Genomic DNA, 55,550 nt, shown 5'->3' with positions numbered 1-55,550 from the left:
TTGGACCGTACCCGAAACCGACACAGGTGGACTGGTAGAGAATACCGAGGCGCTTGAGAGAACCATGTCGAAGGAACTAGGCAAATTGCTCGCGTAACTTCGGGATAAGCGAGACCCGCTGGTGGGCAACCATTGGTGGGTGGCACAGAGCAGGGGGTGGCGACTGTTTAGTAAAAACACAGGGCTCTGCGAAATCGAGAGATGACGTATAGGGTCTGACGCCTGCCCGGTGCCGGAAGGTTAAAGGGAGGAGTGCAAGCTCCGAACTGAAGCCCCGGTAAACGGCGGCCGTAACTATAACGGTCCTAAGGTAGCGAAATTCCTTGTCGGGTAAGTTCCGACCTGCACGAATGGCGTAACGACCTCCCCACTGTCTCCGGCATGGGCTCAGCGAAATTGAATTCCCCGTGAAGATGCGGGGTACCCGCAGTTAGACGGAAAGACCCTATGAACCTTTACTGCAACTTCGCAGTGGCGCCAGAAAGGAACTGTGTAGGATAGGTGGGAGGCTTTGAAGCATGGGCGCTAGCTTGTGTGGAGCCAACCTTGAAATACCACCCTGTTTCTTTTTGGCGTCTAACCGAGCCTGGTTATCCCGGGCCGGGACCCTGCGTGGTGGGCAGTTTGACTGGGGCGGTCGCCTCCTAAAGTGTAACGGAGGCGCGCGATGGTGGGCTCAAGCCGGTCGGACATCGGCTGTTGAGTGCAAAGGCATAAGCCCGCCTGACTGTGAGCGTGACAGCGCGAACAGAGACGAAAGTCGGCCTTAGTGATCCGGTGGTCCCTCGTGGACGGGCCATCGCTCAACGGATAAAAGGTACTCTAGGGATAACAGGCTGATCTCCCCCAAGAGTCCACATCGACGGGGAGGTTTGGCACCTCGATGTCGGCTCATCGCATCCCGGGGCTGGAGCAGGTCCCAAGGGTTCGGCTGTTCGCCGATTAAAGCGGTACGTGAGCTGGGTTTAGAACGTCGTGAGACAGTTCGGTCCCTATCTGCTGTGGGTGTTGGAGACTTGAGAGGATCTGTCCCTAGTACGAGAGGACCGGGATGGACATACCTCTGGTGCACCAGTTGTCACGCCAGTGGCACCGCTGGGTAGCTAAGTGTGGAACGGATAACCGCTGAAAGCATCTAAGCGGGAAACCGACCTCAAAACCAGGTCTCCCTGAGGGCCGTGATAGACCATCACGTCAATAGGCCGCATGTGTACGTGCAGTAATGCACTCAGCTAAGCGGTCCTAATCGCCCGATAGGCTCAATACTACGCCGCCAGCGCGGTTCAGATCAGCAATGATCCGAACACCGTGCGCAGCACCAAACCCCACAATTCTCACACTGATCCAACCAACCTTCCGCCACCTGAACCCCCTCCGCCCCAAAAGGCGGCCAGGATGGTTCGGTGGCCTGGTGCCCATCGCGGAGTTGATACACCCGATCCCATCCCGAACTCGGCCGTGAAACACTCCAGCGCCTATGGTACTGCCGCTTAAGCGGCGGGAGAGTCGGTCAGCGCCAGGCCACCCAACCATCCTCACATCACACCCACGCGGGGTGGAGCAGCCCGGTAGCTCGTCAGGCTCATAACCTGAAGGTCACAGGTTCAAATCCTGTCCCCGCATCCAACGATCCCAGTACTTCCCCAAAACGCCCGCCATCCCACCGGATCGCGGGCGTTTTCGCGTTCTGGGCGCCCATGCCCTCCTCGGCCAGCGCGCCATGCAGCAGCGCCGCCAGATCCCCCGAAGGCTCAGCGTCACTTCGCCGCGCTTGGCGCCGGGGAAGACCAGGATCGCGTCCACCAGGGCCCGCAACGCCTCCGCGGCCACCGCCGCCGTGACAGGATCCCCGAGCGCCTCCTCCAGCGCCTGCACCCGCCGCCGGTACAAGGCCGGCATGTTGGGGTGCAGGTCGGGCACAGGCTCCGGAGGCTCCGTTGCGGCCATCTCGGCGCGCACGGTCTCCCGCCGGCGCTCCAGCTCCCGCAGCTCCGCGGCCATGGCCGGACCCCCATGGCCCTCCTTGAGGAGTTCCAACAAATTCCGGATCTGGCGATCGAGCTTGCCGGCGTCCCCTTGCAGCGAGGCCCTCCGCGTTCCCCGCTGGCGGTTTGCCGCATTCACCTCGGCCACATAGGCGCGGACGAACTCCTCCACGAGCTCGGGCGCCAGCAGCCGCTCCTTGAGGCCCACCATCACCCTCTGCATCACCGCGTCCCGCGCCACCGTGCGGCGGTTCTCGCAAGTGCCACGCTCCACATGGTTGGCGCAGCCCAGCCGGCCGCCGCTGCCCACCACCGTCATCGGGCCATTGCAGACGCCGCAGCGGACCAAGCCCGCGAGAGGCCAGCGGGGACGGCGCACCGACGCCAGGGCCGTGCCGCGATTCGCGTTCGGAGGTGTTCCGTCCGCTGGGTCATTCGCCGCCTGGCCAAGCGCCGTCACCACCTGACGGCTGGCCTCCAGCCGCGCCTGCGCCCGGTCCCAGACCTCCCGATCCAAAATCGCCAGCTCCGGCACCGCGCTCACCACCCAGGACTCCCTGGGATTGGGCCGCGCCACCCGCCGCCCCGTGCTCGGGTCCTTGACCCATTTCTGCCGGTTCCACACCCGCTCGCCGGCATAAAGGCGATTCCGCAGCAGGCCCGTCTCGCGCCCGGCACCCCCAGCAGCAGCGACGCCGTCCAGCTCCCGCCCCGGGGGCCGGGCACGCCCTCGGCATTGAACTGTCGCGCGATGGCCCGCGGCGACACCCCCGCCGCATAGCTCTCGAAGACCCGGCGGATCACCGCGGCCTGCTCGGGAAGGATCTCCAGCTCGCCCGTCAGCGCCGTGCCATCGGCCTTGAGGCCCCGCCGCACCCGGTAGCCATAGCTCAGCCCCCCACCGCTCGCCCCCGCGCGCACGCGACCCTCGACGCCGCGATGGGTCTTTTGCGCTAGATCCTTCAGGAAGAGCGCCGACATCGTCCCCTTGAGGCCGATATGCAGCTCGCTGATCTCCCCCTCGGCCACGGTCAGCACCCGAACGCCCATGAAGGCCATCTGCTTGTGGAAGCCCGCGATGTGCTCCTGGTCGCGGCTCAGGCGGTCGAGGCCCTCGGCCAGCACCACCTGCACCCGGCCCGCCCGGGCATCGGCCAGCAGTTGCTGAAAGCGCGGCCGCGCGGCACTCGCCCCGCTCAGGGCATAGTCGGCATAGACCTCGCCCACCTCGAAGCCCTCGCGCGCGGCGAGCGCCCGGCAGACCCGGACCTGGTCGTCGATGCTCGCGTCGCGCTGGCTGTCGCTCGAAAAGCGCGCGTAGATCGCCGCGCGCAGGGGAAGGGCCAGGGAAGGGCTTGGGCGCATCACTCGGTCTCGGACGGGAGGGCGAAGGATAGGGTATCCGGGCCGAGCGGTTCCAGGGTGTCGCGCGCCAGGGTCTCGCTCCGGTCCCGCGCCTCGGCCAGCGTCTTGTGGAATGCCTTGAAGGCCAGAACCGCGTCGCCGCGGTCATAGTGCTTGGCCATCACCCGCGAGGTGATGCGCAGCAGCGCCGCGGCCAAGCCGGGCTGGTCGGGGATCAGCAAGGGCGCCGTGGTGCTGATGCAATAGCGAAAGCGATGTGTCCCAAAGGCCCGCGCTGCCCCGAACCGCTTGGTGGACAACCAGCGAATCCGCTTGTCGAGACCGATCGGTGCCAAGGGCTCTCCGCCCCAGTTGACCCAGAAGGCCGCGGACTTCTGGCCTGCCAGCAGCTCCCGCCGCTCCACCTCCACATAGCGGTCGATCCAGGGGCCGAGCAGCCGCGGTAGGGTCGCCAGGATGTAGCGGGAGTTCTTGACGTCCTCCCCCTGGATGTCGAGCCGCCACGCCCCCTCCGGCCCGTCCCGGCGGACGCTGCCGTCCAGGGTCAGGCTCACCACGCTGCCGAGTCGCAGACCGCGAAAGGCGAGGATCGCGATGAGCAGCCCGTCGCGCATCTGCACCTGGCGCCGGCGCGGCGAGCGGGACAGCGCGCCCTCCATGAGCTCAATGCCCCAGAGCAGCAGGTCGGCCGGGTGGTGGATCTCCTGGTCGCGCGAGCGAAGGTCCAGCATCTCGCGCAGTGGCCGCCCGCCAGGGTGGGTCACATGCCGAAAGCAGGTACCGGGCTCGAGCAGGGCCAGCGCCCGCGCCAGGTCCTGGAAGCGGCCCAGGATCGTATAGGGCCGGTTCTCCAGTTCCACGAGCAGGTCGAAGTAGGCCGCGAGCCGCTCCGTGGTCACCCGCGCGCCGGGCGAAGCCGTGGCGTCCAGCCAGCCCCGATACCTTAGGAAGCCCAGCCAGCGCGCATAGCCGTCTCTGAACTTCTCCAACGAACGCGGACTCAGCTTGGTGGCGGGCGACCGTTCGGAAAACCGCCCCGGCACCACCGGCGCGCGCACCGCCTCCCAGCGGCGGCGATCCAAGGCTGGCCACTCCGCGAATGGCAGGTAGGCCCGGCGCGGGTCCACGGGCGGGCTCATCGCGTGCCCCCTTTGCGCCCACCGCCACCCCTGCGCCCGGCAGCGCGCGCAAGGAGACGCGTCGCCGTCCGCTCCTTTGCGATCACCTCATCGAAGGCCTGCGCGGCGGCGTCCGTCTCGAGCCCGCAGTAGAACTTGATCGTCGTCTCCACCGAGCGGTGGCCCAGGATCCGTCGCACCACCTCGTACTGACCTGGATTGGCTTTCAAGAAGAGATACGCCGCGAAGTGCCGCATCGCGTGCGGATAGATCTCGAGGCCCAGCCGATCGCGGATCACCTTTTGAAAGGCCTGGCGCAGCGCGTTCACCGAAAGCGCACCCTTGCCCATCCCGGGAAAGAGCCAGTCCGTGCCCGCCATGCCGAGGACGGCGCGATGCCTGTCCAGCCACAGGCGCAGCAGCTTGCGCGTGGTCGCCGCCAGCGGCCAGGAGATGGGCTCGCCGGTCTTGGAACTGCCCTCGGGCACCCGGATGTGGCTCGGCGTGCGCTTGTCCGCGTCGAGATAGACAAGGTGTCCCTTGACCAGCAGCCCCCGCAGGTCCGAGATCCGCAGTGGGCAGGTTAGCCAGATCTCAATCAGCAGAGCCTGGCGTAGGAGCCGCGCCGCCGTCACCGCGTCCAGCCCCTCCGCCGCGACCTCGCGCGCGAGGCGCTGGGGCAGATGCAGCAGGCGCGCCCGGTTGCGCGGGTCGATCACCTGCAGCAGGCAGGTCCGCGCCTTGGGGCCCATCTCGCCTCGACGCGACTCCTTGGCCATGGCGGCCCACTCGATCAACTGCGCGCGGCTCTCCTCGGGGATGTCCGCATGGAAGCAGCCGATCTGCCGCAGCGTCTCGGCGATTTGCTGAACCTGCCCGCCGGGCTTTCCCCCGGCACGTTCGTCATAGAAGTTGAGGATGCGCCCGGCATGCTCGATGGGATTCACCAGGTCGCTGAGGGCGAGGATCTCCTCAATCGCCGAGCCCGTCAGCACCAAGGCCGCCGCCGCCTGCCGGATCGCAAAGAGGCGCGTGTTCACCGAGGCGGGCTGGAGCGGCTTGAACGTGCGGCCCTTGCTCCGGAAGGGGTTGATGGGCGCCGCCGAGAAGCGACCGCCTGCAGCGGGCTTGCCATCGCTCGTGGCCTTGACCGCCCGCCCGCCGATCCGCTCCCCGAACGCGCGAACGCTGGCCTGGAAGCTCTCCGGATACGCCTCGAAGGGCAGGGTGTAGGGCACCCGTCGCGCCGGCGCCTTGATGGGCGCGGCGCGTGCTGCCTCGGGCTGATGCGTGAGCGCCCAGTTCCAGGCAGCGGCGAGACGTGGTCCCTGTTGGGTCGCGCTCGCTGCCAGCCTTGTGCGCCTGTCTGCCTTCAGGAAGGCCGCCAGCACCGTGTCGGTCACCGCGTCAGGCAGGATGCCCTGTCCGTCGCACCAGCGCGCGAAGTTCCGCAGGCCCGCGCGCCGCGGCGTGTCCGGCAGGGCATCCATAAACCCGCGCCACGCCGCGCCCAGCATCGCCTCACCCCGCACGACGGCGCTGTGCCACCCAAGGCGCCGCAGCACCCGCCGCACGCCCGAGACAATGTTCTGGAAGCGCTTTTCGCCGATGCCGACACTCGCCGGGCTCCGCGAGAAGAGACGGTCGTTCAACTCGGCCGGGCAGCAAAGGATGTCGGACCGCCCCTTGCCGATGATGTGCGCCGCACCCCGCAGCGCGCTGACCAGGTCGCGGCGTTGTGACGCCGACAGATCCGACCAGCCCTCAATCAGGACCATCGCCTCGGCGAAGGTCGGCGGGGGCGAGGACGGTGGCTCCAAAGTGGACACGGGCGCGGGGCGGGCACTGGCACAGGCATTGGCGGCGGGGCCTGCTCCGGCACAGGCATGGGCGGCGGCAGCGGCTCGCATTCGCTACCCTCGGGCAGGAACAGCGAGGGCTGGAGCGCCGCCACGGCGCGGGAGGGGGCATTTCGGCGGGAGGGGACTGGAGGGGACATTCGGGAACCCTTACCAGGGTTGACCACCGCCATAGGTTCGGCACAGCCTTCACCAAACCCGAACAAGTCATTGATTTCTCGGGTCATGGCGCCTCTCCCGCCAGGAAAGCCGCGACATCCTCGGGGCGGTAGCGCACCATGCGCCGCTTGCCGAAATCCACCTTGCGCAACTTGCCGGACGCGGTCAGGCGGCGAACCGTAACCCTGTCCACGCGAAGGAGGTACGCCACCTCCGACTGCGTCAGCAGCCGCTCGCCCAGCCCGTCCATAGAGGCCGGGCCACCAGGTACCATTTCATTCATCGGACGCTCCCTCGGGCGGCGCCGTGCCCACGCACCCCGTTGACGGCCATTCCAGGTGGCCGGCTGCTGGGGATGGTTTGGCGCCAGATGCGATAATGGCCTCGCGTGCCGCCTGCCGCCCCAGCACACGAGCGAGTTCGCGCAGCGCCGCCTCAGCGGCGGAACGTGATTTCGCCTCGGGAAGGGGCGGAACATGCGGCATGGCGCCGCCGAATTACCGGTGCAGCCAGAGCGTCAGGTTTCAGTTCACGCGGATTTGCTGAGAGTTGCTCAGCCCATTGACAGGCACACCATCGGGCGCAGATCTTTCCTGCGGCCATCGCGGATATAGGCCTCCGTCAGCGGGCGCAGGTATTCCGCGAGTTCGATTGTGTCCGCGAAGAGGCCCCCAACTGGAAGAGGTGACGCTCTGTAAGGCGAGGTCGCATGATAGCACTGCCATCAGGCTGCCGAATGGGCGAAGTGCCAAGCCCCTCCCTTTCCCAGGCAGCCCGGTCAGGGTGGATCCTGTGTAGGGCACTCTCGATCTGGTCGGCTCGGAGTTTCAGGGCAAGCGCCAGATGAAGCACAGGCTCGGCCGGCCGTAGGATGCGCGTCTGGACATTCCTTGGGGTCATCTGGCTGGCAAAGCCCGAGAAGGTCAGTCGACGGGGTGCCCCAGGGATTGCCGCCGCATCACGATCCTCGATGCTATCGTCCTCCGCCCGTAGGAGGCGTTCGATTCGCTTTTCTCGCGTCTCTGGAACGCGGACCTGTCGCGGCAATTCCTCCAAGGGCCTTCCAAGTACCTCATGCACATCCTTGATGATTTCCGGGGCTGCGACGGCCGCGGCAAATGCTGCTCGGTCGACACATAGTCGAGCGTCTTTGAGTCGAGCCGCCCTGATCTGATCGGGCAGCAGGAGATCTTCTGGCGCTATGTGTAAGAATCCGGATGCCGCCCCCGTGGTATCCTGCAACCGTGCTATCGCCTCGTCCTCGAGCTGGGTCCGGCGATAGGCGGAGACTGTTTCCCGCCATCCGCGGTCATTGGAGGAGGTCGGTGGGCGTCCAATCGTGGCCAGTAAATATGCGATGACTGTAACGTGCCCCGTTCCCGCCGGGATAATGATATTGATTGGTTGAGGGAAGACACGAGTGTTATTTGTCATTGTTTCCGCAGCCGACAAGGGACGGTTTTGTCTCCAGCAAAGCGTGCCTGAAAACACCTCGGATGTAAGCCCACGGGAATGGATGGCGAGGCTGAATTATGCCTCGACCGGGTTGAGATACCATGAGCAAGCGGCGGTGATTCGGATCCTGGTCATCCGACGGCACTATAGACGCGAGGGTCTATCCTATACGGTTACTGTAAAGGAGGCGTCCACCGCAAAGATCATTATGGTTGGCTGAGACATCGGCAAGTAGGCGTTCGAGGCGTGTCCGGGCAACGCCACTCGGGGCTGCGACTAGGCGCCGCACCCTTCCCTTGCATTGATGGAGCCCTATTGCCGCCTTGAAGAAGACTCAACGACCGATTTAAGCGTAGGGGCAAGAAGGCTGAGACCATGTGAACGCGAAAACGGCCCCGACTTTCGTCGGGGCCGTCTCGTGTGGTGCGCCCACCCGCGCGAGGTCACGCGATGGGTGGGTAGCCGTGCTTGACGAAGAGGTCGTTGACCGCCTCGACCAGCAGGTCATGGGCGTTCACGCGCTCCTTGGCGGTGAGGATCTTGAGTTGCTCCCAGGCCTCCGGGTGAAGGCGCAGGGTCTGGCCGATCCTGCCATCAGCCGCGATGCCGCGGCGGTGGCGCGTGTTGTCCCCGACCCGTCGTCGCTTGGACTTGGGCGCAGGGTCGGGGAGGGGGAGCGCCGGCTGCTCCTCCCCGCCCGGAGGCGGGGGTTTGCGGTCGGCACTCATCGTGCGCGCATCCCCACAGGGGCGCGTGTGTCAGCAGCAGGCCAGCCGAGGGCCAGCCCGCGCCAAGGCCACGGCGCGAAGCCGCAGCCCCAAGGCAGAGGGGTCATGATTTGATCCTAATGGTGGGTTTGAGATTTTTATCTCGAAATTAAATATATCACAATAATACAAAATAATCATTAGTAATAATTACTAAGGACCCAATTTATATAATTCGTTCTGGACGAATATTTTGAATTGCTGGATTTGCCCTCAACGAAAATCCCGACTGGGCTGCGCCAACCCCACCACCGCCACCCCGCGCCGTCTCGGTGCCGGCCCACCCCGCCCCACCTCATCGGCCCGTGCCAGGGCGCCATCGAAGGCCGCGTCATCAAGCCCGCCTAACAGATGCGACCCATCCTCGATCCGCCGCGCGATGAGGTGGAGAATGGGCACCAGCGCCTCGGTGCGCTCCACCCGCCCCTCGGCCAGCAGCAGCCGTGAGGACACCACTTCCCGCCGAAAGCGGCGCTGCAGATCGGCATAGAGCACCAGGTTGGCGGTGCCGTGCTCATCCTCCAGCGTGAAGAACATCACCCCCTTGGCGCTGCCCGGGCGCTGGCGCACCAGCACCAGTCCCGCCACACGCAGCCAGGCCCCCTGGCGCGCCGCGGCCAGGGCGCGGGTGTCGGCGCAGCCCAGGGCAGCGAGGCGCGGGCGCAGCAGCGCCAGCGGATGCGGCCCCAGCGTCAGCCCGGTGCTGGCGTAATCCAGCACCACGCGCTCACCCGCGCTGGGCAGGGGCAGCTGGGGCGCTGCTTCCCGCACGGGGGCGTCCAGCGCCACCTCCCGCTCCACCGCCGCAGCGGCCCAGAGCGCCTCGCGCCGGTCCAGCCCCAGGCCGCGCAGTGCATCCGCCTCGGCCAGTTGCTCCACGGCGCGGCGGTCCAGGCCAGCGCGGCGCACCAGCTCGGGCAGGTCCCGGAAGGGGCGCGCGGCGGCGATGCGCTGTCCCGCCGCCTCGGAGAGGCCGGACACCTGGCGCAGACCCAAACGCAGCGCGCCTCCTTCCAAGGTGCAGTCCCAGTCGCTGCGCGTGACGTCCACGGGCAGTACCCGCACCCCATGCTCGCGCGCATCGCGCACGATCTGTGCCGGCGCGTAGAAACCCATGGGCTGGCTGTTGAGCAACGCGGCCGCGAAGACCGCCGGGTGGTGGCACTTGATCCAGGCCGAGATGTAGACGAGGTGAGCGAAGCTCGCCGCATGGCTTTCCGGGAAGCCATAGGTCCCGAAGCCCTCCAGCTGGCGAAAGCAGCGTTCGGCGAAGCCGGGATCATAGCCGTTACGCGCCATGCCTTCGAGAAATTCCGCGCGGAACTGCGGCAGGTCGCCATTGCGCTTGAAGGTGGCCATGGCGCGGCGCAGCTGGTCCGCCCGCGCGGGGGAGAAGCCCGCGCCCACGATCGCGATCTTCATGGCCTGCTCCTGGAAGAGCGGCACGCCCAGCGTCTTGTCCAGAACCGCCTCAAGCCCTGGGGGCACGTCCCGCGGTTCTTCATCGTTGCGCCGCCGCAGATAGGGATGAACCATGTCACCCTGGATGGGCCCGGGCCGCACGATCGCGACCTGAATGACGAGGTCGTAGAATTTTTCGGGCTTGAGGCGCGGCAGCATGTTCATCTGCGCGCGGCTCTCCACCTGGAACACGCCCAGGCTGTCGGCGCGCGAGAGCATCTTGTAGGTGGGGCCGTCATCGGCCGGGATTTCGGTCAGCGCGTGCTTGCCCAGCATCCCCATGGCGCGGCGGATGCAGGACAGCATGCCCAGCCCCAGCACATCCACCTTCAGCATCCGCAGGGCCTCGATGTCGTCCTTGTCCCATTCGATGGTGTGGCGGTCCTCCATCGCGGCGCGCGTCACCACGCAAAGCTCCGTCAGCTTGCCGCGCGTGATCACGAAGCCGCCCACATGGGTGGCGAGGTGGCGCGGAAAATCCTGGATCTCGGAGGCCAGTTCGCAGGCGAGGCGCAGCCGCGGCTCCTCCGGATCAAGGCCCTGCTCCCGCGCGATGCCCTCCCAGCCCAGATCCTCCGAACCCCAGGCCGCCTTGGCCAGCGGCGCGGTCACGTCCTCAGACAGGCCCAGCGCCTTGCCCACCTCGCGGATGGCGCTGCGGTCGCGGAAGCGGATGACGGTGGCGGCGATGGCGGCACGGTCGCGGCCATAGCGGGCGTAGATGTGCTGGATCACCTCCTCGCGCCGCTCATGCTCGAAATCCACGTCGATGTCGGGCGGCTCGTCACGGGCTTCGGAGATGAACCGCTCGAACAGGAGTTCGTGCTTGTCGGGCGGCACGGCGGTGATGCCCAGCACGAAGCACACGGCGGAATTGGCGGCCGAGCCACGCCCCTGGCAGAGGATGCCCTGGCCACGCGCATAGCGCACGATCTCGTGCACCGTCAGGAAATAGGGCGCGTAGTTCAGCTTGCCGATGAGGGCGAGCTCATGCGCGATCTGCGCGGCCACGCGCTCGGGCACGCCCTGCGGCCAGCATTCGCGCACCGCCGCGGCCACGCGTGCCTCCAGCGTTTCCTGTGGGGTGCGGCCAGGGTCGAGGATCTCGTCCGGATATTCATAGGCGAGGTCGCGCAGCGAGAAGCGGCAGGTGTCCAGCACCTGGCCCACCCGTTCCAGCGCCCCCTCATGCCCCTGGAAAAGGCGGCGCAGCTCCACTTCCGGCTTGAGGCAGGCCTCGGCATTGGGCTCGGCCGCCAGGCCCAGCCGGTCCACCGTGCAGCCGAGGCGGATGGCCGTCAGCACATCGGCCAGGCGCTGGCGCGCGGGGCCGTGGTAGCGCACGCCGCCGGCGGCGATCAGCCGCGCCTCGGGCAGTGCGGCAAGGGTGTCGAGGCGGTGGCGATCAGCGCCGCTGGCACGATGCGCGGCGGCGAGCAGCAGGGGCATGGCAAGCCGCTCGCGCAGGGCGCTGGCCTCACGCGCGTGGCGGGCGGCGAAGGCGGAATCGGGCATGGGGGGCGCGATGCGGGCGAGCACCTGGCCTTCGGCGGCACCGAGCAGGTCCGCGAAGCCCATGGGGCATTCGCCCTTGGGCGCCTCCATCCGCGCGGCGGACAGCAGGCTACAGAGCCGCCCATAGGCCGCGCGGTCCGTGGGCCAGGCCAGGTATTCGCTGCCATCCGTGAGGTGCAGCCGCACACCGGGCAGGAAGCGCAGCCCCGCCTGCTCGCAGGCCACCATGCCGCGCACCAGCCCGGCCATGGAGTTGCGGTCGGCGATGCCCAGCGCGGTATGGCCCAGGGCACGCGCCGTCGCGGCCAGTTCCTGCGGGTGGGAGGCCCCGTCGAGGAAGGTGAAGTTGGACAGGGCGGCTGGCTCACCGAACATCAGGCGCCCCCAGCCAACGCAAGCGCCGCCCCCCCAAGAATCCGGCCGCAACGCGGCCGGCGCCGCCCAACCGCCCGCATGGCCCGGCGCACCCGCGGCGCGGCGAAGCCAAGCGGCCGGAGGCCGCGCCCGGCGTCTGAGGGCGCAAGAAATCTGGCCCGGCGTTTGAGGGCGTTAAAACAAATACCCATGCAGGAACCAGCGGGTGTCGGGGGTGCCGGGTTCACCGCGGCGGCACACCCACCAGCGGGCGCCGGAGGCCAGCTGCACGCGGTAATAGTCGCGCGGCGGGGCCTGGCGACCAGGCTGCCACCATTCGGGCGTCAGCCGCTCGGGCCCCTCGGCGCTGACCACGCGCTCGGCTTGGCCGCCATGGCGCAGCAGGCTGGGTGGCGCATCCGGCAGCAGCGCCACGGCCTTGAGCGGCAGGGGCCGGCGCAGCAGGCGCAGGGGGCGCGGCGCGGGGGTGAAGGGGGCGGCGGGCGCGAAGGGCGAGGCGCGGCGCTGCGCGCGTTCCGGCCAATGGGAGGCGTGGGGGACGGCGCGCCACACCTCCAGCCGCTGGCTCAGCCGGTCGAGCAGCTGGGGCAGGGCCTCCTCCGGCCCGGCCTCGGGCGACAGGGCGGCTTGCTGGGCGTCCAGCCATTCGGTGACGGGGGCGGCCAGCATCATCCGCTCGAAGCCGAATTCGGGGCGTAGTTCCTCGATGCGGCGGGCGAGAAGGCGCTCAACATGGGCAGGGTCGCGGCTGGCCTGGCCGATTCCCTGGCCCAGCTCTTGCCAGGTCCCGTCGCCGCGGAAGGCGGTGAGGCGGAGCACCCTTGCCCCCTGGCCCTCGGCATTCAGCCCCTCGCACAGCTCGACCACAAGCCGGTGCAGCGCGTGAGCCAGGGCCGGGGCGGTGAGCAGAGGTTCGAGAAAGTCCCGCGCCGCGACATGGCGGGGCGGGGGGCGGATGGGGGTGTAGGGCGCGACGGCGCCGCGCAGGGCGGCGAGCTCCGTCATCAGCACCACCCCGAAGCGGCGGGCCAGGGGCGCGCGGGGCTGCGCCTCCAGCGCGGCCAGGTCGCGCAGGCCTAGGCGGTGCAGGGCCAGGATGGTCTCGGGCGGCAAGGCAAGGGCGCTGATGGGCAGGTGGGGCAGCGCTGCCGCCTCCTCCCTCGGCGCCAGCACGGCAGGCGGGTGGCCGGCCCGCAGCAGCGCACCCAGGGCCGCCGGGGCGGTGCCCAGCAGGCCGGTGGCGGGCAGGCCCGCGCGCTCGAAGGCGGCCAGCACCCGGGCGAGCAGGGCGGGCTCGGCCTCGGGCAGGCCGGTGGTCTCGATCAGCAGCGCGTCGGGGCCGAGACGCCCCACCAGGGGTGAGAAGCGCAACGCCCAGGCCGCCGCCTCGCCGAGGCGCGCGCCATGCAGCACCAGGAAGCGTCGCTGCCCCGTGGGGGTTTCGGGCGGGGCGGGGATAGGTGCGTGCGGCCGCAACTTCCGCGCTGGCAGGGGCAGGGGCAAGGCGGGGGTGCGGGCACAGCGGCGGCCGGCCATCAGGCACGCCTCCGTTCGGCGGCCGACGCGGCGGTGGGGAGGGTGGTGAGCTGGCCCGTGCCGGCGTCCCATTGCAGGAGCCAGGCGCCCGGCCGGCCGCCCCGCGCGCGCAGCAGCGCGACTTCCCATGTGGGCGGGCCCAGATGATGGGGCGTGGCGGCGGCGGCCCGAGGGGTGATGCGCCAGCGGGTCAGGGCGGCGGTGGGGCCGGGGGTGGAGGCTTCCTCCCGCAGCAGGAGGGCGATGCCGCCGCCCGCCTCCGCGGCCAGTTGGAGGCGGCGCGCGGCGGTCATGTCCAGGTTGCGGGCGCCCAGCAGCAGGACGGCGGCGATGGAAGGGGAGCGCAACGCCTCCTCCGCCGCCCAGAGCGCGTCGCGCTGTCGGGGCGCGCGCAGCAGGAAAAGCCGGGTTCCGTCTATGCCCAGCCCGGTAAGGCCGGGGAGGTAGGCATCGGGCTCGGCCGCGATCCAGAGGGCGGCGCGCCGGGCGAGGCGGGCCTGGGCCCGGGCCAGCAGCAGGGCGGCGAAGGCGGTGGCGTGGCCTGGGGCGTCGGAAAGGAGCTCATGCAGCGCGGCGAGGGGAAGGCCGCCCCAGGGGAGGTGTTGGTTGATCTCGGGCGCGAGGGAGAGGGTGTCACGGTCCTGCGCGGTGCGGTCCAGCCTGGCCAGCCGGTCGCGCAGCCTGGCCAGGGTGGCGCTGTGGTCCGGGAGGGGGTGAGAACGGGCGGACATGTGACTACATTCTTATGTAGAGGCGCATATCTCCCACGGTCAAGGAAATTAGGATTTATATCTGATAAATACCTGAATATATGCGGAATTGTCCGATAAATCAATTCCAAAGAATATTATATGATCTGAAGGTTTTGGTGTTGCTTCTGGGCATGCGGTGAGTCCCGATGCGCAACTTGTAAAACCTCATGTGGGTTCAAGTAGTTTTGCTTAAAAAGAGGTTGTTGACCTTGTCCACTAACAAGTAATGGGCATTCACGCGTTCCTTGGGGGTGAGGGTCTTGATTTGCTCTCAGGCATCCGGATGGAGGCGCAGGAAATAGCCGAACCCGTCATCGGCGGCGAAGCTATGGTAGTTGCGCATGTTGTGCCTGTGCCGTTGGCGCTTGGTCTTGGGTGCAGCGCAGGCGCTCACGGTGTGCGCATCCTTAGAAGAGCGCCTGCGTCAGCGGCGGGCTGGTCAACGGTCAGCCCGCGCCAGGGCTACGGTACCGCCTATCAGGCGCCGTCGCGAAACGTCGCCGTCTCGATCACTCAGGCCACCTCTGTTCTGATGCAGGTCTCCATCATTATCGGCCTGGCGCCCCAAAGGGACATGTCAGCGCCCCTTCGTAAAAAGGCTATTCAAGATGTAGCGTGTAACGCTACACGCTATTGATCGGCAGCGTTACGGTGCTACATCACAGCGATGACCGAAAGTCCGATACACCCTGGGCGTTATGTCCGCGATCTCGTCATTCCAGCCGGAATGAACGTAACTAAGGCTGCCCAGCATCTCGGAGTTAGTCGGCCGACACTCTCAAATTTTTTGAATGGGAAGGCCGAGCTCTCTAGCGAAATGGCGGCGCGGCTGGAGGCGGCGTTCGGGGTTTCGGCGCGCAAGCTGCTCGACGTGCAAAGCGACTGGCACGCTGCCACATCAAAACGAAGCGGCACGAGCTTAGCTATCAAGTCGTACGTGCCCCCGTTCCTCCAGATTCGGGCATCGCGCATCGAAGAGTGGGGTTCGACCGGCATTGCGCCGCGGCAGCGCCTGTCAGTTTTTCTGCGGACGCTGGTGAACTCCACGACGAGCGGCCTGACCAGGTCAGACTTTCCCGGCAACGACAACAGCGAACGCGAAGGTTGGGACGGCGAGGTCATTGCCGGACAGGGAACGCCATGGGTTCCTGAAGGCCATTCGGGCTGGGAGTTCGGCGTCACGCAGGATGTCAAGGGCAAGGCCGATGGGGATTTCGCGAAGAGCGTAAAAGCCATCCCGTTGAATGAGCGCCGGAAGATGACGTTTGTGTTTGTGACGCCGCGATCGTGGTCGGGGAAGTCGGCGTGGATGAAAGCCCGCCAAAAGGAGAAACTCTGGAGAGACGTTCGCGCATATGATGCCAGCGATCTCGAGCAGTGGCTGGAACAGTCGATCGCTGGCCAAGCTTGGTTTGCTAGCGAGACCGGCCAGGAGGCGCAGGGCGCGATCTCGTTGGATCATGCCGAACGAGATTGGGGTGCGGACTGCGAGCCACCAATGACCCCAGCGATATTCACGGATGCTGTCAACAGCGCGAAGGTAACGCTAAAGCGCATACTCGGCTCCGATCCGTATCAGCCTGCCGTCATCGTGGGCGATTCCAAAGATGAAGTGCTAGCGTTCCTTAGCGCTGCGTTCGCACCCGACGATCCCGAGTTAGGCGCCTATCGCGACCGCATTATCGTGTTCCGCGAGCCCGGGCCGCTCAGCAAGCTTGCGGCACGCGTCACCAACTTCATTCCAGTCATCCTGTCGCGGGAGGTCGAGAAGGAGTTCGCGCCGTTCCGGTCGTCGATGCCATCTTTCATCATTTACCCGCGTAACGCGACCAACGCCAAACCCGACATCGAGCTTGAGACGCTCAACTGGGAGAGCTTTAACAAGGCGCTGGAAGCGATGGGCCTAGACAAAGATCGCATCGATCAGCTGGCCCGAGAATCCGGTCGCTCGCCGACGGTGCTTCGGCGCCGCCTATCTCGCCTTGCCGCGATCCGCACCCCGGACTGGGCGTCCGATCAGGTGACGGCAGCGGGCCTCATCCCCTTCGTGCTAGCCGGTGCCTGGAAAGCCGACAACAAGACCGATCAGGCGATGCTGGAGATCCTTGCGGGCGACGTTGCCTTCGAGGAGCTCGAACGCCGCATCGCGGCGCTGCTTCCGCTCGACAGCGCCCCCGTCTGGGCGGCCGGGTGCTATCGCGGCGTGGTCTCGAAGATCGACGCTCTTTTCGCCATCCAGACCAGCTTCACCGCGGTCGATCTGCAGCGGTTCTTCGACGTTGCAGCGCTGGTTCTCGCCGAACTGGACCCGGCACTCGAGCTCCCGGAGAAGGATCAATGGACAGCCGCGATCTATGGCAAGACGCGCGAGATTTCGGGTGCGCTGCGAGACGGCTTTGCCGAGACGCTTGTGCTGATGGCCGTCTACGGCCCAGCGCTTTTCAAGGGGCGTCTTAACTTCGACTGCGCCGCGCATGCCGAACACCTGGTACGTGAATTGCTCACACCGCTCTCGGTCAGCACGCTTCAATCGCAGAACTACAACCTTCCGCTCTATGCGGAGGCGGCGCCAGACACGTTCCTGTCGATCATCGAGGCGGATCTGAGAGCCGAGAAGCCAGTGACCCTTGAACTAATGCGCCCCGCAACTGATTTTCCGTTCGTGAGTTCGCCGCGCACTGGGCTGCTGTGGGCACTGGAAAATCTCGCCTGGTCCGACGAGCTGTTCCTGAGGACGGTGCTAGTCCTCGGCCGGCTGGCGGAGCGTGCGATCGACGATAATCTTATGAACAAGCCCTCCAGCAGCCTGTCATCAATTTTCCGCTCTTGGATGCCGCAGACGAGCGCCAAACTCGAGCATCGGCAGGACGCGATGAAGATGCTAGCTGATAGGCACGCTAACGTCGCTTGGCCGATCTGCATCGAACAATTCTCGCAGCGTTCCCGTGTCGGCCACTATAGCCACAAACCCCGCTGGCGACCGGACGGGCATGGTAAGGGCAGTCCGATCACGCGCCGCGAGGACAACGCGTTCACGTTGTTTCTCTTCAGGCTCGTGCTTGACTGGCCCATCCATACCCTTGCCACGATCGGCGATCTGGTCAGCAACCTCGACGGCGTGGGCGAAGAGCTACACGACGAGGTCTGGGACGTAGTTGACCGCTGGATTACCTCGGCGAGCGAGGAGGATAAGGCCGACCTACGCGAGCGGATTCGAACCTCCGTATTGACGCGCCGCGCCCGAATGCGCGGCGCGAAAGGCGCAGCTGCCAAAAGAACGACCCGCGCTAAGGCGACCTTCGAGCGCTTGCAGCCCGCCGATCTAGTTCTGCGTCACGACTGGCTGTTCAGGCAGAGCTGGGTCGAAGAATCGGCCGACGACGTCATCGACGATGACTATGATCACCGCGCACGTGCCGAGCGTATCGCGGAGCTGAGAGCGCAAGCCGTAGAAGAGGTCTTTACGTGCGGCGGGGCGGAGGAAGTTTTGCGCCTCGCTGAGCGCGGGCAAGCTGCACATAATGTAGGTTGGTTCCTGGCCCAGGTCCTCGATGATCGTGCAACGCTGGCCGAGGCATTGGCAGAAATCGCGAACGGAAGCGATCTCAGAGCCCATCCGGAAAGGAATTGAATCGTCTGAATCGGATGTGATTCTCTGGTCCTACGGACGGTTCGCGGGAGCAGACGGATGGCGTGGACGGCGGAGCATCGACGTGCGGCGGATCGGCGCGGGCTGCGTTACCCCTCTGACCTGACGGATGCGGAATGGGCGCTGGTGGCGCCGCTGATCCGACCCGCGAAGCACGGAGGCAGGCCGCGCAGGGTGGATGTGCGCGAGGTGCTGAACGCGGTGTTCTATGTGCTCTCGACCGGCTGCCAGTGGAGCGCGCTGCCGAAGGACCTGCCGCCGAAGAGCACGGTGTGGGACTACTTCTCGCGCTGGGAGTGGGAAGGGACCATCGAGCGCCTGCACCACGTGCTCTTTGTCGCGGTGCGCGAGCAGGCAGGCCGTGAGGCCAGCCCTACGACGGCGATCATCGACAGCCAGACGGCAAAGGCGGCGCAAAAGGGGGCTCTACGCTTGATCCGTCCGGCTATGACGCGGGCAAGAAGATCGTCGGCCGCAAGCGTCACCTGCTGACCGATACGCTGGGCTTGCTGCTCGGTGTGGTTGTTCACCCAGCCAGCGTGCAAGACCGCGACGGCGCCGAGCCGCTGCTGCGCCAGGCGCGCAGGCTGTTCCCCTTTGTCGAGCGCATCATCGGCGATGCGGGCTATGGGGGGCCGAAGATGGCTGCTGTCGTTGCCCGCACCGGATTGTGGAAGATGGAGATCGTCCGCCGCTGCGACAGGCACAAATTCGTCGTGCTGCCGAAGCGCTGGATCGTGGAGCGCACCATCGGCTGGATCAGCCGCAACCGACGGCTGGCCCGCGATTTCGAGCGCCACTGCCGTATCGCTGCCGCCTTCGTGCGCATGGCCATGATCCGCATCATGCTTCGGCGTCTGGCCCCAAGACGCTCAGCGTGAAAGCAAACTTCCCGGATGGGCTGTCAAGGGCGCCCGAGGCCAACTTATCGAAGGTGCGCTCCTGAAAGCTGGCGATGAGGACGGCGCGATACTGCGCGACGTGGCTTCATGCGTGGTGCCTGAGAAGATTGCTCAGTTACTAATGTTGGCTCCCTTCGACAAGAAGACTTGGACGTTCGTCGACGAACTCGATGACAAGGTTCAGGCGGTTTATTGGAGCGAGGTGAACCCGCGCTGGAGCCGCGATCCGGCAGACCTACCCGAGGCCGTGAAGCGACTGATTGCCGCGCGGCGGCCGAGAGCGGCGTTCCAACTCTCCCAGCTCGACCTAAAAGGGCTGCCCGTGCCGCTGCTCTACGCGCTGCTGGTAGCCATCCTGACCAACTCGACTGAGGCAGCGAACACCTACATGCTCGAGCCCTACGCGCTTCGCGACGCGTTTAAGCTTCTGAACGACAGCGGCGAGATTACCACCGATCAGATGGCGGGCCTTGAGTTTCGCTTCATCGACATTTTCGGTCGAGGCGAAAGCATCCCGGTCAACCTTTCACGCGCCATGGCGGCGCAACCGGAGTCCTTCGTCCACGCAGTCGCGTTCTTCACGAAGCGCAAGGATGACCAGGAAGACCCGCCCGAGCTGAGACTCAATGATGAGGAGGCGCGCAGCAGTCGCGCAGAAGCAGCCTACAGGCTTCTGGACGTGGTTGAGTTCATCCCCGGCGTGCCCGACGGCGAGTTGGAAGCCGCTCGCATCATTGCCTGGGTCGCGCAGGCGCAGGCTTCACTGTCCGCGCTGGCAAGGCTGGACACTGGCGATCAGATGATCGGCAAGATACTGGCCAAAGCGCCGGCGGGCGAGGACAACGTCTGGCCTTGCCTCCCGGTGCGCGACGCGTTGGAGGTGGTCGCAAACCACCATATCGAACGAGGAATGCATGTCGCCCTGCGCAACGCGCGCGGCGCGCACTGGCGTGGTGAAGGGGGTGTGCAGGAACGTGAACTCGCGGCCAAGTATCGAGGATGGGCCGACGCAACAGCCTACACGCATCCGCGCGTGGCGGCGATCCTGCGGGGTGTGGAGAAGGCTTATCTGAGCGAAGCCGATTGGGAGGACAATGACGCGAGAATCGCGCGGCGCATGCGATATTAGGCTATATCGGCGGCGTTGATGCAGCCCCCTCACATTGCCCCATCAAAGGCGGTGGACACATGTTGTGAGCTTCGAGGCATTCCAGCATCCCCCTCCGACGTCCTGGGAGACGTTCGAAGACATTTGCCGTTCCCTATTCGCCGAGGTGTGGGGTGACCCCACAGCCCAGAAGAATGGGCGCCGTGGCGATGCGCAACACGGGGTCGACGTCTGGGGCAGACTGCCAAACGGCGATTGGATCGCCGTGCAGTGCAAGGGGAAGGACAACTACGCAGAGAAGGAGGTTATGCCTGCCGAGCTTCGGAAGGAGGTGGAAAAGGCACTGACCTTTAGCCCGAAGCTCACGCATTGGACCCTCGTGACCTCCGGGCCAAAGCGTGCCGACGTAGAGGCGCTCGCTCGCGACATCACCGAAGAGCATCGCGCGCTGGGGCTGTTCGAGGTCCGGGCTATGGGCTGGGACGACCTCTGCCAACTCATCGGGCGCCATGAGGTGATCATGGAACGACATTTTCCCGATGTTGCGCCGAGAACGCGGCAGATGGCCGAGCGGATAGAAGACATCCATCGAAGCCTAACTGGCAACGCGGTCATCCGTGCGCGAGACCTACTCGGGGGTGTAGCGTCGCCCACAGATGTGCCAGCGGCATTCGAGGGCAAGGACGCCGAGAGGGTGCGCCGCGTACTTGGCGTTAAGTCGGCAACCCTCCTCGCCTGGCCGGCTACCACTGCTGGTCAGTGGGTCGCTCGGCCCGAGTTGACGAGCATGCTCGATCACATCGCGAAGCTCGAAGGGCCGCCCCTAGTGCTCCTCGGTCAGCCGGGTTCGGGGAAGTCAGCGCTCCTCGCTAAGCTCGGTGGTGAACTCGCTACGCGGGGGACAACCCTCCTAGCGATCAAGGCAGACGCTCTTCCCCGTAGTGTTGTGTCCCTCGCCGACCTTGATGCCGAGATGGGAGTGCCGGAATCTCTGGACCGCTGCCTCGTCCGTCTTGCGACCGAGGGGCCCGTCGTCCTCTTGATCGACCAGCTCGATGCGCTTGCCGACCTCATGGACCAGCACGGTGGCCGCCTTAGCGCGCTGCTTTCGCTCGTCGCCCTCGTCCGCAACCATCGAAACCTTGCTATCATCTTATCATGCCGAGAATTCGAATTCCGGCACGACGCGCGTCTTACCTCTCTCGGCGCCACTTCGCTGCACCTCCCGCTACTTTCTTGGGATGCGGTCGAACCTCTCCTAAGAGGGGCGGGGCTCGACCCGACGAACTGGAGCCCGGAGTTTCGCGAGGTGCTCTGCGCGCCCCAGCACCTGGACCTCTTCCTTCGATACCTGGCCGACGCCGGAGCGGCTTATCCGAGCTATCACGACATGTTGGAGGAGGTATTCCGCCGGCGAATCCTCTCCGGTGCGTCAGGACAGAGAGACGGGGATGCACTCCACGCTGTAGCGCGTGCGATGGTCGAGGAGGAGGACCTCTGGGTTCCCTCCGCCCGCTTCGATGCGTACAGCGACGCCGTCGGACGGCTGGAAGCGGCGGGCTTCCTAGTGCGAAGCGGCCGCCGGCTTGGGTTCCGGCACCAGACACTCTTCGATTTCGTGCGCGCCCGAGCCTTCGTCGCCGACGGAGAAAGCGTCGTGGATTATGCCCTTGCACGACAAAGCACAATCTTCGCGCGGCCAACCGTCTGGAGCGCGCTGACCTATCTTCGCGCATCCGATCCCTCCGGCTACGAGCGACAACTCGTGCAGCTTTGGACCGCGCCGGACCTTAGGCTCCACTTACGGTGGCTGCTCCGAGATTTCGTCGGGAAGCAGGCTCATCCGACCGACGGCGAGGCCCGCCTCCTTCTGTCTGTGGTGACTGACCCCAAAGAAGGGGCAAGGGCCTTGCGTGCGACTATCGGAAGCACCGGCTGGTTCGATCGGCTGCTGCCGGGAATCACCGACCTTATGCGTGCGCCCGACCCTCTCGGATGGACCTGCGGCGCAGTCCTCCGCTCCGTTGTAAACGTCAGGCGCGACATAGTTCTGCCCCTGGTCGCGAAGCATTGGACGGTTTCAGAATTGCGCGGCCGCGCATCTCTCGTCCTCGATGGTCTAACAGTCTGGACCGATGCCGCCGTGGATATTGCAGAGGAAATCGTTCCGACCATCGAATCTTGGAGCTTTTTGAACCTCGCCAAATCCATTGATGGATCGTTGCCGCGCCGGCTCCCGGGCTTTCTTCTCCGACGACTCGACGTGGTGCTTGCGGAAGCCCGTGCTGAAGGCTCACCGGGCGCCGCCCTCAAGCGCGTCCTGGCCGATCCGGCTGGCATGCACGGGTTCGGAGCGCTACTCCTTAGCGCCCCGGCGGCAAATGTGAAAACACTTTGGCCTTGGTTCGCACAGGTAGCGGCCCTGACAGTTGCTGGTTACGAGCATCGTGGCGGCTACCAGTATGATGACGGCTCGCTCCTCGAGCGCTTCGGATCTTCATCCCACGACGGAGACCGCCCTGGGCCGGCGTTCGCGAACGCCATCGCGGCGTGGGCGGGCCAGGATCCTGATGCGTTCGTCAGCTTCGCTTCAGGTGTGATTTCGACCGACCTGGAGGTCCTCCACCACTTCCTCGCCGCGGGCTACCTTGCGGTGGCTGTAAGCCATCCGTCTGTAGTGCTTGACTATCTCCTTGGGGATGACCGGCGATTCCAACTCGGGACGTACGATAACCGACGGAAGGTGACAGTAAGTCTCATCGCAGCAGTCGCGCCGCAGCTGCCCCCCTTGGACCTCCAGCGGCTCGTAGACGCGATCAGGCGTTGGACGCAGGGACGGGCCCTAGCGGACTACGATCTGGCGCATCGCATGCAGGCGTCAAAGTGGGTCCGCCAGGATCAGCTCGACCTACTCATGGCCGTGCCGGAGGCGAGCCGCACTCAGTCCCTCACTCGACTGATTCAGGAGGAGCTTCGCGCTGTTGGAGAGCCGTCGAGGGGAGGTGGGATAGTCGTCCGGGATGTTGAGGATGTGGCGATGACCGCTGACTCGATGGCGAAGGCGAGGGACCGTGACATTCTTGGGTTTCTCGGGCTGCATCCCGACGGCAGCGCATGGGGTAGCGTTTTCGAACGCCGGCGCAACCGCAGCGTGGACGCCGCGAGGGTCTTCGGTGCTTTCGCGAAGGAGCACCCGGACCGCGCGAAACGGCTCATCCAAAAAATGGCTCCGGGCGATATGGAGCGCCCAGTGGAGCATGCGATCAGCGAGATGTCTCAACGAGACGACGTCTTGCCCGAGGAAATCGTCGGCCTCGTGATGGAGCTTCACAATCGAGGTTTCTCGTCCCCTCACTTTCGACACGGCGCCGCATGGGTCGTTGCTAAAATGGCGTCCCGACTAGGCGGGCTGGATGACCGGGTCTGCACCACTATCGCCGGCTGGCTCGCCGAGCACACACAGTCCGAGAGAAAGGCACAGGAGGAGGCCGAGAAGCCGAAAAAAGACGAAGATCGTTTGCATCCGCTCCTGTGGGGCATGGGTGGGATGAGGATACTGCCCGGGGGCAACTACCCGGTACTACATGCCCTCGAGGTCGGTTTCCTGCTACGGTCGCCTCCGGCTGCTGACCTTTGGCTCGCGATCCTCGAGGAGCATCTTGAGCGATGTGAGAATCCGAAGGTCTGGACGGCGGCGGCGGACAACCTCCGCTTCCTTCAGCATGCCGATCGCGAGCGGGCCGTAGCGTTCCTCGAACGTCTTTTTGAGAAGGAACCCGCGCTTTCAGGCAGTATCGAGGGACTGCGGCTACTCGCCTGGACCCACCGTTGGCTTCCTGCGCCGGTGGTTCACCGCTGGATCACAAAGCTTTTGTCGGGCGACTGGGACCGGGCTCAGCAGGCTGCGGGGGAGTTCGTGATGTTGCGCGCGTTCACCGTTCCTGAGGATCCGTTGCCCGCAGCGATGCTGGAGGAATGGATTGGATCGACGACCGTTGGCATAGAGACGTCTGACTTCGTTTTTGGGATCGCTTGCACGGTTGCAGGGGTCTGGCCCGAGGTGGCTTGCCGTAGCGCAGCGACCTCCTGGATCGAGCGCCTTGCGCCACTAGCAGATCATAAGCTTGCCACTGGCTTGCGCTCGATCTTCAGCTTGCACCAGGGCAAGCCATGTGACGTTGCCACCGAACGCGTATTGCGCGCCTGTCGAGCATCTAATGCCATCCTTACGTCTGATCAGCATTTCCTACCTGTCCTACTAAAGAGCTCCCTCCGCGATGGAATTGATCCGTTCCTTGTTGGCGAGGTGGCGCTTAGTATGGTTAAGGCTAATGGCGGAGAGGAGCCAAATCAGGGCAGCAGATGGGCGTCATCCTCCTCCGATCTTTTTGAGATCGCTACGGCTTTACAAAGGATTGAGGCGGCTCGCCATATCGGGACAGAGTTATTCGAGGCTCTACTTGCGCTCGAGGTCTACGGGATTGAAGAGCATATGGGCCGCTTTGATCGGAATCGGTTCGGGTGACCTCTCCTGGAAGCTCTGGCACCTTGTCTAGACATGCCGTGTGGCAGGCGGCACAACGTTGATGGACTTGCGGCGAGTACGACTTGTGCCCCAAGCCGACTGGAACAGGGGAAGGGATTGGAAATAGTGCCCCCTAACCCTCCGAGCCAGGGTTGCGCGGGGATCAAATGGGCACCTCGACGTATTGGCATCGTAGGCTGCACGTCCCCGCATCCACTGATACAGAACCAAAAAGCCCGCTGGCACACGTCAGCGGGCTTTTTGCATTTCCGCCAAGGCCTTCCACGCCAGCCGTGGCCAGCATGGCGCTCAGCTCGCCCACAAGCTCGATCCGGTCCGCATGGACCTCCACACGCGACACCAACGCACGAAGCGCCTCCCGAACCTCCGTGGTGCCCTCCTGCTCAAGCCCCTCCCGAAGGCTTGCCACGCGCGCGCGATAGACCTCGGCCAGGATCGGATGCAGCGAAGGCGTCCGCATCGCTCTCCTCCACCAGGGCACGATACTCCTCGAGCCGCGCCTGCACCTTCTCCCACAATGGCTGCTCGATGATCCGCAGCTCCGGCACGGAGGTGACGACCACCTCCTCGGCCGCATTGGCGCCCGCCACACGCCCGCCACCCGTCGGCTCCTTGAGTCAGCGGCGCTGGTTCCATACCAGCGCTCCGACATACAGCCGGTTCCGCAGCAGCCCGGTGTCACGCTTGGCCTGACCGCGAATCGTGCCCGCCTGCCAGATGCCGCCGCGTGGCCCCGGAATGCTCTCGGCAATGAGCGCCTTTGCGATGGCCTTTGGGCTGTCGCCCGCCGCGAATGCCTCGAAGATGCGCCGCACCACCGCCGCCTGGACCGGATCGATCTCCCGCAGCCCCCGCTCGGGCTCGCCGCGCCGGTCCAGGGCACCCAGTACTACACGGTAGCCATAGCAAAGCCCGCCGCCAGACTTGCCCTCGCGCACCCCACCCTCCAACCCGCGACGCGTCTTGTCGGCCAGGTCCTTGAGGTACAGCGCCCCCATCGTGCCCTTGAGCCCGACATGCAGCTCCGAGACCTCGCCCTCCGAGAGCGTGATGATCCGACACCCGCGAATTATCAAATCGACTGGCGACCATTCTGAGGCAGGGCAGTCATGTCCCTGTGCCGCAAAGGAATTCATCGGCGCCCCTCCTCCCACAGCTCGCGGACGTCCGCGGCGCGGTAGTACCGTACCGGCGGCCGCGGATGCGGATCGGAACCAGGACGTCATCCGCCCGCGCGGATCACGCGATGGGCGGGTAAGCGGATCGCGTGCCCGAGTTCGCTCACGGCGACAGGCGGGACAGGTCCTGGTCGGTCAGGACGCCGCCGCCCAGGGCGATGTGCAGCGCCACGGTGTCGCTGAAGCGTGCCGCCGTCGCCTGGACGAGCGCGATGCGGGCGCGCATCGGCCTGCTGCGCGGCCAGGACCTCCAGCAGCGAGATGGCGCCAAGGCGCTGCTGCCGCCGCGCGATCTCCCGCGACTGCGCCGCGGCGCGCGCAGCCTCGCGGCGGGCGCGCAGCTCCTCGGCATCCGACGCGATCGCGCGCAGGGCGTCCGCGACATCGCGGAACGCCCCCAGCACCGCCACCCGGTATCGGGCGGCGGCGGCATCGCGCGCGGCGACGGCGGCATCCCGCTGGGCCGCCAGCCGTCCCCCTGCAACAGCGGATGTGCCGGGCCTGCCGCCATCGACCAGATCAGCCCCTGCGGCGTGAAGGCATCCCCGCCTGGCCCCTGCGCGGTGCCGTAGCCCGCGGTCAGGGCCAGCCGCGGCAGCATGTTCGCCGTGGCCACGCCAATGCCGGCATTGGCCGCCCGCAACGCGGCCTCCGCCGCCAGGATGTCCGGCCGTTGCCGCACCAGCGCGGAGGGCAGGCTGACGGGCAGCGTCTCCGGCAGGCGCAGCGCGTCCAGTGTCGGTAGCGGGGGCGGAGGGCGATCCGGGGTGCGGCCCAGCAGGACCGTGATCAGCGTCCGTCGCGCCTCCACCGCCTTCTGCAGGGCTGGAAGCTCGGCGCGCCGCTGCATCACCTCGGCCTCCTGGAGCAGCACATCGCCGCGCGGCACGGCCCCCAGGGCGAGGCGGCTGCGCAGCAGGCGGAGGCTGTCCTCGGCCACCGCGATGATCTCCTGGGTCGCCGCAAGCTGCGCCTGCAGCGCCGCCTCCTCGATGACGGCGTTGATGAGGTTGCCGCTGACGCTGAGCGCCGCCGCGGCCAGTTCGAAGCCTTGGCGGTCGGCCTCCGCCACCAGGCCTTCCACCTCGCGGCGGGTGCCGCCGAACAGGTCGGGCGCGTAGCTCACCTCCAGCCGCTCGGTGCGCAAGCTGTAGGGGGAGGATGCGGCTTGCGCCGGCTCCGCCCTCTGCCGCGTGGCCTGCGCGCCGAGCCCGAGCGAGGGGAAGAAGCCGCCGCGCCCGCCTTGCCCTGTTCGCGACCGAGGGAGCGTTCATGCTGGACGCCCTGGGCTTCTTCCGGCTGAATGAGGACGAGTGGCGCCGCCTGGCCGCGGATCTTCGTGCGCTGATTGATGGGAAGCTCTGAGAGCCGGCCCAGGAAGCCTGAACCGATGGAAGGCAGGGGGAGGTGCGTGAGGGAGGCGCTGCCTCCACACGCGACACCAACGCACGAAGCGCCTTCCGCAGCCCGGCCAGGCATGCGGGCTTGGCCCCCTCCCATGTGGCGGTGACCACCTCCGGCGGCAGCAGCGTTGGTTTTTCGCCTTGCGGCGCCGGGGCTTGCGGCGGGGTCGCTCAGAAGTCGTTGAGCAGGGCGTCGATTGCGGCTTGGTCGATATCCCCGCCTGCCGGGGACTCCACGGTGCGCATGGCGGTCTTCACCTCGACCTGTTCGCGCGACACTTCGGGGCGGCTGCCCGGCGGGATCATCGTCTCCAGCATGTTCTCGACCTGCTGGAGGTGCTGTATCGCGCGCCGGATGCGCTGGCCGGTCACATCCTGGAAGGTGCAGGCCTCGAAGATCGAACTCACGCGCGCGGCGATGGCGGCCACCGCATCCTTGTCCTGCGCGCCGCTGGCAACCCAGGCCTGGATTGCCTCCGCCGCCTCCATGATGGTGTTGGCGGCGGCTTCGGTGGCCTGCACCACCGCTTCCAGCTCCAGCCCGCTATTGCGCGTGGCGGCCGCCGGCACGGCGACAAGCTGTCCGATCTGGTCGTGGATGCGCGCCAGCGCGGATTTCATTTGCTCCTCGCCCATGTCGGCGATTTCGACGCTGGCGTGCAGCTCCGCGCTCAACTCCGCAATGCGCCGGTCCACAAAGCGCTGCAGGTCCGCCAAAGCCGGGTGCAGTTCCGCCCGCACGGCGTCGCGCAGTTGCTCGTTTGAATCGATTCTCACTGACATCGCCCATCATCTCCGTGGCGGCCCGAGGCCGGGTCATTTGTGCCGCGCAACAAGTGGCCTCGCGGGGAAGCGGAAGTGTCGCCGAGACGGGTGAATAATCAGTCTACGGAAAGGCCGTATTGAAAGGTCGGCCGCCCCGGCATCACCCCGGCATCGCCGCAAGCAGGCCCTGCTCCGCCCCGGTCAGCCTCGGCGTGCTGGCGCGGCCAGCTCTCGCAAGGAAGGGCGCTTTGACCATCGAGCCCATTTCGGATGTCCACAGTGACTGGCCGCATCTTATATATTTTTCCTTGATGGGTCGGGGTCCAAGGCATATGATCCCATCATGCGGACCGCCCTTTCCCTCCCGCCCCCTCGGGTCGACTACGCCTCCCGCGGCTATTGGGCCGGCACGATCAAGATGGGCCTCAGCAAATTCTTCATCCTGCGTGTCCTGCATGACGGACCGATGCACGGCTACGACATCGCGCGCCTCGTCGAGCGCACCACCAAGGGCTGCTGCTCTCCCACGGAGGGCACCATCTACCCGGTACTCCGCGACTTCGAAGCCGGAGGCTTCGTGACCGCCACGGAGGAAGTCGTGAGCGGCCGGCAGCGTCGCGTCTACGCCCTGACGGATGCCGGTCGCACCGCTTTCCGCGTCGCGTTGGACGCCTGGATGGAGGCCACCGAGGCCTTGCAGGACACGGGCCGTGCATTCGCGGCGGCGGATCAGGCGCGCGCTCGGAGGGACAATGCCAACGCATAGCCACGAGACACCCCTTTTGTAGAAATACATTGATGGTCAATGCATAAAGGATCACGTTATGCAGTCTCACACCTTGCCCATCGCGATCATCGGCGCCGGTCCCATCGGCCTCGCCGCGGCCGCCCAGCTTCTCGCGCGCGGCCTGGAGCCGCTTGTCCTGGAGGCAGGCCCGGAGGTCGGGCACGCCGTCCGCGCCTGGGGCCATGTCCGCATGTTCTCGCCCTGGGGGTTCAACACCGATACCGCTGCCCGCGCGCTCCTGGAGGCCGAGGGCTGGTCGCCTCCCGACCCGACGCAGTTTCCGACCGGCCAGGAACTTCTGGCCCGCTACCTTCTCCCTCTCGCCGCCACGGCGGCGCTGCGCGGCCGCATCCGCACCGGTGCGAAGGTCGTGGGCGTCGCGCGGCGTGACTTCGGCCGCCTGCGCGACGGAGCCGCGCGCGATGCCACGCCCTTCATCCTGCACGTCCAGACGGAACAAGGGATCGAGGCCATCGAGGCCAACGCCGTGATCGACTGCTCCGGCACCTGGCACACGCCCAACCCCGCCGGCAGCCACGGTCTGCCCACCCCGGCGAGACCCAGCACGCGGCGCGCATCGCCTATGGCATTCCCGACATCCTCGGCGAGGCGCGTGCCACCTATGCCGGGCGGGAGACCCTGGTCGTCGGCGCTGGGCATTCGGCGATGAATGCCGTGCTGGACCTCGTGGAACTTGCCAGGATCGCGCCCGGCACGCGCATCCTCTGGGCCTTCCGTCGCCCGCTGGGCGCGATCAACTTCGGTGGCGGCGCGCGTGACGGGCTGGCGCAGCGCGGCGCACTCGGCGCAAGGGCGCAGGCGCTGGTGGAGGAGGGCGCCGTCACCGCCCTCGCACCCTTCCTCATCGACCGGATTGACGAGGCCGATGGCGCGCTTGCCATCAGCGGCCGGCAGGAGGCGCGCGCGGTGACCCTCCGCGCCGACCGCATGATCGTCGCCACCGGCTTCCGCCCCGACCTCGGCTTCCTGCGCGAGATCCGCTTGGCGCTGGACCCGGCGGTGGAAGCCACGCCCGCGCTGGCGCCGCTGATAGACCCCAACCTGCACTCCTGCGGCACGGTGCGCCCCCATGGCGAGGCCGAGTTGCGCCACCCGGAGGCAGGCTTCTACATCGCGGGCATGAAGAGCTATGGCCGCGCGCCCACCTTCCTGCTGGCGACGGGCCATGAGCAGGTCCGCTCCATTGCCGCCCATCTGGCCGGTGACACCGTCGCTGCCCGGCGCGTGGAACTGGTGTTGCCCGAGACTGGCGTCTGCGCCACGGACCGCGCGCCCGCCCGTGGCGAATGCGGCGCGACGACCGCCCCCGCGCCGCGCGGCTGCGGCGGCTGAGACTGCGCCTTGCGCGGCCCCTTGCGCGCTGATCGGCACCTTGACCCTCTTCGAACAGGCGGTCGCGGTCGCCATCGGCCTGTTCGGGCCACGCCCCGGAGGGCGCCATAGCCGGCGCTTTCGTTGCGAATTGACGCCGTGTGGCCGCCCCGGCAATGCTCCCTCGTCATCCGCGGGGCGGATGGCGGGAGGACGGCAACCACAGATGCCCATCGTGCGGCCCCAAGCTCCGCCGAAGCCAACGCGCCGCACGCTGCTTGCGATGGGCGCCGCGGGCCCGTCCGCGCCAGTGGCCCGAGCGATGCCGATCGTGACGCTGGGGCTCACGCCGGTCTTCCTCGACTCCGACATCGTGCTGGTGCGGCAGATCGAGGGGCATCTCACGGCGCGTCTCGGCCGGCCGGTGCAGGTGGTCAAGCGCCGCACCTACCGCGAAGTCACCTCGCTGCTGGTAGCGGGCCAGCTCGATGCCGCCTGGATCTGTGGCTACCCCTTCATCCAGCACCGCGAGGCGCTCGATATCCTCGCGGTACCGCTCTATCGCGGCGCGCCGCTCTACCGCTCCTATGTCATCACGAGGGCCGACCGCGCGGCCGCCACGCTGGCCGAGTTGCGTGGCGACATCCACGCCTTCTCCGACCCGGACAGCAATTCTGGCTTCCTCGTCACCAGCGCCATGCTGGCGGATGCGGGCACGACGCCCGGCGCCTTCTTCGCGCGCAGCCTCTTCACCCATGGCCATCGCAACGTCATCCGCGCCGTGGCCGCGGGGCTCGCGCAGTCCGGCTCGGTGGATGGCTATGTTTGGGACGTGATGGCGGAGCTGGAGCCGGCGCTGGTCGGCGCCACGCGCATCGTCCAGGCCTCCGCCCCCATGGGCTTCCCGCCCTTCGCCACCGCGCGCGGGGCGGACCCGGCGCTGCGGGAGGCGCTGCGCCAGGCCCTCCTCACCATGGCCGCCACGGCAGACGGGCGCGCCATCCTGGCGACGCTGCGACTTGACGGCTTCGTGCCTGGCTCGCCCGCTTTGTTTGACGACATCGCCGCACTCAGCCGCCGCGCGCGGGCCGCCGGTTGATGCGCCCGCTCGCCCCACGCCGCTGGCCACTCGCGTTGCGCGTGCCGCTCCTGATCACGCTGCTGATGGTGGGGGTGGCGGGCGCCATCTCGAAGCTGGTGCTGGTGCGGCTCGAAGCGGTGCAGGCCACCCATTTCGAGGAGCTGAGCGACGCCTATCTCGACGGTCTCTCCACGGCGCTGCTGCCGGCGATGATCCGCCGCGACGCCTGGGAGGCCTTCGACGCACTCGACCGCTCGCGCCTGCGCTACCAGGCGGTGGGGGCGCTGCGTGTGCTGGTGGTGCTGCCGGATGGCAGCGTGCTGGCGGCCTCCGACCCGCTGCGCCACCCGCTCGGCGCCGCCGCCCCGCCCGAGGCGGCACCGGCGCCCCTTCACCTCGAACCCAATGCCGCCACCACCTGGATCCATCGCGCGGTGAGCGAGGGCGGCGTGCCCGTGGGCCGCATCGCGGCCGAGGTGGATGTCACGGCGCTTGCCATCGAGCGCCGCGCCACGCTGCTGGCGCTGGTGGGCGTCAACGCCGCGCTGACGCTGCTCTTCGCCCTGCTGGGCTGGCTGCTCGTGCGGCGCATGCTGCACCCTGTGCTGCGCCTATCGGAACGCCTCGGCCAGGCGGCGGAAGGGCGCCTTCAGCCCATCGCCGAGGCCGACATGCCGCCCGCCGACACGGAGGAGGGCCGCGCCTATCGCCGCTACAACGCCGCCGCCGCTGCCATCGCGGAGCGCGAGGCCCTGCTCACCCGCCTCGCCGAGGAGGAGCGCCGCGCACTGGTGGGCCGCTACGCCTCGGCCATGGCGCATGAGGTGAACAACCCCCTGGGCGGCCTGTTCAACGCCGTGCGGATGATCCAGCGCCATGGCGACGACCCGGAACGGCGCCAGCGCGCGGCCTCCCTGCTGGAGCGTGGCCTCACCGGCATTCACAACGTGGTCCGCGCCTCGCTCATCCTCTGGCGCGGCGAGGCCGATGCGCGGCCCGTCTCCGCCGCGGACATCGACGATCTGCGCATGCTGATCGAAAGCGAGGCGAGGCGGCGTGAGCTGCTGCTCGACTGGCGGCATGAGATGGAGGGCGGCTTTCCTGCCCCGGCGCAGATGGTGCGCCAGGTGGCGCTGAACCTGCTGCTGAACGCCTGCGCCGCCTCACCCCCGGGTGGCCGCGTCACCCTGCGCGCCACGGTGGCGGCCGGCGCGCTGACGCTGGAGGTCTCGGACGAAGGCCCCGGCCTGCCCGCCGAGGCGCGGGGCCTGCTGCTGGACGGGCAGGGGGCCCAGGTGCCCCGGGCGGGCGGCCTTGGCCTCTGGACGGTGGCGCGGCTGGTGCGCGAACTGGGCGCCCGCGTGCAGCTCACGGGCCCACCCGGCTCCCGCATCATCATCCGGATTCCCGATGCCGAACGTGGCACCCCACGCCTCGCCGCCTGAGGTGACGCCCCTGGTGGCGCTGATCGAGGACGACCCCGTCATGGGCCAGTCCGTCGCCGATTGGCTGGCGGTGGAGGGCTATCGCACCAGCTGGTTCCGCAACGGCGCCGAGGCCATCCGCGCCCTCGCGCGCCAGGCGCCGGACGCCATCATCTGCGACATCCGCCTGCCCGACATGAATGGCGAGGAGGTGCACCGCGCCCTCGTCCAGGCGGGCGGGGACGCGCCCATGCTCTTCGTCACCGGCCATGGCGACATCGCTCAGGCGGTGCGGCTGATGCAGGCGGGCGCCGCGGACTACCTGACCAAGCCCTTCGACATCGAGGCGCTGCTGCGCCGGCTGGAGGCGCTGATCGCGCCCCGCTGGCAGCGCAGCGAAGGCTTCGCGCTGGGCGAGGCGCCCGCCATCCAGTCCGTCGAGCGCGTGCTGCGCCGGGTGGCCGGCATCGACTCCACCGTGCTGCTGACCGGCCCCAGCGGTTCGGGCAAGGAGGTGGCCGCGCGGCTGCTGCACGCCGAAGGCCCGCGCGCCCGGCTGCCCTTCGTCGCGACCAATTGCGCCGCGCTGCCGGCCGAATTGCTGGAGAGCGAAATCTTCGGCCATGAGCGCGGCGCCTTCACCCATGCCACGTCCCGCCATGCGGGCCTGGCGGAACAGGCCGGGGCCGGGACGCTCTTCCTCGACGAGGTGGCCGAGCTTTCGCCGCCGCTCCAGGCCAAGCTGCTGCGCCTGCTGCAGGAGCGCGTCTTCCGCCGCCTGGGCGGCGAGCGCGACCTGCCCTTCCGCGCCCGCATCGTGGCCGCGACCAATGCCGATCTGGACGCTCAGGTGGCCGAGGGCCGCTTCCGCGAGGACCTCTTCTTCCGCCTGGCCGTGATCCGCGTGGCGATGCCGCCCTTGCGCGATCGCCCGGAGGATGTGCTGCCCTTGGCGCGCCGTTTCCTGGGCGAGTTCGCCGCCAGCTTCGCCCGCCCCCTGCGCGGCTTCACCACCCTGGCCGAGGAGGCGCTGCTGGCGCACGACCACCCGGGCAATGTGCGCGAACTGCGCAACCGCGTGGAGCGCGCCGCCGCCCTGGCCGAGGGCGAGCTGGTCACGGCGGCGGACCTTTTTCCCGAAAGAGCGCCCACACGGGCCGAGGCCGCCCTGCCCACTCTGGCCGACGCGCGCGACGCGGCCGAGCGCCGGGTCATCACGGCGGCGCTGGCTGCGGCCGGCGGCGACGTGGCCCGCGCGGCGGAGGCGCTGCGTGTCTCCCGCTCCACCCTCTTCGAGAAGCTGCGCCGTCTGGGGCTGCGCGGCGAGGGCTGAGCAATCCGGCTGGCCGGACCGGCCGAAGGGACGAGTCCGGAAAGCTGGACTGGCATCCCGGAAGTCTTCGGACATTTCAATGAATTGGCCGGTTCCCGCGCTCCCCGCACCCTGGCACCCGCCTTGCAATCTTCCCCCCGCGAAGCCGGAGACCCGGCCGCCAGAGGGAGGAAATGTTCATGTCCGACGGAATCCGGGAACAGCGGCAGCGCGCGGAGGCGGAGAAGCTCGCCACCGAGGTGCTGCGCCATGGCACCAACACGCAGCGCCGTTCGCTCTTCGTCTCCGCCGCCGCCTTCGGTGCCGCCGCGATGACCCTGCCGGGCGCGTCTCCTGCCTCGGCCCAGACGGCGCCCGCGGCGCCGCGTCGCCGGCCGATCATCAAGGATGACAGCCGCGTCCTGAACATCGGCGCCACGGTGCGGTCGGGGAACTACTGGGACTTCAAGACCTTCATGACGCCGATCGAGGAGTTCTACGTCCGCAACCACTACCCGACGCCAACGGCCGAAACGCGGCCCGTGCTGGCGCAGGAGAACTGGAAGCTCCGCATCCACGGCACCTCGGTCGAGCGGCCGGTGGAGCTGTCCTACAATGACCTGCTCGGCATGCGCAGCCGCACCATCATCGCCACCATGGAATGCCACGGCAACGGCCGCACCCTGTTCTGGGAGCAGGACGGGCTGACCGGCCAGCAGGTGGCGGGCGGCAACTGGGTGCTGGGCGCCGTGGGCCAGGCCGAATGGCAATACGTGCCGATGAGCGAGATCTTCGCCCGCGTCGGCATCAAGCCCGGCGCCCGCACCGTGCTGTTCTGGTCGGGCGTGGATGGCAACGACATGGGCCGACCCATGCCCTACAGCGACGTGGTGGCACAGCAGCACGACATGGGCGTGTGCTTCGCCATGAACGGCAACCCGCTGATCCCCGACCATGGCGCGCCCGTGCGCATGGTGGTGCCGGGTTGGGGCGGCACGGCCTCCATCAAGTGGCTGACAGAGATCCGCGTCACCGACCGGCGCGTCTGGTGCCGCCTGAACACCCGCGGCGAGGTCTATATCGGCCCGACCTATGCGCGGCCGGAGTTCAGCCAGGAGGATGAGTTCATCGGCGTGGGCGCCGATGACATCCAGGGGCCGATGGTGACCTGGATGCCGCCGAAATCCTTCATCACCGTGCCGCTGGTGCTGGAGAAGTCACCTTCCGTGCCGGCCAACTACCCGCTGCAGCGCGGCCAGGTGCCGCGGCTTTCGGCGGGGCGGCAGGAATTGTCGGGCTATGCCTGGGCACCGCAGAACGGCGTGCGCCAGGTGGATGTGCGGATTGATGGCGGCCAGTGGCAGCGCGCGGAAATCCGCCAGCCGAACCTGGGCAAGTACACCTGGGTGCGCTTCTCGCTGCCCTGGGATGCGACGGCGGGCCAGCACGTCATCGAGACGCGCACCACGGACAATGCCGGCACCGTGCAGCCCGAGACCGTGCCGCTGAACACGCTCGGCATGGCGAACTGGGCCATTCCGAAGTTCCGCGTCGAAGTCGGCTGACCTTTTGGCCGGCGGCGGTCCTTCCGCCGCCGGCATCGTCACCTTCACAACAGTTGGATGTCTCCATGCGCTTCATCATGCTGGCGATGCCGGCCCTGGGTGGGCTCGCCCTCATCGCCACCGCCGCCATCGGGCAACCCTCGCTCTCGCCGCAGGTCGCGGAGGGGCAGCGCCTCTACGCCGAGAATTGCGCCATGTGCCATGGCGAGGACGGGCGACGCGGCGCCGGTTTCCAGACGCCCATCTGGGGCGAGCAGACGCAGATCACGAAGTTCAGCACCGCGCTGGGCCTGTTCGAATACAACCAGATGATGATGCCCTTCGACGACCCCGACCGGCTCAACGATGAGCAGAAATGGGCCATCACGGCGTATATGCTGGCCAACCACGGGGCCATCCCGCGCGACGGGACGCTGGATCAGCGCAGCGCGGCGTCGGTGCCCATCCGATAGGGGTTGCACTGGCCAGCCGCCTGGAACTGCTTTCGCTTCCGCCCTCGCCATCGCAGCGGTCATCATCTGCGGGTGCTGAATCAGTCCAGAGCCTGAGGCATGCGCGCCCCATCCAGGAAGACCGACACGGCGGCCTTGATCATGGCACGCAATTCCACCCCGCAGGGCGGTGGCGCCACCCCCAGCAGCAGGCGGATCTGCGCCGCGCCCAGCGCCATGCCGTAGAGCATGCGCGCGGCCAAGCGGGCATCGGTCAGCCGCAGCCGGGCCGCCCGCATCTCGGCGGCCAGGCGGCGTTCGAGCGAACTGGCGCCGCGACTGACAAGGGCGCGGTGCCAGCGCTCGGCCAACTCCGGGCAGCGCGGACCCTCGGCGATGACCAGGCGGAACAGCGCGGTCTGGCGTTGCGCCAGAAGGTGCCGCCCGGTGGCTTCAAGAATGGCCTCCAGCGCCGCCCCCAGTTCGGGCCCCTCTTCCAGCGCGCTGTCGATGCGCAGCGGGGCGAGGACGGAGCCTATCGTGTCCTCGAACAAATCCGCCTTGGACGGGGAGATGCGGTAGAGGGTGCGCTTCGACATGCCCGCAAGGCGCGCCACATCCTCCATGCTGGCGGCGGCGTATCCGTCGCGCAGGAAGACCGTCGCGGCGGCATCGCGCACCAGGTCGCGGCGCTCCGCCTCGGGCATCGGGCGGCGGCCGGGCTTGCGGCGCCCGGCGGCCGGGGCGCAGGCCAACAGGGCTTCCGTCAATGCGGCGCTTCCCCAAGCGCCGGTGCCGGGACACCCACGGCCCGCGTGCGCGCGCGGAACAGGCGCAGCACCAGCACGAAGAAGACCGGCACGAAGAGCACCGCCAGCACCGTCCCCGCGACCACGCCGCCGATGACGCCGGTGCCGATCGCGTTCTGCGCGCCCGACCCCGCGCCGGAGGCGATGGCCAGTGGCACCACGCCCAGGCTGAAGGCGAGCGACGTCATGATGATGGGCCGCAGCCGCTGCCGCGCCGCCTGGGTCGCGGCCTCGGCGAGCGACAGGCCGCGGTCGAAGCCCTCCCGTGCGAACTCCACGATCAGGATGGCGTTCTTCGCCGTCAGCCCGATGGTGGCGAGCAGCCCCACCTGGAAATACACGTCGTTCGACTTGCCGGTCAGCAGCGTGGCCAGCACCGCGCCCAGCACGCCGAGCGGCACGGCGAGGATCACCGCCGTCGGGATGGACCAGCTTTCGTAGAGCGCCGCAAGGCAGAGGAACACCACCAGCAGCGACAGCGCGTAGAGCGCCGGCGCCTGCCCGGCGGATTGCCGTTCCTGGAAGGAGATTCCGGTCCAGTCGAAGCCGAAGCCTGGCGGCAGTTGGGTCATCAGCCGCTCCATCTCCGCCATGGCATCGCCCGTGGTGAAGCCGGGGGCGGGAATGCCCTGGATTTCGCGTGAGGGCACGCCATTGAAGCGCTCCAGCCGCGGCGAGCCATAGACCCATTCGCTGCGGCCGAAGGCGGAGAAGGGCACCATCTGCCCCGTCGCGTTGCGGACGAACCATTGGTCGAGGTCACCCGGCCCCATGCGCGATTCCGGCTGGCCCTGCATGTAGACGCGCTTGATGCGGCCCCGGTCCATGAAGTCGTTCACATAGGTGGCGCCGAAGGCGGTGGAGAGCGTGGTGTTCACCTCCGTGATGGACAGGCCCAGCGCGCTGGCGCGTTCCCAGTCCACCACGATGCGGAACTGCGCCTCGTCATTCAGCCCGTTGGCCCGCACGCCGGAGAGCACGGGGCTTGCGGCCGCCAGGCGCAGCAGCTGGTCACGCGCGGCCATCAGCGCCTCATGCCCCTGGCCGCCACGGTCGAGCAGCTGGAAGGCGAAGCCCTGGGCATTGCCCAGCTCCCGCACCGCGGGCGGCGCGGAGGAGACGATGATGGCATCCTGGTAGGTGGCGAAGCGCGCGTTGATGCGCGCGGTCAGCGCCTGCACGCTGTTCTGCGGGCCGGGGCGCGAATCCCAGTCGCGCAGGCTGATGAAGCCGAGGCCCGAATTCTGCCCGCGCCCGCTGTAGCTGAAGCCGTTGATGCCGAAGAAGCTCTCGACCACGCCGCCTTCCTCCTCGCGGAGATAGCGGCCGAGTTCGTCCAGCGCGCGCTGGGTGCGGTCGGTGGTGGCGCCCGAGGGCGCGATGACCTGCGCGAAGGCGATGCCCTGGTCCTCATTGGGCAGGAAGCCGCCGGGCATCCGCAGAAAGGCATAGCCCAGCGCGCCCAGCAGCACGGCGTAGATCAGCAGCATGCGCGCGGGGCGGCGCAGGCTGGCGCCCACGCCGCGCACATAGCCGCGCGTCATCCGCTCGAAGCCGCGGTTGAACCAGCCCCAGACGCCGCGCGTGCCCTGGCCAGGCTTGTGCGGCTTCAGCAGCCCCACGCAGAGCACGGGCGTGAAGAAGATGGCCACCAGCACCGAGAGCGACATGGCGGTGGCGATGGTGACCGAGAACTGCCGGTAGATCACGCCCACCGACCCGCCGAAGAAGGCCATGGGCAGGAACACCGCCGACAGCACCAGCCCGATGCCGATCAGCGCGCCCGTGATCTGGTCCATCGAGCGGCGCGTGGCCTCGAGTGGCGGCAGGTGTTCCTCCGCCATCACGCGCTCGACATTCTCGACCACCACGATGGCGTCATCCACCAGCAGCCCGATGGCCAGCACCAGGCCGAACATGGTGAGCGTGTTGATGCTGAAGCCCAGCACATCCAGCACCGCGAAGGTGCCCAGCAGCACCACCGGGATGGCCATGGTGGGGATGATGGTGGCGCGGAGATTCTGGAGGAAGAGGTACATCACCAGGAAGACCAGCACCACGGCCTCGATCAGCGTCATCACGACGCTGGTGATGGAGCGCTGGACGAAGGGCGTCGTGTCCTGGAGGTAGACCACCTCCAGCCCCTGCGGGATGCTCGGGCGCAGCCGGTCCACGGTGGCGCGCACCGCCGCCGCGGCGTCGAGCGCATTGGCACCGGTGGCCAGACGGATGCCGATGCCGCTGGCCGGACGCCCGTCCAGCAGGGTGCTGAAATTGTAGTTCTCGCTGCCGATCTCGACCCGCGCCACGTCGCGCAGCCGCACCTGCGCGCCATCGGGGCGCACGCGCAGCAGGATGGCGCCGAACTCCTCCACGGTCTGCAGGTAGGAGGGGCCGATGACGGTGGCATTCAGCTGCTGGCCGGGCACGGCGGGCAGGGCGCCCATCTCGCCGCCCGAGACCTGCACGTTCTGCGCGCGCACCGCCGCCGCCACATCGGCGGGCGTCATGCCGTAGTTCACGAGCCGCGCGGGATCGAGCCAGATGCGCATGGCGAATTGCGCGCCAAACACCTGGTAATCCCCCACGCCCGGCGTGCGGCTGATGGCGTCCTGCACATTGGCCACCAGGAAATCCGAGATGTCGGTGCGCTGCATGCGCCCGTCGGTCGAGACGAAGCCCACGATCAGCAGGAAGTTGCCCGAGGACTTCACGACGCGGATGCCCTGCTGCTGCACCGTCAGCGGCAGGCGCGGCGAGGCGAGCTGGACGCGGTTCTGCACCTGCACCTGCGCCGTGTCCGCATTGGTGCCCGGCGCGAAGGTGAGCTGAATCTGCGCCGAGCCGTCCTTGCTGGCCTGGGAGGCGAAGTAGAGCAGGTTGTCGATGCCGCTCAGCTGCTGCTCGATCACCTGCACCACGGTCGTCTGCACCGTCTCGGCCGAGGCGCCTGGGTAGCTGACGTTGATGGTGATGGCCGGCGGCGCGATGGCCGGATACTGCGCCACCGCCATGTTCCGCAGCGCGAGCAGCCCCGCGAGCATGATGCCGATGGCGATGACCCAGGCGAAGACCGGGCGGTCAATGAAGAAGCGCGCCACCCCCTCAGCCCCCGGCCGCCGCGAGGGGGCCTTCGGTGGCCTGCACCCGCGCCCCGGCGCGGATGCGTTGCAGCCCCTCCAGCACCACGCGGTCGCCGGGGTTGAGCCCGCTGGTCACCAGCCAGTCATTTCCCACCGCGCGGCTGGCGCGCAGCACGCGCTGTTCCACCACCCCCTCGCCATTCACCACGAAGGCCATGGGCTCGCCGCGCGGCGTGCGCAGCACCGCCCGCTGCGGCACCAGCAGCGCTTGGTCGGTGATGCCCTCCTCGACGCGGGCGCGCACGAACATGCCGGGCAGCAGCATCTGGTCCGGGTTGGGGAAGAGGGCGCGCAGCGTGACCGAGCCGGTGCCCTGGTCCACGATCACCTCGGAGAACTGCACCTCGCCCGCATGCGGGTATTCGGAGCCATCCTCCAGCAGCAGCCGCACCACCGCGCGGTCGGCCGAGTCGCGCCGCAGCGCCCCGCTCTCCACGTCGCGCCGCTGTTGCAGCAGGCGGGCGCTGGGCTGGGTCAGGTCCACATAGATGGGATCGAACTGCGCCACGGTCACCAGCGGCGCGGCCTGGCTTCCCGTCACCAGCGCGCCCACGGTCACGTTGGCGCGGCCCGTGCGCCCGGCGATGGGCGATTTCACCTCAGTGTAGCCCAGGTCAATCCGCGCCGTCTCCAGCGCGGCGCGGGCGGAGGCGACGTCGGCGCGCGTCTGGCGCAGCGTGGCCTCGGCATTCTCCAGGTTCTGCTCGCTCACCGCCTGGGCGCGGGCCAGGGTGCGGTAGCGGTTGGCGATGCCGGTGGCCGCGCGTTCCGCCGCCTCGGCGCGGGCGAGGGCGGCCTCGGCGCGCTGCACCGCGGCCTCGAAGGGGGCGGCGGCGATCTGGAACAGGGGCTGGCCCGCCGCCACCTGCTCACCCTCCGTGAACAGGCGCTGTTGCAGCACCCCGCCGACCTGGGGCCGAACCTCCGCCACCCGCAGCGCCGCCGTCCGCCCGGGCAGCAGCGTCGTGACCGGCACTTCCGCGCGCCGCAGCGTCATCACCGTGACGGCGACGGGCGGCGGCGTGGCGGGTTGCGCCGCGGTGGCCCGCGAGGGCGCCTCGTTGCAGCCCGCGGCCAGCAACGCCAGCGCGGCCGCCAGCAGGGGCACCGCCCGCCGCCGGAGCGCTCCGGGCAGGCGTGGCTGGGGCGGGAGGCCGGCTTGGGACATGGAACCTCGGGGGTAGGGCGGAGCTTCCTGTATATTGGGATACCGGAAGGTTTCCAGTTACTTTTTGTGGCAGCCGGCGGCGCGCTCCGCCGCGCAAGCGCCTGGGTTGACCGCATTCCCCGGGAGGGCCTCCTCTGTCACCGGCCGTCTTTCAGACAGAAGGGAATGCCATGCGCCTGACACGCGACGACATGCGAGGAAAGGCCCAGACCGTGCTGGGCCTGCTGGACCCGGCCGAGCTCGGCCCGACCCTGATGCACGAGCACCTGCTCTGGAACATCACCCACCCCGCCCAGCGTGACCCGGCCATCACGGGCGGGCCGGAGCCGGGGCGCTACTGGGACCTGCTGAACGGCCAGGTGCCGGACATCCGCAACACCACCCAGAAGGACCGCGCCGTGGCCGCCCGCGCCACGGCCGAGATGGTGGCGGCCGGCGGGAAGACGGTGGTGGAACTGACCATCGGCGGGCTGGAGCCGGACCCGGAGGGCCTCGTCCAGGTGGCGCGTGAGACGGGCGCGCATATCGTCATGGGCTGCGGCCACTACGTCCATGACTACCAGGACCCCGCGAACCACGACCGCAGCGTGGACAGCTTCGCCCGGGAAATGATCGACCAGGTGCAGCAGGGCGCCTGGGGCACCGACATCCGGGCGGGCATCGTGGGCGAGATCGGCTGCCAATGGCCCTGGACCGACCTCGAGAAGCGCGTGCTGGCCGGCGCCGTCATCGCGCAGCAGGAGACGGGCGCCGCGCTCACCATCCACCCCGCGCGGCACGAGGACCACCCCTGGATGCTGGTGGAATTCCTGCGCGCCCATGGCGCGGATCTCTCGCGCACCATCATTGACCACATTGACCGCACCATCTTCGACGATGACCGGCTGTTCCGCTTGGCCGATGCCGGCGTGATCCTGGAATGGGACCTGTTCGGGCAGGAGAACACCTACTACGCGCATGCGGACATCGACATGCCCAATGACGGCATGCGCCTGCGCGCCATCCGCCGCGTGATTGATCGCGGGCATCTGGAGCAGGTCGTGATCAGCCATGATATCTGCCACACCATCCAATTCAGCGAATGGGGCGGGCACGGCTATGCCCATATCCAGAAGACGGTGCTGCCGCACATGCGCAAGCGCGGCTGGAGCGAGGCGGAGATCGAGGCGATCATGGTCGGCAATCCGCGCCGGCTGCTGACCTTCATCTGAGGCCGCGCCGTGTTGACTCCCGGGGCGCCATCGCGTGCCATGGCCGCGCGAACAAGAACAGCACCCCGGGGGAAACATGATCGAACGACGCAGCCTTGGTCTTGGCGCGCTTGGCGCGGCCGCCACGCTGGGCATCGGCGCTGGGCCCGCCCACGCCTCCTTCCCGGACAGGGTGATCAGCATCATCGTCCCCTTCGCGGCCGGGGGCGCCACCGACATGGCCGGCCGACTGCTGGCCGACAAGCTCGGCCCCTTCCTCTCCGAGGGTGGCCGCGCCGTGGTGGACAACCGCCCCGGCGCGGGCAGCGCGCTGGGCGCCAATGTGGTGCGGCGGGCACGGCCGGATGGCTACACCCTGCTGGTCGGCTCGGCCTCGACCTTCGCGGTGGCGCCTGCCTCCGGCGCCGCGGCCGCCCGCTACCACCCGACCGAGGATTTCACGCCGCTCGCCCTGTTCGGCCTCAGCACCATGGGGCTGCTGGTGTCGCGCGACAGCGGCATCACCACGACGCGCGAGCTGCTGGACCGCATGCGCGCCGCGCCCGGCCGCTACTCCTATGCGAGTTCGGGCGTGGGCGGCATCGCGCACCTGGCCTCGGAGTATTTCTGCAAGTCGGCCGGTGTGGAGGCGGTGCACGTCCCCTATCGCGGCGGCTCGCAGACGGCCGAGGCGATCATGAAGGGGGAGACGCTCTTCGCCATTGACACCGTCGGCTCCAATATCGGGCAGATCCGCGCCGGTTCGCTCCGGCTGCTGGCCGTGACCACCGCCGCGCGCGACCCGAACTTCACGGATGTGCCCACCATCGCGGAGGCCGGCGTGCCGGGCTATGAACTGGCCAGCTGGACCGTGCTCGCCGGGCCCGCCGGGATGCCGCCCGAGATCGTGGAGGCCATCGGCCGCGCCGCCGCCCGGGCCATCTCGGACCCGACCGTGCGGGAGCGCCTGGAGACGACCGGCACCGTGCCGGAGCTGAACAGCACGCCGGCCATGACGCGGGAATTCCTGGACCGCCAATTCGCGATCTACCGCGAGGTGGTCGCGCGGATCGGCCTGCGCCTGGAATAAGGGCGCTTCGCCGTTTCCCCGCCCCGCCCCGGCGCAGGGGCGGGAGGGGGTTGGGGGCGGTGGCGAAGCATTCGCCCCGTTCCGTTGCGAACAGGTATTCGCCATGCGCGCCGCCGACAGGCGGCGCGTGCCGCCGTGGCGTTCCTTACTGGCGAAGCAGCGTGGCCTGGGCGGGGTCGAGCGCCATGCCGATGGCGGAGCCGGCGGCGAGCGGGGCGAGGCCGCGCAGATGCGGCTCCTCCGCCACCAGGCGCAGCCCCTCGCCCGCCTCCAGCGTGTAGCGGACATGGCCGCCCAGGAATTCCGCGCGCAGCACACGCGCCTGGAGGGCGCCGCCCTCGCGCAGCAGCGTGATGGCCTGGGGGCGAAGTGCCAGGGTGGCGCGGCCGGGCGGGGCCGCCTCGGCCACGGGCAGCACCAGGCCGCCCGCATGGAAGCCATCCGCCGCCAGTTCGCCCTCCAGCATGTTGGCGGTGCCGAGGAAGCCCGCCACGAAGCGGTTCGCCGGGTGGTCATAGAGTTCCGTGGGCGCGCCCACCTGCAGCACGCGCCCCTCATTCAGCACCGCCATACGGTCGGCGGCCGCATTGGCCTCCTCCTGGTCATGCGTGACCAGGATGGTGGTGAGGCCGAGACGGCGTTGCAGCTCCACCAGCTCCGCCCGCACGCCCGCGCGCAGCCCGGCATCGAGGTTGGAAAGGGGTTCGTCCAGCAGCAGCACCTCGGGCTCGATGGCCAGGGTGCGGGCGATGGCGACGCGCTGCTGCTGCCCGCCGGAGAGTTGCGCGGGGCGGCGGTCGATCAGGTGCGCGAGGCCCACCAGGTCCAGCGCGGCCCGCACGCGGCGGTCGCGCTCGGCGCGGCCCACCCGGCGCTGTTCCAGGCCGAAGGCCACGTTCTCGCCCACCGTCATGTGCGGCCAGAGCGCGTAGCTCTGGAAGACGAGGCCCACATTGCGGTCCCAGGGGGCGAGGCGCGTGGCGTCGCGCCCGCCGATCATGATGCGGCCGCGCTCGGGCTGGCCGAAGCCCGCGATGAGGCGCAGCAACGTGGTCTTGCCGCTGCCCGAGGGGCCGAGGAAGGCGAAGAACTCGCCCTTTCGCACGGTGAGGGAGACATCCTCCAGCACGCGGGTTGCGCCGTAGCCGAAGCTGACGGACTGGACATCGACACCGGCTTCGCTCATTCGGCCCTCGGGTCACTGCTGCGGGTGCGGCGGCTGCGTTCGCGTTCGGCGAAGCGGTGCGCGGCGAAGGTGCAGATGGCCACCACCAGCACCGCGATGACGCCGAGCGCGGCCCCGGGCCCACGGCCCGCCGCGCTCTGCATGTAGATGTAGATGCCGTAGGACAGCGGTGCGTCCACGTCGCGCGTGGCGAGCACCAGCGTGGCGGACAATTCCACCGCGGCGGTGGCGAAGCTGGTGACGAAGGCGGCGGCCAGCCCACCCGCCATCAGCGGCACCACGATGCGACGCAACGTCGTCACCTTGCCCGCGCCCATGTTCTCCGCCGCTTCCTCCAGGCTGCGATGGACCTGCTGCAAGGCGGCGGTGGAGGCGCGCAGCGCATAGGGCAGCCGCCGCACCGCCAGCACGATGGTCAGCATGATCCAGGAGGTGGCGAGCGAGGCGCCATCCCACAGCTTCACGTCGAAATAGGTCCGCAGGATGCCGATGCCGAGCACGAGGCCCGGCACCGCCAGCGCCGACATCGCCGCCATGTCGAGCAGCTTGCGCCCGGGCAGCTTCGTCCGCAGCACCAGCCACGCGATGGTGACGCCGATGACGACGTCGATCAGCCCCGCCAGCCCGCAATAGAGCAGCGTATTGGTGATGAATTGCGGCGTCTCGCGCAGCACCGTGCCGTAGTGCTCCAGCGTGAAGGCATCGGGCAGCGGGCTGAAGGACCAGATGGTGGCGAGGCTGAGCAGCAGGATGCCGAAATGCGGCGCCAGCACCAGGAACAGCACCGGCACCACGAAGCACCAGCACAGGATCAGGCCGCGCCGCGTGAGTTCCCGCCGGCCCAGCCCGCCGCCGCCGCGCTGCTGTGTGGCATAGTCCCGCCCGCGCAGCAGCAGCGCGGCAAGTCCCATCGCGGCCACCGACACCACCACCAGGATCACGCTGATGACATAGCCCATGGGGTCGCCCAGGCCGACCGAGGTCACGCGCAGATAGGCCTGCGGCGCCAGCATGTTCGTCACGTTCAGCAGCAGCGGCGTGGCGAGGTCGTCGAAGACCTTCACGAAGACGAGGCTCGCGCCCGCGAGATAGCCCGGCAGCGCCAGCGGCAGCACGATGCGCCGCAGCAGGGTGAAGTTCTTCGCCCCCAGATTCTGCCCCGCCTCCTCCATCGAGATGTCCACGTTGGACAGCGAGGCGGTGAGGTTCATCAGGATGAAGGGGAAGTAGTGCAGGGATTGGACGAAGATGACGCCGTTCAGCCCCTCCATGAGGTCGAGGCGGAAGCCGAACCAGTCCATCAGCAGCAGGTTCACCGTGCCGTTGCGGCCGAAGACCAACTGCATGGCGACCGCGCCTACGAAGGGCGGCATCACCAGCGGCAGCACGCCCAGCGTCGTGATCAGCGCCGTGCCCGGAAAGCGGTAGCGCGCGAGGATGACGGCCAGCGGCACGGCGATGAGCGAGGCGAAGACCACGCTCATGGACGCGACGTAGAGGCTGTTCCAGAAGCTCTCGATGAACAGGCTGGTGCGGAAGAAATCCGCGAAATGCACCAGGGTGAAGCCGCCATCCCCGGCCTGGAAGGCCACCACGAAGACGCGCCCGACCGGCACGATCAGGAAGGCCAGCAGGAAGGCCGCGACCAGCAGCGCGGCCACGACCTGAATGGGCGAGGCCTCCGTGCGCAGGCGGGCGAAGAGGGGACGCGCGGGCTGGGCGGTGGCCGACACCTGCGTCAGCGCGCGCGCTGGGCGCGTTCGGCGAGCTGCCGCGCCTCGCCATAGGTGGCGACGGCGTAGCGGTCCCACTGCTCCTCATACTCGGCCTGGCGGCCGGCGGCGGGGCGGTCGGGGCGCGTCGCGCGGAAGGCGCCGGCGATGGCGGGGTCGGAGGCCTGTTGCTCCGTCACCGGCACCGCGGTCAGCTTGGCGCGGGCCTCGGCCACCAGGCGGCGGCCCTCGGCATTCTCGCGCCGGGCGAGTGCCGCCTCGGCCGCGTGGACGGCCTTCCAGGCATCGGTCAGCTCGCGCAGGCGGAAGGTGATGAGGCGGTCGAAGAGGCTGTTCAGCAGCTCATACCGCGCTTCCGAGACGTTGCTGTCGAAGCGCACCCGCGCGCCCAGGTTCGGGTTGGTGAAGGGGTTGGGGAAATCCGCCGGTGCGTTCGCGTAGGTCTCCGGCCGCACGGGCAGGCGCATCACCCGCGGGTTCAGCAGCACCGCCTGGCCCTCAGGCGAGAGCAGGAACTGCACGAAGGCCCGCGCGGCATTGGGGTTCGACGCGCCCTCGATCACGCCGATATTGGCCGGGACCAGCGTGGTCACGGTGGGATAGACGAACTCCACCGGGAAGCCCGAGGCCTTGGCCGAAAGCCCGAAGAAGTCGATCACGATGCCGATGCCGTACTGCCCGCTGTTCACCGCATCGGGCACACCAAAGGAACGGTCGGAGACCTGGGCGTAATTCCCCGCGATCTCGAGCAGCAGCGCCCAGCCCGGCGCCCAGCCCTCGCCCTGCAGGATGGTCTCGATGGTGAGGTGCGTGGTGCCCGAGCGGCTCGGCGCGGAGATACCGATGTGGTTCTGGTAGACGGGGTTCTTCAAATCCGCCCATTCGCGCGGCGCGGGCAGGCGGTTCGCGCGGATGTAGCGCGTGTTGTACATGATGCCGTAGCCCGAGACGGCGAAGCCGAAATACCGCCCATCCGCGTCATGGGTGGGCTGGCCGCCGATGCGTTCGGGAATGCCGCTGGTATCAATCTGCGGCCGCGCCAGCAGGTTGCCGGCCTTCAGCACCTCGAAGGCATCGGGCGCGCTGGCCCACATGAGGTCGGGCGGCGAAGAGCGCGTCTCGCGGATGAAGGCGACGGCGGCGGTGGTGTTGCGGTTCTGCACTTCCACCCGCGTGCCGGGATGGGCGCGTTCGAAGGCCTGCACGAAGGGGGTGGTCACGTCGCGCGAGAAGCTGGTGACGATGACGACGCGTGGCTCCAGCGCGGCCTGTGCGCGCGCCGCCTGGGGCGCAAGGCCAAGGGCCGCGCCCCCGGCCAGGAGGCCACGGCGGGATGTGGCGGCGATGTGCATGGTGGCGTCTCCCCTGGGGTTGGATGCGATGCCCAACCTCCCCGTTGCTGTCATCAAACTGTCACATGAAAACTTGCGATGCAAGTCAGATGAGGCGCTTTCGCAGTCTGGTCACGATCACTTCCGCCACCAGCACCACGACGAGGATGGCCAGCAGGATCGTCGCCACACGATCCCAGTGGAAGAAGTTGATGGCGTCATCCAGCGCGACGCCGATGCCGCCCGCGCCCACCAGCCCGAGCACCGCCGACTCGCGCACATTGATGTCCCAGCGGAACAGCGCCACGCCCCAGAAGGCCGGCTGCACCTGGGGCCAGAGCCCCTTCAGCATGCGGTGTCCCCAGGGGGCGCCGACCGCATCCATCGCCTCCATCGGGCCGCGCGGCGTCTCCTCGATCGCTTCCGCCAGCAGCTTGCCCACGAAGCCGACCGAGCGGAAGGCGATGGCCAGCACGCCCGCCAGCGCGCCCGGCCCGAACACCGCGACGAAGAGCAGCGCCCAGACCAGCGAATTCACGCTGCGCGAGGCGACGAGGCAGAGATTGGCCAGGGCATTCAGCGGCGGCACGCGGCAGACATTGCGCGCGGCCAGAAGGGCCAGCGGCACGGCCATGGTGAAGCTCAGCACCGTGCCGAGGGTCGCGATGTGCAGCGTCTCGATCAGCGCGTCATGCACGCCGCCCTGGTAGTGGCTGAGGTCGGGCGGCCACATCCGCACCAGCAGGTCCGCCATCTGCTCCGGCGCATCGGCCAGGAATTCGGGAATGATTTCGATGGTCCGCAACGCCCAGACGCAGGCGGCGACGAGGCCGAGCCAGAGGAACCAGCGCCCGATGCGCTGCGCGGGCGTGAAGCGCGACCATTCGCGTTCGAGGGCCGCGCTCATTGCAGGGCCTTGCGGACGCGCCCGGAAATCACCTCCGCGAGGAAGATCATCGCGATGATGGAGAGCAGGATGGCCGCCACGAAGTCATAGTCGAAGCGCTTGAAGGCCGCGAAGAGCGTGCCGCCAATGCCGCCCGCGCCCACGATGCCCACCAGGGTGGAGTTCCGCAGGTTGGAATCGAGCTGGTAGATGCAGAAGCCCACGAAGCGGGAGGCCACCTGCGGCAGCACGCCGTAGAGCAGCACGGCAAGCCGCCCCGCGCCGGTCGCGCGCACCGCCTCCACCTGCTTCATGCTGATCTCCTCGATGGCCTCCGCAAACAGCTTCGCGATGAAGCCCATGGAGGCGACCGTGAGTGCCGCCACTCCCGCCAACGCGCCGAAGCCCACCGCTTTCACGAAGAGGATGGCCACGATGACGTAGTGCAGCGACCGGCACAGCGCGATGAAGGCGCGCGCCGGCCCGCTGATCCACCAGGGCGAGAGGTTGCGCGCCGCCAGCAAAGAGAGCGGCAGGGAGATGAGGATGCCGAGTGCGGAGGCCAGCACCGCGATCTGCAGGCTTTCCACCAGCCCCTCAACCAGCGTGTCCCAGCGCTCGAAATTGGGCGGCCACATGCGGCCGAGGAAGCGCGCGCCCTCACCCAGGCCGACGGCGATGCGGGCCCAGGAGATGTCGAGCTGCGCCGCGGCATAGACGCAGTACAGCGCCAGCGCGATCAGCGCCGCGCGCCCCTGCCAGTTGGTTGCGAAGGCCTGGCGCCGGGTCACATCCAGTCCTCGCCGCCATAGATCAGCGTCAGGTGCTCGGGCATCAGCTTCTCCGGCGGGCCGTCGAAGACGATACTGCCCTGGTGCATGCCGATGATGCGGCCGCAATAGCGCTTCGCCAGCTCCACATTGTGGATGTTCACGATGACGGGCACGTCCTGCTCGCCGGCCAGGTGCGTCAGCAGCTCCATCACCTCGACCGCGGTGCGCGGATCGAGCGAGGAGGTGGGCTCATCGGCCAGCAGCAGGGCGGGGCGCTGCATCAGCGCGCGCGCGATGCCCACGCGCTGGCGCTGCCCGCCCGAGAGTGTGTCGGCCCGGCGCGTGGCATGCTCGGGCAGGCCCACCGCGTCCAGCAGGGCGAAGGCGCGGTCAATGTCCTCCTGCGGGTAGCGCCGCAGCCAGGCTCGCCAAAGCGGGACATAGCCGAGCCGCCCAGACAGAAGGTTCTCCATGACCGACAGGCGTTCCACGAGGTTGTATTCCTGGAACACCATGCCGATCCGCCGCCGCGCGAGGCGCAGCGCGCGCCCGCGCAGCGGCACCAGGTCCTGCCCATCCAGCAGGACCTTGCCGCTCGTCGGCTCCACCAGGCGGTTGATGCAGCGGATGAGCGTGGACTTGCCCGTGCCCGAGGGCCCGATGATGGCCGTCACCCCCTGGCCGTCGAAGTCCAGGTTGATGTCGCGCAGCACCGGCTTGCCCGGGACATAGGCCTTGCTGAGCCCCCGGATGGAGAGGCCGCCGCTCATTGGGTGCGGGGCGGCGTCGCGGCCGGGGCCTGCTGCTGTTCGCGGGCGGCGCGGCGGCGGGCCTCGGCCTCCAGTTCGCGCCGGCTTTCGGCGTCGAAGGCGGCGCGGGTGTAGGGCGCGTTCACCGCATCGGCCACCGCGCGCACGGGCGCCCAGTGCTCCAGGTAGGTGGCGGGCCAGAAGCGGTCATTGCCGCCCAGGTCGCGCACCAGCGCCGGCGGGAAGCGATAGTCCAGGAAGCATTGCCGGATGCGCTGCGCCAGCTCGGGCTGGAGGTCATGCGCCAGGGCGAAGCTGCTGGTGGGGAAGGGGTCCGACTGCCAGACGGTGCGGAAATTCTCCGCCCGCACCTGGCCGCGCGCGACCATGCGGTTGAACACGTCCGACGCCACCGGCGCCGCGTCGAAATCGCCCGAGTTCACGCCCATCACGCTGCGGTCATGCCCGCCTGAATAGACCACGCGGTAGTCGGTGTCCGGCGTCACGCCCAGGCCGGGGAAGAAGGCGCGGGGGCGAGGTTGCCCGAATTGGATGTGGCCGAGGTGTGCGCCACCCGCCTCCCGCGCAGATCGGCCATGGTGCGGATGTTGGAATCCGCCCGCGTCAGCACCACCACGCGATAGGCCTCGAAACCCTCCGCATTGCCCTTGAGCGCGAAGGGCACGGCGCCCGCCAGGTTCACCGCGAAGGCGGTGGGGCCGGTAGAGAAGCCCGCGATGTGCAAACGGCCCGAGCGCATGGCCTCCACCTGCGCGGCGTTCGACGTCACCTGGAAATAGACCGTGCGGCGGCCGGTGCATTGCGTCAGGTGTTCCAGCAGCGGGCGGAACTGGCTGGCATAGAGCGCGGGGTCCTCCACCGGGGTATAGGCGAAGACGAGGGTGGAGGGATTGCGCAACCGCGCGGGATCGGTCGGCGCGTCGGCGACCATGTCGCGGTTCGCGTCACAATAGCCGTCGTCCAGGGCCCCGCGGTGCTCACAGGCCGGTTGGGCAACGCCGGGGATGGCAGCAGCGCACCCCCAGCCAGCAATGCCGCACCAAAGAGGATGATTTTCATGACGTTCTCCCCACTGAAACATTTATGTCACAAATCTAAACATGTTTCTTGGGGGCAGATAGAGCCCAGGCAATGGTGGCGTCGGCATTGCTCTGGACAATGCGTGGTCCTGCCTTGGCGGCCTGGCCGGGGCTTCACTTCGCGAAGGTTGGCTGGGTGGGTGTCTGCCGTGAAGCGGTGGCCGGGCCTTCAACCGCCAAGGCATCGCGGCGCTGGTCCCGGGTGCGGGGCATGATCCTGCCCCGCGGGCAGGGAAGCCTTTTGGCGGAAGGGCGCCATGATGAGAACGCGCGCGAGAGCCATGGACAGGCATGCCGGGCGAGATGAAATCCAGACAGGAACGGGAGGGTGTGGCGCTTGTTCCTGCCTCTGAGCGTCAGTCGGGGAGGGATTGGCGGGAACTGATAAGGAGTCTGGCGGACAGGGTGGGATTCGAACCCACGGTAGGCTTGCACCTACTTCGGTTTTCGAGACCGACGCGATCGACCACTCCGCCACCTGTCCGAACGGGCGCGTTCATAGTCGGCCCCGCGGCCCAGCGCAACCGCCCCGCCGCTTGACTCACCGGGTCGCGGACCCTAAACGCTCCCACTCCCGGGCGGCGCTGGCGTGTCGCCCGTGGTGGTTCATGGGGTTCGCCCATGAGCTGCCGACCCATTTTCAAGTGATGCGGGCCCGTTTACGCCACGCGGCGGCCCGAGAGGCGCGTGTGATGACCTTTGCAGTGATCCGCACCGGCGGAAAGCAATACCGGGTGACGCCCAATGCGGTGCTCACCGTCGAAAAGCTGGAGGCCGAGCCCGGCGCCACCATCACCTTCCATGAGGTGCTGGCCATGGGTGGCGAGGGCGGGCTGCAGATCGGCGCGCCCACTGTGCCCGGTGCGGCCGTGACGGCCACCGTGCTCGAGCAGACCCGCGGCGACAAGGTGCTGATCCTCAAGAAGCGCCGCCGCAAGAACAGCCGCCGCAAGCGCGGCCACCGCCAGCACATGACCGTGCTGCGCGTGGCCAGCATCGGCGCGGCCGCCTGAACAGGAGACACCACAGATGGCACATAAAAAGGCAGGCGGCTCCTCGCGCAACGGCCGCGACTCTCCCGGGCAGCGGCTTGGCGTGAAGAAGTTCGGTGGCGAGCACGTGCTGGCCGGCAACATCCTGGTGAAGCAGCGCGGCACCAAGATGAAGGCGGGTCGCAATGTCGGCGTCGGCCGCGACCACACGCTCTTTGCCCTGATCGAGGGCCATGTGAAGTTCGAGCGCAAGGCCGAAGGCCGCGTGCATGTCTCGATCGAGGCGCCCAAGCTCGCCGCGGAGTGACCGCGCCGAACCTGGTATAAGATCAGGCGGGGGCCCTTCGCGGCCCCCGTTTTCGTTTCCGGCCCCGCCACCCCCGCCCCAATTCCGGGGGGTGTAGGGGGGGCCTGCCCCCCCTTGCCGCCGCGCGGGTAGGGTTGGCGTGGCGGCTACCCGCGCGGCGGCAAAAAAGATGAAATTCCTCGACGAAGCCAAGGTCTATCTGAAGTCGGGCGATGGCGGTGACGGCGTCATCGCGTTCCGGCGCGAGAAGTACATCGAATTCGGTGGGCCCGATGGCGGCAATGGCGGCCGCGGCGGCAGCGTCTATGCCGAGGCGGTGGAGGGGCTGAACACCCTCATTGACTACCGCTACGCCCAGCACTTCAAGGCCCGCAAGGGCGGCAACGGCGCGGGCAGCGACCGCACCGGGGCGGCGTCCGATGACGTGGTCCTGAAGGTTCCCGTCGGCACCCAGATCCTGGACGAGGACCGCGAGACGCTGATCGCGGACCTGGATGAGGCCGGAAAGCGCGTCCTGCTCTGCCAGGGCGGCGATGGCGGCCGCGGCAACGCCCATTACAAGACCAGCACCAACCGCGCCCCCCGCCGCGCCGACAAGGGCTGGCCGGGGGAGGAACGCTGGGTCTGGCTGCGCCTGAAGCTGATCGCGGATGCCGGGCTGGTGGGCCTGCCCAATGCCGGCAAATCCACCTTCCTGGCGGCCGTGACGGCGGCCAAGCCCAAGATCGCGGACTACCCCTTCACCACCCTGCACCCGCAGCTGGGCGTGGTGCGGCTCAACGCCACCGAGGAATTCGTGCTGGCCGACATCCCGGGGCTGATCGAGGGCGCCTCGGAGGGGGCTGGCCTCGGCACCCGTTTCCTGGGCCATGTGGAGCGCTGCAAGGTGCTGCTGCACCTCATTGACGGCAGCCAGGCCGACCCCGCCGGCGCCTATCGCCTCATCCGGCATGAGCTGGCGGAATATGGCGCGGGGCTGGAGGACCGGCCCGAGATCGTGGTGCTGAACAAGCTGGACGCCATGACGCCCCAGGCCCGCACCTCGCGGATGAAGGCGCTGGAACGCGCCGTGGGCGCGCCGGTGATGCTCGCCTCGGGCGCGACGGGGGAGGGCGTGCCCGAAATCCTGCGCCGTCTGATGGACATGATCCGCGCGAAGGGGTGAAGAGGCGGCCTCGCTTGGTTGCCGTGCAGCAATCCCTATGTTAAGGCCCGCCCGCCGACGGGGGATGGCCCCTCCGGCTTTCAGGAACAGGACCGGGACCGCAAAGTGGGCGCCGAGACCATTTCCACCGACGCGCCAGCCAATGGCGGCGTTGCCGCGCGTTACGCGCTGGCCCTCCTGGGCCTCGCGGATGACGCGCGCCAGGCCGATGCCGGCGCGCTGGACCGTATCGCCAATGACCTCGAGGGGCTGTTCAAGCTCTACCACGAGGACGCAGCCTTCCGGGCCTTCGTGCAGGACCCCCGGCTTTCCGCCGCGGACCAGCAGCGCGCGATCTTCGCCCTGCTGGCCAAGGCCGGGGCTGGCAAGGAAATCACCAACTTCGTGGGCGTGCTGATCGCGAATCGCCGCCTGTCGCATCTGCCCGAGATCGCGGCCGCCTTCGGCGCCAAGCTCGCGGAGCGGCGCGGCCAGCAGGTCGCGCACGTCACCACCGCCTTCCCGCTGACCGACACGCAGCGCGCCGCCGTGACGGCCCGCCTGACGGAGGCCGGCTTCTCCGGCGTGAAGCTGGCGGAAAAGGTGGATTCCTCGGTTCTCGGCGGGCTGATCATCCGGATCGGCTCGCGTCTCTACGACAATTCGCTCAAGTCCAAGCTGCAGCGCCTGCAGTTCGCCATGAAGGGGGCCGCCTGAGATGGAAATCCGTCCGGCTGAGATTTCGGAGATCCTGAAGCAGCAGATCGCGAGCTTCGACGCCGAGGCCAATGTGGCCGAGGTGGGCACCGTGCTGACGGTGGGCGACGGCATCGCCCGCGTCTATGGTCTGCAGAACGTGATGGCCGGTGAGCTGGTGGACTTCCCCTCCGCCGGCATCAAGGGCATGGCGCTGAACCTCGAGACCGACAATGTCGGCGTCGTGCTGTTCGGCGACGACAAGGGCGTGAAGGAAGGCGACACGGTCAGCCGTACCGGCGCCATCGTGGACGTGCCCGTGGGCAAGGGCCTGCTGGGCCGCGTCGTGGACGGCCTGGGCAACCCGATCGACGGCAAGGGCCCGCTGACGGATGTGGTCCGCCGCCGCGCCGAGCTGAAGGCGCCCGGCATCATGCCGCGCAAGTCGGTGCATGAGCCCATGCAGACCGGCATCAAGGCGATTGACGCGCTGATCCCCATCGGTCGCGGCCAGCGTGAGCTGATCATCGGTGACCGCCAGACCGGCAAGACGGCCGTGATCGTGGACACGATCATCAACCAGAAGGGCGTCAACGCCACGGGCGACGAGAAGCAGAAGCTCTACTGCATCTATGTCGCCATCGGCCAAAAGCGCTCAACCGTGGCCCAGCTGGTGAAGCAGCTGGAGGAGAGCGGCGCGCTCGAATACTCCATCATCGTGGCCGCCACCGCCTCGGACCCGGCGCCCATGCAGTTCCTGGCGCCCTACACGGGCTGCGCCATGGGCGAGTTCTTCCGCGACAACGCCATGCACGCGGTCATCTTCTATGACGACCTGTCCAAGCAGGCCGTCTCCTACCGCCAGATGTCGCTGCTGCTGCGCCGTCCGCCGGGCCGCGAGGCCTATCCGGGCGACGTGTTCTACCTGCACAGCCGCCTGCTCGAGCGCGCGGCCAAGATGAACGACGAGTTCGGCGCGGGTTCGCTGACCGCGCTGCCGGTCATCGAGACGCAGGCCGGCGACGTGGGCGCCTACATTCCCACCAACGTGATCTCCATCACCGACGGCCAGATCTTCCTGGAGACCGAGCTGTTCTACAAGGGCATCCGCCCCGCGGTGAACGTCGGCATCTCGGTCTCGCGCGTCGGTTCCGCCGCGCAGATCAAGGCGATGAAGCAGGTGGCCGGCAAGATCAAGCTGGAGCTGGCCCAGTATCGTGAAATGGCGGCCTTCGCGCAGTTCGCCTCCGACCTGGACGCCACCACCCAGTCGCTGCTCGCCCGCGGTTCGCGCCTGACGGAGCTGCTGAAGCAGCCCCAGTTCAAGCCCGTCCCGGTCGAGGAGCAGGTGGTCGCGATCTTCGCCGGCACGCGCGGCTACCTCGACAAGCTGCCCATTTCCAAGGTGGGTGAGTTCGAGGCG

Annotated in this window: 43 protein-coding genes, 2 tRNA genes, 2 rRNA genes and 2 pseudogenes (2 of these 49 cut by a window edge); 23 read left to right on the top strand and 26 right to left on the bottom strand. The window is 68.2% G+C overall.

Annotated elements, in window-relative coordinates:
* The 3 genes from ICW72_RS09925 to ICW72_RS09915 form a co-directional block, all read left to right on the top strand.
* A 23S ribosomal RNA gene (locus ICW72_RS09925) occupies positions 1 to 1,267 on the top strand (it extends 1,469 nt beyond the left edge of the window).
* A gap of 140 nt (positions 1,268 to 1,407) precedes the next feature.
* A 5S ribosomal RNA gene (gene rrf, locus ICW72_RS09920) occupies positions 1,408 to 1,522 on the top strand.
* 27 nt (positions 1,523 to 1,549) lie between these two features.
* Positions 1,550 to 1,626 (top strand) — tRNA-Met (locus tag ICW72_RS09915).
* Here the strand turns inward: ICW72_RS09915 and ICW72_RS09910 are convergent.
* The 10 genes from ICW72_RS09910 to ICW72_RS21045 all read right to left on the bottom strand — a co-directional run bounded on the left by ICW72_RS09910 (position 1,597) and on the right by ICW72_RS21045 (position 14,741).
* Positions 1,597 to 2,610: a recombinase zinc beta ribbon domain-containing protein gene (locus ICW72_RS09910; protein ID WP_191086026.1), complete on the bottom strand. Its 1,014-nt coding sequence runs from the start codon at positions 2,608 to 2,610 to the stop codon at positions 1,597 to 1,599. The two genes, ICW72_RS09915 and ICW72_RS09910, sit on opposite strands and share 30 nt — an antisense overlap.
* Entirely contained in the window at positions 2,526 to 3,350 is an 825-nt protein-coding gene (locus tag ICW72_RS09905; protein WP_191086025.1) for a recombinase family protein, read from the bottom strand. The genes ICW72_RS09910 and ICW72_RS09905 overlap by 85 nt, the downstream gene beginning before the upstream one ends.
* The gene (locus ICW72_RS09900; protein WP_191086024.1) at positions 3,350 to 4,489 is read right to left on the bottom strand and encodes a site-specific integrase; all 1,140 of its coding nucleotides are present in this window, start codon (positions 4,487 to 4,489) and stop codon (positions 3,350 to 3,352) included. The genes ICW72_RS09905 and ICW72_RS09900 overlap by 1 nt, the downstream gene beginning before the upstream one ends.
* Positions 4,486 to 6,297 (bottom strand): tyrosine-type recombinase/integrase, encoded by a 1,812-nt coding sequence (locus tag ICW72_RS09895; RefSeq protein WP_191086023.1) that lies wholly within the window; start codon positions 6,295 to 6,297, stop codon positions 4,486 to 4,488. The genes ICW72_RS09900 and ICW72_RS09895 overlap by 4 nt, the downstream gene beginning before the upstream one ends.
* 253 nt (positions 6,298 to 6,550) lie before the next feature.
* Complete coding sequence (locus ICW72_RS09890) at positions 6,551 to 6,769, bottom strand: helix-turn-helix domain-containing protein (protein ID WP_191086022.1); 219 nt, start codon at positions 6,767 to 6,769, stop codon at positions 6,551 to 6,553.
* 1,615 nt (positions 6,770 to 8,384) lie between these two features.
* On the bottom strand, positions 8,385 to 8,669 hold the full coding sequence (locus ICW72_RS09885; RefSeq protein WP_191086021.1) for a ribbon-helix-helix domain-containing protein: 285 nt from the start codon (positions 8,667 to 8,669) through the stop codon (positions 8,385 to 8,387).
* Between the two features lie 252 nt (positions 8,670 to 8,921).
* Complete coding sequence (locus ICW72_RS09880; RefSeq protein ID WP_191086020.1) at positions 8,922 to 12,059, bottom strand: error-prone DNA polymerase; 3,138 nt, start codon at positions 12,057 to 12,059, stop codon at positions 8,922 to 8,924.
* Positions 12,060 to 12,233: 174 nt separating this feature from the next.
* Positions 12,234 to 13,595, bottom strand: coding sequence for a Y-family DNA polymerase (locus ICW72_RS09875; RefSeq protein ID WP_191086019.1), 1,362 nt, complete (start codon positions 13,593 to 13,595; stop codon positions 12,234 to 12,236).
* Positions 13,595 to 14,326 carry an ImuA family protein gene (locus tag ICW72_RS09870; RefSeq protein ID WP_191086018.1) on the bottom strand — a complete coding sequence of 244 codons (732 nt, stop codon included), beginning with the start codon at positions 14,324 to 14,326 and terminating at the stop codon, positions 13,595 to 13,597. The genes ICW72_RS09875 and ICW72_RS09870 overlap by 1 nt, the downstream gene beginning before the upstream one ends.
* 292 nt (positions 14,327 to 14,618) lie before the next feature.
* Positions 14,619 to 14,741: a hypothetical protein gene (locus ICW72_RS21045; protein ID WP_269749848.1), complete on the bottom strand. Its 123-nt coding sequence runs from the start codon at positions 14,739 to 14,741 to the stop codon at positions 14,619 to 14,621.
* A 273-nt stretch (positions 14,742 to 15,014) separates the two neighbouring features.
* Between ICW72_RS21045 and ICW72_RS09865 the strand changes: the two genes are divergently transcribed.
* The 4 genes from ICW72_RS09865 (at position 15,015) to ICW72_RS09850 (ending at position 24,531) form a co-directional block, all read left to right on the top strand.
* Positions 15,015 to 17,978 carry a HigA family addiction module antitoxin gene (locus tag ICW72_RS09865; RefSeq protein WP_191086017.1) on the top strand — a complete coding sequence of 988 codons (2,964 nt, stop codon included), beginning with the start codon at positions 15,015 to 15,017 and terminating at the stop codon, positions 17,976 to 17,978.
* A gap of 57 nt (positions 17,979 to 18,035) precedes the next feature.
* Positions 18,036 to 18,877 (top strand): IS5 family transposase gene (locus tag ICW72_RS09860; protein WP_408639218.1). Its coding sequence is split into 2 segments (ribosomal slippage): positions 18,036 to 18,417 and positions 18,417 to 18,877, totalling 843 coding nucleotides; the frame shifts between segments, so codons are not numbered across the junction.
* 112 nt (positions 18,878 to 18,989) lie between these two features.
* The gene (locus ICW72_RS09855; protein ID WP_191086016.1) at positions 18,990 to 20,027 is read left to right on the top strand and encodes a hypothetical protein; all 1,038 of its coding nucleotides are present in this window, start codon (positions 18,990 to 18,992) and stop codon (positions 20,025 to 20,027) included.
* A 64-nt stretch (positions 20,028 to 20,091) separates the two neighbouring features.
* A complete protein-coding gene (locus ICW72_RS09850) occupies positions 20,092 to 24,531 on the top strand; it encodes an AAA family ATPase (protein ID WP_191086015.1) in 4,440 nt (1,479 codons plus the stop codon).
* A 163-nt stretch (positions 24,532 to 24,694) separates the two neighbouring features.
* On the opposite strand, the gene ICW72_RS09845 is transcribed toward ICW72_RS09850, so the two are convergent.
* The 4 genes and pseudogenes from ICW72_RS09845 to ICW72_RS21035 all read right to left on the bottom strand — a co-directional run.
* Positions 24,695 to 25,012: a hypothetical protein gene (locus ICW72_RS09845; protein ID WP_191086361.1), complete on the bottom strand. Its 318-nt coding sequence runs from the start codon at positions 25,010 to 25,012 to the stop codon at positions 24,695 to 24,697.
* A gap of 157 nt (positions 25,013 to 25,169) precedes the next feature.
* A complete protein-coding gene (locus ICW72_RS20660) occupies positions 25,170 to 25,688 on the bottom strand; it encodes a recombinase family protein (RefSeq protein WP_223880951.1) in 519 nt (172 codons plus the stop codon).
* A gap of 86 nt (positions 25,689 to 25,774) precedes the next feature.
* Positions 25,775 to 26,200, bottom strand: coding sequence for a TolC family protein (locus tag ICW72_RS21330; protein ID WP_408639230.1), 426 nt, complete (start codon positions 26,198 to 26,200; stop codon positions 25,775 to 25,777).
* Between the two features lie 74 nt (positions 26,201 to 26,274).
* Positions 26,275 to 26,955, bottom strand: a pseudogene (locus ICW72_RS21035) (TolC family protein); the annotation flags it as partial.
* Here ICW72_RS21035 and ICW72_RS21220 point away from each other — a divergent pair.
* Entirely contained in the window at positions 26,892 to 27,095 is a 204-nt protein-coding gene (locus ICW72_RS21220; protein ID WP_191086014.1) for a hypothetical protein, read from the top strand. The pseudogene ICW72_RS21035 and the gene ICW72_RS21220 sit on opposite strands and share 64 nt — an antisense overlap.
* A gap of 209 nt (positions 27,096 to 27,304) precedes the next feature.
* Here the strand turns inward: ICW72_RS21220 and ICW72_RS09820 are convergent, their stop codons facing one another.
* Entirely contained in the window at positions 27,305 to 27,916 is a 612-nt protein-coding gene (locus ICW72_RS09820) for a Rossmann-fold NAD(P)-binding domain-containing protein (protein ID WP_191086013.1), read from the bottom strand.
* A 325-nt stretch (positions 27,917 to 28,241) separates the two neighbouring features.
* Here ICW72_RS09820 and ICW72_RS09815 point away from each other — a divergent pair, with 325 nt between their 5' ends.
* The 8 genes from ICW72_RS09815 (at position 28,242) to ICW72_RS09780 (ending at position 35,851) form a co-directional block, all read left to right on the top strand.
* Complete coding sequence (locus tag ICW72_RS09815) at positions 28,242 to 28,664, top strand: PadR family transcriptional regulator (protein ID WP_223880950.1); 423 nt, start codon at positions 28,242 to 28,244, stop codon at positions 28,662 to 28,664.
* A gap of 73 nt (positions 28,665 to 28,737) precedes the next feature.
* Positions 28,738 to 29,355 (top strand): FAD-dependent oxidoreductase, encoded by a 618-nt coding sequence (locus ICW72_RS09810; RefSeq protein WP_191086012.1) that lies wholly within the window; start codon positions 28,738 to 28,740, stop codon positions 29,353 to 29,355.
* Complete coding sequence (locus ICW72_RS09805) at positions 29,352 to 30,038, top strand: Rossmann-fold NAD(P)-binding domain-containing protein (protein WP_191086011.1); 687 nt, start codon at positions 29,352 to 29,354, stop codon at positions 30,036 to 30,038. The genes ICW72_RS09810 and ICW72_RS09805 overlap by 4 nt, the downstream gene beginning before the upstream one ends.
* Positions 30,039 to 30,339: 301 nt before the next feature.
* The gene (locus ICW72_RS09800) at positions 30,340 to 31,116 is read left to right on the top strand and encodes a substrate-binding domain-containing protein (protein ID WP_223880949.1); all 777 of its coding nucleotides are present in this window, start codon (positions 30,340 to 30,342) and stop codon (positions 31,114 to 31,116) included.
* A gap of 41 nt (positions 31,117 to 31,157) precedes the next feature.
* A complete protein-coding gene (locus ICW72_RS09795) occupies positions 31,158 to 32,543 on the top strand; it encodes a sensor histidine kinase (protein ID WP_191086009.1) in 1,386 nt (461 codons plus the stop codon).
* A complete protein-coding gene (locus ICW72_RS09790; protein WP_223880948.1) occupies positions 32,518 to 33,855 on the top strand; it encodes a sigma-54-dependent transcriptional regulator in 1,338 nt (445 codons plus the stop codon). The genes ICW72_RS09795 and ICW72_RS09790 overlap by 26 nt, the downstream gene beginning before the upstream one ends.
* Positions 33,856 to 34,034: 179 nt before the next feature.
* Complete coding sequence (locus ICW72_RS09785) at positions 34,035 to 35,399, top strand: molybdopterin-dependent oxidoreductase (protein WP_223880947.1); 1,365 nt, start codon at positions 34,035 to 34,037, stop codon at positions 35,397 to 35,399.
* 65 nt (positions 35,400 to 35,464) lie between these two features.
* Positions 35,465 to 35,851, top strand: coding sequence for a c-type cytochrome (locus ICW72_RS09780; RefSeq protein WP_191086007.1), 387 nt, complete (start codon positions 35,465 to 35,467; stop codon positions 35,849 to 35,851).
* Positions 35,852 to 35,931: 80 nt separating this feature from the next.
* Here ICW72_RS09780 and ICW72_RS09775 read toward each other — a convergent pair whose 3' ends face one another.
* Genes ICW72_RS09775 through ICW72_RS09765 form a run of 3 tightly spaced genes read right to left on the bottom strand, consistent with a single transcriptional unit; the run spans position 35,932 to position 40,890 of the window.
* Positions 35,932 to 36,600: a TetR/AcrR family transcriptional regulator gene (locus ICW72_RS09775; protein WP_191086006.1), complete on the bottom strand. Its 669-nt coding sequence runs from the start codon at positions 36,598 to 36,600 to the stop codon at positions 35,932 to 35,934.
* Positions 36,597 to 39,740: an efflux RND transporter permease subunit gene (locus ICW72_RS09770; RefSeq protein ID WP_191086005.1), complete on the bottom strand. Its 3,144-nt coding sequence runs from the start codon at positions 39,738 to 39,740 to the stop codon at positions 36,597 to 36,599. Before ICW72_RS09770 ends, ICW72_RS09775 begins: the two co-directional genes overlap by 4 nt.
* Positions 39,741 to 39,744: 4 nt before the next feature.
* Positions 39,745 to 40,890, bottom strand: coding sequence for an efflux RND transporter periplasmic adaptor subunit (locus ICW72_RS09765; protein ID WP_223880946.1), 1,146 nt, complete (start codon positions 40,888 to 40,890; stop codon positions 39,745 to 39,747).
* 230 nt (positions 40,891 to 41,120) lie between these two features.
* Here ICW72_RS09765 and ICW72_RS09760 point away from each other — a divergent pair, with 230 nt between their 5' ends.
* Both ICW72_RS09760 and ICW72_RS09755 read left to right on the top strand, forming a co-directional pair.
* Positions 41,121 to 42,161, top strand: coding sequence for a phosphotriesterase family protein (locus ICW72_RS09760; protein ID WP_191086003.1), 1,041 nt, complete (start codon positions 41,121 to 41,123; stop codon positions 42,159 to 42,161).
* Positions 42,162 to 42,237: 76 nt separating this feature from the next.
* A complete protein-coding gene (locus ICW72_RS09755; RefSeq protein ID WP_191086002.1) occupies positions 42,238 to 43,230 on the top strand; it encodes a Bug family tripartite tricarboxylate transporter substrate binding protein in 993 nt (330 codons plus the stop codon).
* 145 nt (positions 43,231 to 43,375) lie between these two features.
* On the opposite strand, the gene ICW72_RS09750 is transcribed toward ICW72_RS09755, so the two are convergent.
* The 8 genes and pseudogenes from ICW72_RS09750 to ICW72_RS09715 form a co-directional block, all read right to left on the bottom strand.
* The gene (locus ICW72_RS09750) at positions 43,376 to 44,416 is read right to left on the bottom strand and encodes an ABC transporter ATP-binding protein (RefSeq protein ID WP_191086001.1); all 1,041 of its coding nucleotides are present in this window, start codon (positions 44,414 to 44,416) and stop codon (positions 43,376 to 43,378) included.
* On the bottom strand, positions 44,413 to 46,149 hold the full coding sequence (locus tag ICW72_RS09745; protein WP_191086000.1) for an ABC transporter permease: 1,737 nt from the start codon (positions 46,147 to 46,149) through the stop codon (positions 44,413 to 44,415). The genes ICW72_RS09750 and ICW72_RS09745 overlap by 4 nt, the downstream gene beginning before the upstream one ends.
* A 5-nt stretch (positions 46,150 to 46,154) precedes the next feature.
* Entirely contained in the window at positions 46,155 to 47,501 is a 1,347-nt protein-coding gene (locus ICW72_RS09740) for an ABC transporter substrate-binding protein (RefSeq protein ID WP_191085999.1), read from the bottom strand.
* 85 nt (positions 47,502 to 47,586) lie between these two features.
* Complete coding sequence (gene phnE / locus ICW72_RS09735) at positions 47,587 to 48,387, bottom strand: phosphonate ABC transporter, permease protein PhnE (RefSeq protein WP_191085998.1); 801 nt, start codon at positions 48,385 to 48,387, stop codon at positions 47,587 to 47,589.
* Positions 48,384 to 49,157, bottom strand: a complete 774-nt coding sequence (gene phnE, locus ICW72_RS09730) for a phosphonate ABC transporter, permease protein PhnE (RefSeq protein WP_223880945.1) — start codon at positions 49,155 to 49,157, stop codon at positions 48,384 to 48,386. Before phnE (ICW72_RS09730) ends, phnE (ICW72_RS09735) begins: the two co-directional genes overlap by 4 nt.
* A complete protein-coding gene (gene phnC / locus ICW72_RS09725; RefSeq protein ID WP_191085997.1) occupies positions 49,154 to 49,909 on the bottom strand; it encodes a phosphonate ABC transporter ATP-binding protein in 756 nt (251 codons plus the stop codon). Before phnC ends, phnE (ICW72_RS09730) begins: the two co-directional genes overlap by 4 nt.
* A pseudogene (gene phnD, locus ICW72_RS09720) lies at positions 49,906 to 50,840 on the bottom strand (phosphate/phosphite/phosphonate ABC transporter substrate-binding protein). Before phnD ends, phnC begins: the two are co-directional and overlap by 4 nt.
* 542 nt (positions 50,841 to 51,382) lie before the next feature.
* Positions 51,383 to 51,472, bottom strand: a tRNA-Ser gene (locus ICW72_RS09715).
* Positions 51,473 to 51,680: 208 nt separating this feature from the next.
* Here ICW72_RS09715 and rplU point away from each other — a divergent pair.
* From rplU to atpA, 5 genes are all read left to right on the top strand, one after another.
* Entirely contained in the window at positions 51,681 to 52,001 is a 321-nt protein-coding gene (gene rplU, locus ICW72_RS09710; protein WP_184386254.1) for a 50S ribosomal protein L21, read from the top strand.
* Between the two features lie 16 nt (positions 52,002 to 52,017).
* Complete coding sequence (gene rpmA / locus ICW72_RS09705; RefSeq protein WP_184386253.1) at positions 52,018 to 52,287, top strand: 50S ribosomal protein L27; 270 nt, start codon at positions 52,018 to 52,020, stop codon at positions 52,285 to 52,287.
* Positions 52,288 to 52,456: 169 nt separating this feature from the next.
* Positions 52,457 to 53,452: a GTPase ObgE gene (gene obgE / locus ICW72_RS09700; RefSeq protein WP_191085996.1), complete on the top strand. Its 996-nt coding sequence runs from the start codon at positions 52,457 to 52,459 to the stop codon at positions 53,450 to 53,452.
* Positions 53,453 to 53,557: 105 nt separating this feature from the next.
* Entirely contained in the window at positions 53,558 to 54,148 is a 591-nt protein-coding gene (gene atpH, locus ICW72_RS09695; RefSeq protein WP_191085995.1) for an ATP synthase F1 subunit delta, read from the top strand.
* Position 54,149: 1 nt separating this feature from the next.
* A protein-coding gene (gene atpA, locus ICW72_RS09690) for a F0F1 ATP synthase subunit alpha (protein WP_191085994.1) crosses the window boundary here: on the top strand, positions 54,150 to 55,550 show its 5' portion. 132 nt of this gene lie beyond the right edge of the window; the window shows 1,401 of its 1,533 coding nt (coding positions 1-1,401); the start codon lies at positions 54,150 to 54,152; its stop codon lies off the right edge, out of view.

This window comes from Roseococcus microcysteis, from assembly GCF_014764365.1.
In the GTDB taxonomy this organism is placed as follows: Bacteria; Pseudomonadota; Alphaproteobacteria; order Acetobacterales; family Acetobacteraceae; genus Roseococcus; species Roseococcus microcysteis.
This window is presented reverse-complemented; position numbering and strand designations above follow the sequence as displayed.

Excerpts from the sequence above, each read along its gene's own strand:
- ICW72_RS09905 (WP_191086025.1), bottom strand. The coding sequence starts at position 3,350 with ATGCGCCCAAGCCCTTCCCTGGCCCTTCCCCTGCGCGCGGCGATCTAC.
- ICW72_RS09900 (WP_191086024.1), bottom strand. The coding sequence starts at position 4,489 with ATGAGCCCGCCCGTGGACCCGCGCCGGGCCTACCTGCCATTCGCGGAG.
- ICW72_RS09890 (WP_191086022.1), bottom strand. The coding sequence starts at position 6,769 with ATGAATGAAATGGTACCTGGTGGCCCGGCCTCTATGGACGGGCTGGGC.
- ICW72_RS09885 (WP_191086021.1), bottom strand. The coding sequence starts at position 8,669 with ATGAGTGCCGACCGCAAACCCCCGCCTCCGGGCGGGGAGGAGCAGCCG.
- ICW72_RS09880 (WP_191086020.1), bottom strand. The coding sequence starts at position 12,059 with ATGTTCGGTGAGCCAGCCGCCCTGTCCAACTTCACCTTCCTCGACGGG.
- ICW72_RS09875 (WP_191086019.1), bottom strand. The coding sequence starts at position 13,595 with ATGGCCGGCCGCCGCTGTGCCCGCACCCCCGCCTTGCCCCTGCCCCTG.
- ICW72_RS09870 (WP_191086018.1), bottom strand. The coding sequence starts at position 14,326 with ATGTCCGCCCGTTCTCACCCCCTCCCGGACCACAGCGCCACCCTGGCC.
- ICW72_RS09865 (WP_191086017.1), top strand. The coding sequence starts at position 15,015 with ATGACCGAAAGTCCGATACACCCTGGGCGTTATGTCCGCGATCTCGTC.
- ICW72_RS09845 (WP_191086361.1), bottom strand. The coding sequence starts at position 25,012 with ATGCGGACGCCTTCGCTGCATCCGATCCTGGCCGAGGTCTATCGCGCG.
- ICW72_RS20660 (WP_223880951.1), bottom strand. The coding sequence starts at position 25,688 with ATGAATTCCTTTGCGGCACAGGGACATGACTGCCCTGCCTCAGAATGG.
- ICW72_RS21220 (WP_191086014.1), top strand. The coding sequence starts at position 26,892 with ATGCGGCTTGCGCCGGCTCCGCCCTCTGCCGCGTGGCCTGCGCGCCGA.
- ICW72_RS09820 (WP_191086013.1), bottom strand. The coding sequence starts at position 27,916 with ATGTCAGTGAGAATCGATTCAAACGAGCAACTGCGCGACGCCGTGCGG.
- ICW72_RS09815 (WP_223880950.1), top strand. The coding sequence starts at position 28,242 with ATGCGGACCGCCCTTTCCCTCCCGCCCCCTCGGGTCGACTACGCCTCC.
- ICW72_RS09805 (WP_191086011.1), top strand. The coding sequence starts at position 29,352 with ATGAATGCCGTGCTGGACCTCGTGGAACTTGCCAGGATCGCGCCCGGC.
- ICW72_RS09800 (WP_223880949.1), top strand. The coding sequence starts at position 30,340 with ATGCCGATCGTGACGCTGGGGCTCACGCCGGTCTTCCTCGACTCCGAC.
- ICW72_RS09785 (WP_223880947.1), top strand. The coding sequence starts at position 34,035 with ATGTCCGACGGAATCCGGGAACAGCGGCAGCGCGCGGAGGCGGAGAAG.
- ICW72_RS09780 (WP_191086007.1), top strand. The coding sequence starts at position 35,465 with ATGCGCTTCATCATGCTGGCGATGCCGGCCCTGGGTGGGCTCGCCCTC.
- ICW72_RS09760 (WP_191086003.1), top strand. The coding sequence starts at position 41,121 with ATGCGCCTGACACGCGACGACATGCGAGGAAAGGCCCAGACCGTGCTG.
- ICW72_RS09755 (WP_191086002.1), top strand. The coding sequence starts at position 42,238 with ATGATCGAACGACGCAGCCTTGGTCTTGGCGCGCTTGGCGCGGCCGCC.
- ICW72_RS09750 (WP_191086001.1), bottom strand. The coding sequence starts at position 44,416 with ATGAGCGAAGCCGGTGTCGATGTCCAGTCCGTCAGCTTCGGCTACGGC.
- ICW72_RS09740 (WP_191085999.1), bottom strand. The coding sequence starts at position 47,501 with ATGCACATCGCCGCCACATCCCGCCGTGGCCTCCTGGCCGGGGGCGCG.
- phnE (WP_191085998.1), bottom strand. The coding sequence starts at position 48,387 with ATGAGCGCGGCCCTCGAACGCGAATGGTCGCGCTTCACGCCCGCGCAG.
- phnC (WP_191085997.1), bottom strand. The coding sequence starts at position 49,909 with ATGAGCGGCGGCCTCTCCATCCGGGGGCTCAGCAAGGCCTATGTCCCG.
- rplU (WP_184386254.1), top strand. The coding sequence starts at position 51,681 with ATGACCTTTGCAGTGATCCGCACCGGCGGAAAGCAATACCGGGTGACG.
- rpmA (WP_184386253.1), top strand. The coding sequence starts at position 52,018 with ATGGCACATAAAAAGGCAGGCGGCTCCTCGCGCAACGGCCGCGACTCT.
- obgE (WP_191085996.1), top strand. The coding sequence starts at position 52,457 with ATGAAATTCCTCGACGAAGCCAAGGTCTATCTGAAGTCGGGCGATGGC.